Here is a 56,770-nt window from a genome sequence, read left to right on the forward strand (position 1 = left end):
TCAGGAGCGCCGCCAGACCTTCACCTTCACGGGCATCGCATCGCGTCCGGTTCTGTCGCTCAACCGCAGCTTTTCCGCGCCGGTCAACCTCGATTTTACCCAGTCTGCGGCAGACCTTGCCCATATCGCCCGTCACGACAGCGACCTCTTTTCCCGCTGGCAGGCACTGACCGACCTCGCGCTGCCGAACCTGATGCAGGCCGCGCGGGATGCGCGGGCCGGCGCCGAGATCACCTGCGACCCCGCCCTCCTGACCGCGCTTCTGGAAGCGGCCGGCGATGAAAGCCTGGAACCCGCCTTCCGCGCGCAGGTGCTCGCCCTGCCAAGCGAAACCGATATCGCGCGCGAGCTTGGCGGAAACACGGATCCCGATGCCATTCACGCCGGCCGCCAGGCAATCCTTTCGCTGGTGGCGACGGCCGGTGCCAAAACCTTCGAGCATTTGTTTGATACCTTGCGGCTCTCGGGCACGTTTACGCCGGATGCGGCCAGTGCCGGCAAGCGGGCCCTGCGCAACAGCGCCCTCTCCTACCTCTCCTACCTGGACGGCGGTGTCGAGCGCGCATCGAGCGCCTTTGCAGAGGCCGACAACATGACCGACATGGTCCAGGCGCTGACAGTTCTCGCCCATCGCTTTCCCGGCCAGGCGGCCACCGCCAACGCGCTCGGCGCCTTCCTCAAGCGTTTTGAGGGCAATGCGCTGGTGCTCGACAAATGGTTCTCTTTGCAGGCAACCATTCCCGGCAATGGCGCGCTGGCCAGGGTTCGGGCGCTGATGGAGGATCCGAACTATGTGGCCGGCAATCCAAACCGCGTGCGGGCACTGGTCGGCGCTTTTGTCTTTTCCAATCCCACCGGCTTCAACCGCGTCGATGGCGAAGGCTATCGCTTCCTCGCCCGCCAGATCCTTGGCATCGATCCGCGCAATCCACAGCTCGCGGCCCGCATCCTGACGGCCATGCGTTCTTTTCGTTCACTGGAACCGGCGCGCGCCAGCCACGCCCGGGCCGCCCTCAGCGAGATCAACGGCGCGCCCCACCTCTCCACGGATGTGCGCGACATCGTCGAGCGTATGCTCAAGGATTGATGATGAACGGGTGCCAACACCTCCCAAATGGTTGTGGCGCCCGTTACTGCATCCTCTGATTCCGCCAAAACACCTCAAAATGCAGCAAGTGCAAAAACCGGACCATATGGTTAAGATTTTATGACCACATGCTCTGGACAAGGCGAATCAGCTTTGATTCACTGTGCATAGTTCGCAAGCGGCATTGCGAATCACGACGAGGGATCAATCAAAGCTATGGCGAACGTGCAGCGGGAAACCGCGGCCGAGGAACGGCTGCGCTTCAAATTTCCGGATGGCCTCACGCTCCCGGCGGTCGACGGCACCATGCTGTCTGCGATGCGGCGCCGGCTTGAACGGCTGCCGAGTGCGGAGCTTTGGCTGAAGCGCTCGATCCCGATCCTCATCATCGCGTTTCTGGCGGTGGTTGCGGCGTCGCGCCTGCTCGGGCTTGTCTCGGAACGGGCGCGCATGGAAGAGGCGGCCCGCCAGTCGACGGCGCTGCTGGCCGCCGCCAGTGCTGCAGCCTTTGCCGGTCACGAACAGGCTTTTGCAAATGCCGATCGCAAGGCTGCCGAGGCACGCCTTGCCCTCTTCCTGCCGCAGACCAAGCTGCAGCCAGGCGCCTTCATCGTGCTTGTCGATGCAACGGGCCGCATTTTCGGCGGCAGCTTCCAGGCACAATCCTATATCGGCGAACGTCTCGATACGGTTTTGCCGGAAATGGTGGCGCTTCGCCGTTTCGGCGATGACGACGGCGTCATCGAAACCACCTTCAGCGACATTCCCCACTATGCTGCGATCAAGGCGATCGGCGGGGCGGCAGGTGGCCTTGTGGTCGCGGCCCATTCGCTGGAAGCCACCAACCAGTTCTGGCGCCAGCAGGTTTCGCTCAACGTCACGCTGTTTACCGGCATTTCCTCAGTCCTGCTCGTCATCCTCTATGCCTATTACATGCAGGTGAAGCGCGCCCGCGATGCCGACGAGATCTTTCTGGAATCCAACATGCGGGTGGAAACGGCGCTGTCGCGCGGCCGCTGCGGTCTTTGGGATTTCGATCTGGCCAATCGCCGGCTGTTCTGGTCACGCTCCATGTATGAAATGCTCGGCCTGCCGCCGGGTAACAACATGCTCTCCTTCAGCGAAGCGGCCCGGATGATGCATCCCTCCGATGGCAATCTCTTTGCACTGGCGCGCGCCGTCGGGCGCGGCAATGAAAAGCAGATCGACCAGGTGTTTCGCATGCGCCATGCCGCCGGCCATTATGTCTGGATGCGGGCCCGCGCCCAGGTGATGAAATCGAGCAGCGGCCGCACCCATGTCATCGGCATCGCCATGGACGTGACCGAACAGCATCGCCTTGCCCAGCGTTACGCCGAGGCCGACCAGCGCCTCGCCGACGCCATCGAGTGCACGTCGGAAGCCTTCGTCCTCTGGGACAAGAACGATCGTTTGGTCATGTGCAACACCCATTTCCAGCAGGCTTACGGTCTGCCGGACAGCGTGCTTGTGCCCGGCACGGAAAAAAGCGTCGTTACCGCCGCCGCTGCCCGCCCGGTCATCGAACGGCGCATTGCAGACCCCGACCACAACGGCTTTTCGCGCACCACGGAAGTGCAGCTTGCCGATGAGCGCTGGCTGCAGATCAACGAGCGGCGCACTGCCGATGGCGGCATGGTCTCGGTCGGCACCGATATCTCGCTGCTGAAGCGCCACCAGGAACGGCTGCGCGAATCCGAGCGCCGCCTGATGGCCACCATCGGCGACCTCTCCTCATCGCAGAAGAAGCTCGAACGCCAGAAGGCGGAGCTTTCCACCGCCAATGCCAATTACCAGGCAGAGAAAGAGCGCGCCGAGGCCGCCAACAAGGCAAAATCGGAATTTCTGGCCAATATGAGCCATGAGCTGCGCACGCCGCTCAACGCCATTCTCGGCTTTTCCGAAATCCTGCTCAACGGCATGTTCGGCCCGGTCGGCTCGCCGAAATACAGCGAATATGCCCGCGATATCCACGACAGCGGCAAGCACCTGCTGAACGTCATCAACGATATTCTCGACATGTCGAAGATCGAGGCCGGCCACATGAAGATCGTCTGCGAGACGATCGATCTGGCGCCGCTGATCGAGGAAAGCATCCGCCTCACCTCCATGCCGGCCGATGCCAAGTCGATCACGGTCACCCAGCGCGTCGATGCGGGCCTTCAGATGAGCGGCGACCGGCGCGCCATGAAGCAGATTCTGCTCAACCTCTTGTCCAATGCGGTGAAGTTCACCAACGAAGGCGGCCGCGTTGAGCTGCGCGCCCACCATTCGCGGCGCGGCCTGCTGTTGACCATCGCCGATACCGGCATCGGTATTCCCCGCAATGCACTTGGCAAGATCGGCCAGCCTTTTGAGCAGGTGCAGAGCCAGTATGCCAAGAGCAAGGGCGGCTCCGGCCTTGGCCTTGCCATCTCCCGCTCGCTGGTCACGCTTCATGGCGGCCGGATGCGCATTCGCTCCAAGATCGAGTGTGGCACCGTAGTCGGTCTGTTTATCCCCCAGGAGCCTGCCGCTTTGGCGACACCGTCGACAGAAAAATTGCGCGAACCCGCTTCGACAGCCGCTTGATGTCGGCCTCCACCATTTTAAGGCTTGGGGCATCGGCAGCGGTCGAAAGCCTTTCGATCAGGCCCGCAGGCGCATCCTTCGGCTCAAAAGCCCCTTCGACGCAGAGCCGCACGATCTGCGACAGTTCGGTATAGAGGGAAAGAGCCGCACTGCAGGTCTCGAGATCGTCGGCAGAAGGGCAGGGCGCACCATGGCGCACAAGAGCTGCCTGCGTTCCGCTCGTCAGGCACTCCGCGCCGTCGTCTGCACCGACGGCATCATCGTGCGCGATCAGCCGCAGATACTGCGCCAGGAACTCGATATCGACGAGACCACCGGGGATCAGCTTCAGGTCCCACACATCGCGCGGCGGCTTCTCTTTGTCGATCAGGCTGCGCATTTCGGCAACGTCTGCTGCAATTTTTGCCTTATCAACCGGTTGCGCCAGAACCTCGGCAATCACACCAGATGCCTCGGCCATCAGGCTGTCCTCGCCACAGACCATCCGCGCACGCGTCAGGGCCATGTGTTCCCAGGTCCAGGCCTCCTCCAGCTGGTATTTTCGAAAGGCGTTGATCCGCGTTGCCACCGGCCCCTTGTTGCCGGACGGACGAAGCCGCAGGTCGACCTCGAAGATGATGCCCTCGGCGGTCGGCGCCGAAAGCGCCGCAATCAACCGCTGCGTCACCCGGGTAAAATAGCGCACCGCATCGAGCGGCTTTGCGCCATCCGATTCGGCAACCGCATCGGGATAGTCGTAGAGCAGGATGAGGTCGACATCGGAGCCCGCCGTCAGCTCAAAGCTGCCGAGCTTTCCCATGCCCATCACAGCCACGCGCCCGCCCGGATAGCGCCCATGCGCCTGCTCCATCTCACGCATCACGGCCAAAAGCGCTGCGTCGATGACGAGATCGGCAAGATCCGTAAAGGCCCGCCCCGCCTGCACGCCGGTGATGGCACCGGTGAGCAGGCGGATGCCGATCAGAAAACGCTGTTCGGCCGCAAAGATGCGCAGCCGGTCCAGCACCTCCTCGTAATGACGGGCAGCGCCGACAAAGGAGGAAAGCCGGTCGGAGAGATAGGCCCGCGTCGGGATTTCCTGCATCAGGCCCGGATCGAGCATGCCGTCAAACACATGCGGACGCGCCGCCACGATATCGGCAAGCCGCGGGGCCGCCGACATCACCATGACAAGCAGCGACAACAGGCCGGGATTGGTATTGAGCAGCGAAAACAGCTGGATCCCCGCCGGCAGCGCCTTCAAGAACCCATCAAAGCGCAACAGCGCGTCGTCGGCCCGCTTGCTGAGCCCGAACGCGCTCAAAAGCTCCGGCATCAGTTCCGTCAGCCGCTCGCGGGCCTCCACCGATTGCGTTGCCCGGTAACGGCCATAATGCCAGGTGCGGATAACACGCGACATATCGGCCGGTCGCTCGAAGCCCAGCCGAGCCAGCGTCTTCAGCGTTTCCGGATCGTCGTTCTGGCCGGTAAACACCAGATTGCCATCGCTTGCCGAGAGCTTACTCTCCTGCTCGAACAGTTTTGCATAACGCCGTTCCACCGTGCGCAGCACCGCCTCCAGCCGTTCGGAAAACGCGACTGTATCGGCAAACCCCACCATGAAGGCGATGCGCTTCAATTCGGTCTCGGTGTCCGGAAGGCGGTGCGTCTGCTCGTCGCGCACCATCTGGATGCGATGTTCGACATTGCGCAGGAACCAGTAGGCCTCCGTCAGTTCCGCGGCGATCTCCGGCCTTATCCACTGCGCATCGGCCAGAGCCGCCAGTGCCCGTTCGGTCTCCCGTTCGCGAAGCGCCGGCATGCGCCCGCCGGCAATCAACTGCTGCGTCTGGGCAAAAAACTCGATCTCGCGGATGCCGCCGCGCCCGAGCTTCACGTCATGCCCCTTCACCGCAATGGCACCGTGGCCCTTGTGGGCATGGATCTGCCGCTTGATCGAGTGAATGTCGGCAATCGCGGCATAATCGAGATATTTTCGAAACACGAAGGGCACCATGTCGCGCAGGAAAGCCGCTCCGGCGGCAAGATCGCCGGCCATCGGCCGCGCCTTGATATAGGCCGCCCGCTCCCAATTCTGCCCGCGTCCTTCGTAATAGATGAGCGCTGCCTCCACCGGCACCGCAAGCGCCGTCGAGCCGGGGTCCGGCCGCAGGCGCAGGTCCGTGCGAAACACATAACCGTCGCCGGTGCGCTCCTGCAGAATACGGATCAACCGGCGCATCATGCGCCCGTAAAGCTCGGTCGCCTCCAGCGGATCGGGCAGGATTTTAGCCTCTCCATCGAAAAACACCACGATGTCGATGTCGGAGGAATAGTTCAGCTCGAACGCCCCGAGCTTGCCCATGGCGAGCACGATCAGCCCGGATTTTTCCGCAGGATTTGTGGGGTCGGAAAGCCTCAGCTTGCCACTCTGATGATGGACAAGCAGCAGGTGGTCGATGGCGGCGGCGACGGCGGCATCGGCCAGACGGCTCAACCACCGTGTCGTCTCCCGGCATTCGATGAGGCCGCCGAGATCGCCCAGCGCCAGCAGAAAGCTCACCTCGCGTTTGGCAAGGCGCAGCGCGGTCATCACTTCGCCCTCACCGGGCGTGCGACCTTCCAGGTCCGGCCGCCAGCAATTGCGCGCCCGCTCAATCGCCGCCTCGATGAGGCCATCCAGCGGATGCGTCAGCGCATTGGCAAGGAGTGCCGGACTGATTACCGCGATGTCGCGCAGGTAGGGCGAAAGCGAAAAGGCAGCGACCAGAAAGTCCTTGAGCGCACCGCCCTCAGCCAGCATGCCGGCAATCACAGGTTCGCTGCCGGCCATTTCCTTCAGCGCGGAAAGCGCCGACTTTGCTTCTGTCTGGTTGAATGGTTTCGACACATCCGCGCGCACGTCGCCGAGGCTTATTGCCTTTGTCGCCACGATCTCGTCCTCCCTGATCCCTTGAAGGATTAGTTAGGGCTTTTGCGCGGGAAAAACCATCGTCACGGTCAAACCGGGAGGGTTTGCGTCCTCGCCATGGGTGGCGGAAAGCTCAAGTCGTCCGCCATGCAGTTCCATCACAGCCTCGACCAGCGATAGCCCGAGCCCGGTGCCGGGCTTTGACCGGCTCTCGTCCAGCCGCACGAAGCGTTTTTTAACTTCCGCGCGTTTATCGGCGGGAATGCCCGGCCCGTTATCGGCCACCGAAAGCCGCAGGCTATCGCCGGCGCGTGACAAGAGAACCCGGATCGCGGGTTCACTGCCCGCATCGCAGGCATATTTGATGGCATTGTCCAAAAGGTTGAAGATCGCCTGGCCGATCAGTTCGCGGTTGCCCTGAACCACCAGTCCCGGCTCGATTTCAGTCGTCAGCATAAGCCCGGCCTCCTCGGCCGCAGGCTCGTAAAGCTCCGCGCTGTCGGCGGAAATGGCCGACAGGTCGATGGCGCTCATCTCGGCGGCAATCGAGCCAGCCTCGACGCGGGAAATCATCAACAGCGCATTGAAAGTGCGGATCAGCAGGTCCGATTCGGCGATAATGCCTTCCAGCGCGGCACGGCGCACATCCTCGCGGTCTTCGGAGAGCGCATCGGCCGCCTTGTTGCGCAGCCGCGTCAGCGGCGTCTTCAGGTCATGGGCAATGTTGTCGGAAACCTGGCGCAGGCCCTCGTTCAGCTTCTCGATCCGCTCCAGCATCAGGTTGAGCGATTCCGACAGCCGGTCGAACTCGTCGCCGGACACACCAACCGGCAGGCGCTGCGACAGATCGCCGGCCACGATCTTGGTGCTCGCCGCCGACATCCGGTCGATGCGCTTCAGCGCATTACGGCCAATGCCGAACCAGATGAACAGCGCACCCAGCCCCATGATCGCCAAGGCCACCATCAATGCCCGGCGCACGATGCCGCGAAAGCGTCCCGGCTCGCCAAGATCGCGACCGACCATGACGCGCAACCCGTTGTCGAGGAAAAACACATTCGCCGTTGCCAGATGCAGGCGCGGCGGGCCGATCTCGGTATAAGGCTCGTAGCGGAACGGCAGGCCCGTCCATCCCTCCTGATCGAGAACGCCCGGCTGCACCGATTGCACGTTACCGGCGAGCATCTCGCCGGTCGGCCCTGCAATGACGTAGAGATTGGCGCCGGGCTGGCGGGCGCGCCGCTCCATCATGCGCAAAAGAAGGTTGATGCCGCCGCGATCATAGGCGCCGCGAATATCAGTGATTTCCTGGTTCAGCCCCTCGCGCACCTGCTGCGCCAGAAGCCGCTCCGACATCGCCGTCACATAAACGACGAGGAAAGCGGCACAGAGCGCAAACAGCACGATATAAAGCGCCGACAGCCGCACGGCCGTCGAGCGAAACAGCAGGCGCAGGCGGCTCATGGAGGGTATCACGCCTCGTCCTTGATCATGTACCCGGCGCCGCGAATGGTTTTCAAAAGCGGCTTGTCGAATTCCTTCTCGATTTTGGAGCGCAGCCGCGACACATGCACGTCGATGACATTGGTCTGCGGGTCAAAATGGTAATCCCAGACGTTTTCGAGAAGCATGGTGCGCGTCACCACCTGGCCGGCATTCTTCATCAGATATTCCAGCAGACGAAACTCGCGCGGCTGCAACAGCACTTCCTTGCCGCCGCGACGCACCTCGTGCGACAGGCGGTCAAGCTCCAGATCGCCGACACGGTAGACCATTTCCTGCTCCGGCGCGCCCTTGCGGCGGCCGAGCACTTCGACGCGGGCCAGAAGCTCGCTGAAGGCATAGGGTTTCGGCAGGTAATCGTCGCCGCCGGCGCGAAGCCCGGTCACCCGGTCATCCACCTGGCCAAGCGCAGACAGGATCAGCACCGGCGTATTGATGTTGCGCTTGCGCAGCTCACTGATCACGGAAATGCCGTCGCGGCGCGGCAGCATGCGGTCGATCACCATCACGTCATAGGTGTTTTCAGAGCCCATGAAGAGCCCGCTTTCGCCATCGCTGGCATGGTCCGCCACAATGCCGGCCTCGCGAAAGGCCTTTGTCATGTAGGCGGCGGCTTCAAGATCGTCTTCAATCACCAGAATCTTCATGTGCGGAACAATAGACTGAGGCTGGCCCTCGGTAAAAGCGGTTTCGCTTTTCACATCGTTCTCGGGTGTATTCATCTGCATGCGTGAATGCCTCCTCGAATGAAAAAAGGGGCGCCGCGCCCTTTTGGCGCGACGCCCCCGCCTGTTACCGTTGACGGGGCCGGTCAGCCTTCGTTGATCGGCAGTGCGATGAAGCGGCTGCCGCTGTCGGACTGCACCTGGAACAGTGCCCTTGTGCGGCCATCCTTGCGGGCCTGATCGATCGCCTTGCTGATGTCGGCGGCTGAGGAAACCTCCTGGTTGTTGACCGAGGTGATCTTTTCGCCCTGACGCAGACCCTTGGCGGCCGCATCGGAGTCTGGATCGACTTCAGTCACGGAAACGCCCGTTCCATCGTCTGCCGGGGCTACCGTGATGCCGAGGCTTGCCAGCGCCTTTTCGCTCGAAGGCTGAGCCTGCTCCGGCGCCTTGTCGCTGTTTTCAGCCTTGGCGGCATCGTCGCTGGCAAGGTTTCCGAGCGTCACCGCAACCGATTGCGACTTGCCATTGCGCCAGATGGACACATCCACCTTGTTGCCGGGTCCGAAGGCAGCAACCTTCTTGGCGAGATCGCGGGCATCCTTGATCGGCTCGCCATTCACGGCAGTGATCACGTCACCCTGCTTGATGCCGGCCTTGGCGCCTGGGGAATTTTCCTGCGGCGACACGACGAGCGCGCCCTTCGGTTCCGCAAGGCCGAGCGATTCGGCGATATCCTGCGTCACCGGCTGGATCTGCACGCCAAGCCAGCCGCGCTCCACTTTGCCGTCCTTCATCAGGTCGGCGATCACGTCCTTGGCGGTGGAAGCGGGAATGGCAAACGCGATGCCGACATTACCGCCGGACGGCGAGAAGATCGCCGTGTTGATACCCACCACTTCGCCATTGAGGTTAAACGTCGGACCACCGGAATTGCCGCGGTTGACGGCTGCATCGACCTGGATGAAATCGTCGTACGGGCCAGAGCCGATGTCGCGGCCACGGGCAGAGACGATCCCGGCGGTGACCGTACCACCGAGGCCGAACGGGTTGCCGACGGCGACAACCCAGTCACCGACGCGCGTCTTGCTGTCATCGGCAAATTTCACATAGGTGAACTTGCGGTTGGCATCGACCTTGAGAAGCGCCAGATCGGTGCGGCTGTCCTTGCCGACCAGCTTGGCATCCAGTTCAGTGCCATCGTCCATCACGACCGTATAAGCCGAACCGTCGGAAACGACATGGTTGTTGGTGACGAGATAACCGTCTTCGGAGATGAAGAAGCCGGAGCCTTGTGCCGTCGGGCGCAGGTGATGCGGACGGTTGGGGTTCTTGTCGGCGCGCTCCTGGTTGCGGCCGCCGGGGCCACCTTGACCGCCGGGGCCGCCTTGACCACCCTGGCCGCCGAACTCGCGGAAGAAACGCTTCAGCGGATGGTCGTCCGGCAGCTGGTCAAGGCCGCGGCCGCCAAAATTGAACGAGAAATTGCCGGGATCATCATCGGAAACCGGCGTTGCATCCGACTGGACACGCACGGAGACAACGGCAGGCGAGACGGCCGAAACGACGTCGGCGAAGCTCGGAGCCTGCGGTGCGTTGACGGTCACCGGATCCGCATAGGATTCGTAGACATGGGCCGGGAGACCCGTGGAGAGCATGACGGCCGCGAGGCCCGCCACGGTCGAGCCCTTCAACACTGTCTTCAACGAGGGACGTCCGATCTTGCTCTTGAACATTGTAAGATACCTTCTTCTTCAGGTCATTCAGACTGGGGTGCCGGAGGTCCGGCGGCGGTGGATGACTGAAGATATAGGAGCCCCCACGTTAACTGCACGTGTCCACGTCATGAATTGTTCGTAATGTTTGCCGGCAGCCTGGAGGCCCACCGTTTTGCTGGCGAAAGCCAACGCACAAGCCGAGGCTGGCAAGCTCGTAAGCTCTTGTATCAGAAAAGTTTATGCGACAGGAAGGTAAGGCTCAGCCGCCCAGCAGCTTGTCCAGCCGGGCCTGTTCCTCGGCGCTTAGCGCGCGCTCCTCGGGCGTCTCTCTGCGGCGGCGCGACATCATCACCACCGTCACACCACCGATCAGCAACAGCGCCACCGGCATCGCCCAAAGCGCCACCGTTTTGCTACTGAGACGCGGCTTCAACAGCACGAATTCGCCGTAGCGGGAAACGACGTAATCGATCACTTGCGCGTCGCTGTCACCGTCGACGATCCGCTCACGCACCAGCAAGCGGAGGTCCCGCGCCAGTTCCGCATTGGAATCGTCGATGGACTGGTTCTGGCACACCATGCAGCGCAACTGCGCCGAAAGCCCCCGCGCCCGCTCCTCCAGCACCGGGTCCTTCAACACCTCGTCCGGATTGACCGCATGTGCCGGCAGCGGCGCAAGACCGATGACCGCCGCGACCACCAGCCCCCTCCATCGTTCCGTGGCCTGCTGACGAAGCGTCACACGCAACAAATCCCCTCTCCCCGCCCGCGGGGAGAGGGCTAGGGTGAGGGGCACCCTTATGATGGCGGGCATCCTTAACATGCCAACAAAACTCTCCCGGAACCGCATCATTCCGCCGGCTCCAGCACAACCTTTGCCGCCTTCGCCCGCCGGCTCGGCGCGCCCACGCGCAACCGTCGGTCAGACAGTGACACGAACCCGCCGATCATCATGATCACAGCCCCGCCCCAGATGCACAGGATGAACGGCTTCCACCAGATGCGCACCACAATGCCGCCGTCGTCCATGTGGTCACCCAGCGACACGTAAAGCTGGCTTGCGCCAAAACTCAAAATGCCCGCTTCCGTCGTCGGCATGCGGCGCGCCGTATAAAGCCGTTTCGACGACCAGACATCGGCCACGACAACGCCACCGCGCCTCACGGTAAAATGCCCGCGTTCCTCGGTGAAATTCGGCCCGACGGCTTCGCGCATGCCGTCAAACAGGATGGAGTAGCCGCCGGCTTCGGTCGTCATGCCCGGACGCATTTCCACCACATGCTCCGTCTCGAACGTGGTGACCGCAACGATGCCGAGCACCGTCACGCCCATGCCCATATGCGCAAGTGCGGTGCCGAAGGCCGAACGCGGCAGGCCCTTCAGGCGCGCAAAGGCCACCTTGAACGCAAGCTTGCCGAAATTGGCGCGGTACCAGAGATCCGTCAGCGCCCCGAACACCAGATAAAAGCCGATTGCCAAGCCAAGCGCAGCCAGCACCGGTCCACCGTTCTCCGCATAAAACAGCCCGAAACCGGCCACCAGCGCCAGCCCCGCCGCCACGTAAAGCCGTTGCAGGGCCCCCAAAAGATCACCGCGCTTCCAGGCCAGAAGCGGCCCAAACGGCATGGCGAGCAGCAGCGGGATCATCAACAGCCCGAAGGTCAGGTTGAAGAAGGGCGCACCAACGGAAATCTTTTCCCCCGTCAGCGTCTCCAGCACCAGCGGATAAAGCGTGCCGGTCAGCACGGTCGCGGTGGAAACGGTCAGGATCAGGTTGTTGAGAACCAGCGCCCCCTCGCGGGAAATCGGCGCAAACAGGCCACCGCTCTTCAGCTGCGGCGCGCGCCAGGCAAACAGCACAAAGGCGCCGCCGATGAAGAAGGTGAGGATCGCCAGGATAAAGATGCCGCGCGAGGGGTCTGTCGCAAAGGCATGCACCGAGGTCAGCACGCCCGAGCGCACGAGGAACGTGCCGAGCAGCGACAGCGAAAACGTCATGATGGCGAGAAGCACCGTCCAGATCTTCAGCGCCTCGCGTTTTTCCATCACGAGCGCCGAATGCAGAAGGGCGGTTCCCGCAAGCCAGGGCATGAAGGAAGCGTTTTCCACCGGGTCCCAGAACCACCAGCCACCCCAGCCGAGTTCGTAATAGGCCCAGTAGGAGCCCATGGCGATGCCGGCGGTCAAAAACGTCCAGGCCGCCAGCGTCCACGGCCGCACCCAACGCGCCCAGGCCGCATCGATGCGGCCCTCGATAAGGGCAGCGACGGCAAACGAAAAACAGACGGAAAAGCCGACATATCCGAGATAAAGCAGCGGCGGATGGATGGCGAGGCCAAAGTCCTGCAACACCGGGTTAAGATCCTGCCCCTCGGCAGGCGCCGGGTCCAGCCGGATGAACGGGTTGGAGGTGAGCAGGATGAACAGCAGGAAGGCAACCGTGATCCACGCCTGAACCGACAGAACGGTGGCGCGCAGAGTATCGGGCAGATTGCGCCCGAACACGGCGACCATGGCGCTGAACAGCGTCAGGATCAGCAGCCACAGCAGCATCGAGCCCTCGTGATTGCCCCACACGCCACTCAGCTTGTAGACCATCGGCATCAGCGAATGGGAATTGTCCCAGACATTCTTCACCGAAAAGTCAGAGACCGCATAGGCCCAGGTCAGCACGCCGAACGAGAAGGTCACGAGCGCGAACTGCGTGACGGAGCCAATCGGCGCAAATGCCATAAGGGCCGCATCCCCGCGCCGGGCGCCGATGATCGGCAGGATCGACAGAAGCAGTCCCGTCGCCAGCGCCAGAACCAGCGCGTAATGGCCGATCTCGATGATCATTTCGCAGCCCCCTCGCCTTCTTTCCAGACACCCTTTGCCTTCAGGCCATCTGCCACTTCCTTCGGCATATAATTTTCGTCGTGCTTGGCCAGAACGGAATCGGCAACGAAGGCATGGGCCGTGTCGAACACGCCTTCAGTCACCACGCCCTGCCCCTCGCGAAACAGGTCCGGCAGGATGCCGGTATAGGACACCGGCACGCTTGCCCCGCCATCGGTCACGCGAAAGCTCACGGTGGAACCGGCGCCGCGCTTCACGGACCCCTCTTCCACCAGCCCGCCAAGGCGGATGCGTGTGCCCGGCTGCACGGTGGTCTTTTGAAGGTCGCTCGGCATGAAGAAATAGGCAACCGACTGGCTGAAGGCGAACATCACCAAGAGCACCGCCACCAGAATAAAACTCATGCCGCCCAGGATCACCGCGAGGCGCTTCTGCTTGCGGGTCATCCTGCGGGGCATTTTATGGGTCATCGCCTCAGTCATGGTGTTACTCCCCCGGCAGAAAGGCCGGTCTCGGTGGCCAGCGCCAACAGCCGCTTGCCCCCTTCCTGGTCGGCCGGAAAGGTTTTCAGGCCCGCCTTCAGCGCATCCTCAGCCTTCGCCTTGTCGCCCAGCACCATGTAGGAGCGCACCAGCCGCAGCCAGCCCTCGATATTATCAGGATCGTCCTCAAGTCTGGCGGCGAGCGTTTCCACCATGCCGGCAATCATCTGCTGGCGCTCCTGCGGTGAAAGATCCTGCATCGCCTGCACCTGCGCCTGGCTCGGATTGCCCGGCGCCTTGCCGGCGGCTTCTGCCTGCGCAGCCTGACCGGGGGCCGATGCCAAAGGTGCGCCGCCATTCTTGCCGATATGCTCACTCACCAGCGCAATCCAGGCAGCCCCCGGCGGCGAATCCTTCAGGATCGCCTCGAAGGCGCCGCGTGCCTCGCCGGTCTTGCCGGCCTGCTCCAGCGCCAGCGCTGCATAAAACCGGGCGCGCATGTTTTTGCCGTCGAGAGCAACAGCCTTGTTGAAAGCGCGGGCGGCATCTTCCGTCACCACGCCCTCATTGGCCGCCACCAGCGTTTCGCCAAGCCCTGCCAGCCGTCCAGCGGTTTCCCCCTGCAGGCGGATCGCGTTGCGATAGGCCATTTCGGCGTCGCCCAGCCGCATGGCGCGAAAATAGATCGGCGCCAGCAGGTCCCAGCCGGCGCCATCCTCAGGATTTTGCGCCAGATGCCGCTCGGCCTTCGCCACCAGCAGCGCCATGTTGTTGCCGGGGTTTGCCAGCCGCGCTTCCAGCGGCTGCGCCGGAAGTTCCGGCCTGCCAAGCGTCACGTAAAGACAGAGCCCGACCACGGGAAGACAGAGAATGACGGAAAGCGTTGCCAGCCGGTGTCTCGATCGACCGCCGGCCGCACGGAGCGTGCCTGCCGCATCGGCCGTCTTGTCGGCAAGGCCCAGAAGCCGGCGGCCGATTTCGGCCTTGGCATAGCTGGCCTCCTCAACGCCGATCAGCCCTTGCGCCCGGTCGCGATCCACCTCGCGCAACTGGTCGCGATAAACGGCAGCCTCGTCCTCGCGGTCTGCCTCACCGCGTGGCGAAGCCTTCATCAGCGGCCAGATGAGAACCGCCGAAACGCCGGCCGTGAGAATTGCAAGAAGGATCCATAAAGTCATGAAGGCCAATTACTGCACTCGGGCCCCCATTCCAATCGGAAGACGGGCGATGACACGAATTTGAGGCAAGGACAGGACCCGATCCCCCGCCCGGGACAACCGCACCCGGACAAAGCCGCACCCTTGCTGCCGCAAATGATCGTCCCACCTCTTGCCACCGACTGTGACGGCAGCCTTGATCTACGTCAATTGGCAAGATTGCCCCACGGCCCTTGCGTGCAACATAAATCTTAAAAACAACCCTGAATTTCAATCGTGGCGAAACCTGCATGCAGCGCCAACAGCTCAGCAGTGCCCTGCTCGCACTGCGATCAGCCGCAGAACCGTATCAGGTCAATGGAGTCCAGGTACCGTCGTCGTTACGGCACGCAGCACCGCGTTCCTTTGCCTCGCGCCCGTCGACAAAAATGGTGTGCGTATACTGTCGGCAGTTCTGCGATCCCACCTGGTAGGGCGCAGCAGCCACCACCTGGCCGCGGGCATTGCTGCCGGTCCACGACACCGGCTGGCCAACGCCTGCCTGTTCCAGCGCGCGATATTCCGCCTCCAGCGCCCGTTGCCGGTCGCCGCCCGATATCTTGACGGGAATGCGCCCGATAATGCCGCCCTGCAATGCACTGATATAGTCGGCACCGGGCGCGGTGCGGCCGAAAAACATACCCGTGCGGGAACCATTCGTTCCCGTGGTGGAACAGCCGTTCAGCACGACGGCTGAAACAAGAGCGGACAAGACGAGTGTGGCAAAGCGCAAGTGCATTCTTCTCCAACAATTCCTGAGATACGGCAAAGACCGAATATCCAGCCTCCCCCTTGAGGTCTTTTAGCGTTTTCGCGCAGAAGGTCGAGCCCGAACCGTCAATTCCCGACACTTGATGGCCGGGTGTGACGGCAATCACCCGGCAGCTGCGTCAGACGATCTCCTTGGCAAGGCCTGGAAGCGCCAGACGGGCGCTCACGCCGCCGCGCCCGCCGCGTGACAGTTCGAACACTCCCTGGTATTCGCGGGTGATCTCGCCGACGATTGAAAGCCCGAGCCCAGTCCCGGGTTTGCTTTCATCCAGCCGCCGACCGCGCTTCAGCGCCTCCTTGATCTCATCAGGTTCAAGCCCCGGCCCGTCGTCCTCCACCACGATCTCCACCCAACTGCGCTTAGCCGCCTCCGGCCCTTCGGGTGCCTGTGCCGGACGGGCCGACAACCAGACGCCCGTTCCCGCGTGACGGGCGGCATTTTCCAGGAGGTTGCCGACGGTTTCCTCCACATCCTGCTGTTCCATGGCCAGTGCAAGGCCGGGTGGGCTCACCTCCAGGTGAAAGTCCTTGTCGGAATTCAGCCGCCGCATCACGCGCACCAATCGCTCCAGAACCGGTTCCGCCTCGGTGCGCGCCAGAAGCGATTCGCGCTGGGCGGCAATCCGGGCGCGATTGAGATAAGATTGCACCTGCCCCTGCATGGCCTCAGCCTGGCTTCGCACCACCTCGCCCTGCGACCGTTCCAAAAGCCGCGCCTCGTTCAATAGCACGGCAATCGGCGTCTTCAGCGAATGCGCAAGATTTCCCACCTGCATGCGGGCGCGCTCCACAATGCGCCGGTTGCTGTCGATCAGCGCATTCATCTCGACAGCCAGCGACTGCACCTCGCGCGGGAACTTGCCCTCCAGCCGCTCCACCTCGCCGCGCCGAACCTTTTCCAGTGCCCGGCGGGCCTCATCCAGCGGGCGAAGCCCAAAGAGAATGGCAAGCCCGTTCACCACCAGACTGCCCAGCCCGAACACGATAAGCGCAATGTAGAGATTGCGGGTAAAGCCGCTGATATCCTCATCCACCACAGAGAGATTACCGGATACGCGAAAGCGTGCCGCGCGCCCGTCAGCATCCAGCACCACTTCCGTCTCGGCCACCAGCACACGGTTTCCATAGGCATCGGTTGCTGGATAGAACCGCTCATAACGATTGTTGAAGGGCACGTTGAGGATCGAAGGCACCTGGATATTGGAGGTACCAAGCGAGGAGGATGACAAGGGTGTGGCGGCAAAGGTGCCGAGCGGCTCGACGATCCAGTACCAGCCTGTTTCCGGCTGCGAGAACCGAAGGTCTCCCAGCTGCGGATTGCCGGCAAGGCTGTTGTCGTCGCCAATGGTGATCGAGTTGATCACATTGTAGAGCTGGGCGCGCAACAGGTCGGTAAACGCCCTCTCGGAGGATTTTGCATAAAGCGCCGAGATCACCAGCGCGATCACCACCAGCGCCAGCGCCGACCAGGCGGTTGCCAGCAACAGAACGCGCGCTGTGACCGATTTAATGTACATCGTCGGGCGCTTGCATCCGGTAGCCAAGGCCGCGCACGGTATCGATCAGGTCAACACCGATCTTCTTGCGCAACCGGCCGACAAACACCTCGATCGTGTTGCTGTCGCGGTCGAAATCCTGATCGTACATGTGCTCGATCAGTTCGGTTCGGGACACCACCTGGCCCATATGGTGCATCAGGTAAGAGAGCAGCCGGAATTCGTGCGAGGTGAGCTTCAGCGTCACGCCGTTCACCGTCGCCTTGGAGGCCTTGGTGTCGAGCCGCACCGGCCCGCAGGCAAGCTCGGACGAGGAATGGCCGGCCGCGCGGCGGATCAGCGCACGCACACGCGCCAGAACTTCCTCCACATGGAAGGGCTTTGCCACATAATCGTCGGCGCCGGCATCGATGCCGGCCACCTTGTCGCTCCACCGGTCGCGCGCCGTCAGCATCAGCACCGGCATGCCCTTATCCGCCAGCCGCCATTTTTCAACGACCGTGATGCCGTCCATCTCGGGAAGGCCGATATCGAGAATGACGGCATCATAGGGTTCGGTCTCACCGAGGAAATGCCCCTCTTCGCCGTCAAACGCCTGGTCAACCACATAACCGGCCTCCTTCAGCGCATCGGTCAGCTGCCGGTTGAGGTTGACGTCGTCTTCGACCACGAGAATGCGCATGAGAGACCTTCGAAACGGTGTGCCCAGGGGTTAGAGCCGTCTTCTACTACATCGGCACCCGAACCGTCACCTTGCGCGGACGCTCCCCGCTGCCCTGCACCAGAACGGTCACGATGCAGGTGCGGCCATCGTTGGAAGGCTGGGCGGACAACAGCTGCCCGCCGGTATCGCGCACCACCTTGGAAGCGGCATCACCGCAATCGCCGGCAACCAGAACGAGGTAATCGCGTGCGAAGGCTTGCCCCGTCGAAAGGGTAAAAAGGGCCGCGGCAAGTATCGCGATCATCCTATTTGATGCCATGACTACAACTTCCACTCACGGTGACGCACGGTTTGCGAACCGAACCATTGGGTGAATTATGTAACGAAAGGCGGCTGAATGGCAAATGAATGCGCCACTCAACCGTCCATCTTTGGGTCAGCTTCGCATTAATTCCCGGTAATGCTGGTCTTGGCCGAAAGGCGGCCATAGACGGCCAGAAGCCCGCCGACTGCACCGACAAGGCTCGTGCCGGCCTCGGCCAGATCGCCTTGTGCAACCGGCGAAACCTCCATCCCCCGGGCCTGCAGCACGGAGGCGAGAATGGCGATCAGGCCGCCCCAGACCGCCTTCGACTGATACCAGGCTTTCGAATTTTCCATCATGCATCTCCTTGGTTTGTGACGAGGATCTCCGTGACGAGAGAAATTCCGAGCGGCACGGCCCGCCCCAGTTGGCGAAGCCGCACGCGAAACGTGCTCGCGGCCGCGCCAAAACCGCTGATTTCATCGGCAGACAGGTAATGAAAGGCAGGCTCCGCCACCTCGGCCAGCCGAACCACCGTCTCGCCGGAGAGGATTTCCAGCCGGTAGCGCTCATCCGGTTCATCCAGCGGAATGTCGCTTGCCTCCCAGTCATCGGCAGTGATGCGCCCGCGCCGCGTCCACGAGAACCGCACGCCGTCTGCTTTGCGCACAGCGCGTGCATGCACGGGGGCAAGCGGCGTTTGCGCCCGTGCGCCGCCGGCAAAGGCATAAGGCCCAGCCCGCCCGCCGGACGACGCGATGGCTTCCGCCATCCAGTTATAGACGACACCCCGCTCGGCATCACTCAATCCGAGCGGCACGACGCCTGAGCCCAACAGCACGACTGGTGCGCCGATGGCAGCCCCCGCCGCCATCGCATCCTCCGTGCCGGCAAGCGCCCGCAACAGCGTCGTCAGGCGAAAATGGCCCGGCGCCGTCTCCTCTGCCCCGGCAAAGGATAGGATCTCCCATGCCCCATTGGCGCAGAGGATCGCCATCCGGTTCTCGCCGGAGAGTGCCGCCACCTCGCCGACCGATGACAACCCGTCGAAGAACAGGTCGAGGTCTACGGCATTGGCCCGGTCGAAGCGTCCGACAACACCACCGCCAAGTGCTGCCGTCAGCCGGCCCACCTGCGCCGGCCGGTCGAGCGTTGAACGCGCACGGTATCCTTCGGTGGTCGGCGAACTGGAGATGAGAATGCGCCGCCAGGGGCTGCCATAAGCGGCAACGCGGGCAAAACTTTCCGCCTCGCCGGCCTCGAACCGCGGCAGGTCCATCAGGTGAAGGACCGGCGAAAATCCCGCCGAGACCGCCCCGCCGGTCAAGCGCCCGGTGGCAGCCGTTGCGCCCGCCAGAAGCGCTGCCGGCTCATGCCGTTTCGCCTCGACACGCCGCACCGCCCCCTCCTCGATGCGCGTCACCAGGTAGACACCGTCAGGCCCGTCGGTGAGGCGCAGCGCATCGCCGGGTGCAAGCGCCACCTCCGCCGGTGAAATCGGAAAACTGAGGCTTCGCCGCGACAGGTGGTTGTCGCGCAAAAGGCTTTCCGCCGCACTTTGCGCCGCCTCCTCATAGAGCGTGGCGGCGAGATCGGCGCGCAGGATACGGTTGCTGGTGCCAACAATCCGGCGTGAGCGCACTGTTGCCTGTTCATAATCGAGCACCGGATTGGCAAAACTTGCGACGGCCTCGGCGGCAAAATCGCTGTCATGGCCGCGCACCTCCGTCCAGGCCGGTTCTTCGTCGCGTTCGGCCAGCACGTCGATCACTTGCGCCACAAGGCTTGCGCGCGTGCGCGAGCGGAACCTCAGCCCCGCCGGTTCCTCGATGACGTCGATCAGGAACGCATTCGTCAAAGGCTCGATCAACGCCCGCGCCGACACCGTATCGCCCTGCACATAACCGATCAGGTCACCGCTCACCTCGGAAACGTCAAACGTCGAAAATCCGTGATCAGTCAGGATCGCCGCAATCGCATCCGCAAGCGTCGTCGCCCCCAGCCGCCCGTTCAGCCAATGCCCGGTCTTCCAGTTGTCGCCATCGCTCCACACGGAAAGTTCATTGGGAAAGGCCGGATAAGGCCGCGTGTCCCAGGACCAGAGGAAGACATGGTTGGCATCCACCATGCCTGACGGCGCGCCAGACCCCTGCCACCAGCCGTGATGGGCCTCCAGAAACCGCCGCTGCATACTGTCGGAGCGCGCGCCATTGGAAAAATGCGGGACACCGCTGTCGGCCGATTTCGGATCGGCAAACAGGTTCGGCTGGTTTGCCGCCTTGTCGATGGCCGAGCAGCCAAGCTCGGTGAACCAGATCGGCTTTGCGCCGGGCACCCAGGCGGTCGGCGTGGTCCGCTCCACGCCGCTCACCCGCTCATAATGATATTGGCTCCACCAGCCGGCTAGATCCTTGTAGCGAAACACCCAGGGTTTTGCCGCAAGCCCGTCCGTGATCGGCGTGCGCTGGCGAAGTGCCCGCGCGGTGTCGCTCGCATAATACCAGTCGTACCCCTCGCCTGAAAAAATCCCCGCCCGCAAGGCGGCCGGATCGTCACACAGCCGCGCGCCATCAGGATTGGCATTGCCCAAATCACTGTCGCGCCAGTCGGCCAGCGGCATATAATTGTCGATGCCGACGGCATGGATCGCACTGGAAGCCCAGAGCGCATCGAGCGGAAAATACACATCACCCGATCCGTCTGCCGGGTGATATCCGAAATATTCGCTCCAGTCGGCCGCATAGGTAAGCTTCGTTGCCGTCCCGAGAACGGCGCGTACCTCGCCCGCCAGCGACACCAGTTGCTCGACGAACGGAAACCGCCCGGCCTCGCCGCGCACCCGTGTCAGGCCGACAAGCTCCGAGGCCAGGATCATCCCGTCGATGCCGCCAGCCTGTTGCGCCAGACCCGCATAATGCAGCAGCATCCGGCGATAGCCTTCCGGCCCATTGCAAAAGCTTTCCACCTGCAGCCGCGCCGCACTTGTCTTGTCCGGCGAGCCCGCAATGCCCGGCGCCGGATGGCAGGTAATGCGCCCGCGCCAGGGATAGGCCGCCTGCTGCGCTCCCCCGTAAGGGTCGGCCAGGCCGTTTCCCGCAGGCACGTCCATCATCACGAACGGATAGAGATAGACCTTCAGGCCCCGCGCCTTCAGATCAACAATTGCCTGACGCACGCTCTCGTCAGCCGGCGTGCCGCCAAAGGCTGGCCCGCCGCCGCTCTCGCTCACCAGATGCGCAGCCTCGCGAGAGATACCCGCAACCTGCCAGTTCATGCTGAGGCCGGCGCGTGCCGATACCTCTACCCCCGGCACGATACGGCATTGCCCGGCGCGCAGGTCCGTACCGAACCAGCTCACCACCAGCGCCACCCGCTGAAGATTGGGGCACACCGCCTGCAACTCGTCGAGCGAGGCTTGCCAGTCGGTCGCCGCCGTCAGCGTGTTGCGGTTGAGAATGCGCGCGGTGCCCGAGCCGTCATTGTCGCTCACAGCCACCGTCGCATAACCATATTCGGTCGCCCCGGGGATCAGCGTCACCGCCCGCACCTGCCGCTCCAGCGCCCCGACAGGCCGCACCACCTCGAATTGCAGAAGCGGAATGCGGTTGCCGAACTCGTCGATCGGCAGCCGCTCGAACACCACATAAGCGAGCCCGCGATAGGCCGGCGCCTTGCCCGCCCCCTGCTTTGCCTCGATCAGCGGATCCGGCATCTGGCTCTCCGTGCCGCGATAAACGCGCATCTCGATGGCCGTCAGGTCCAGTTCGCGCCCATCCGCCCAGACCCGGCGCACATGAGCGATCTCCCCCTCGCAGAGCCCGACCGCGAGGTTGGCATAATAGTTGAAGTTTTCGACCCGCGTGCCGCTCGTCGCCTTGCCGCCCTGGCGCTCTGTCGTCACCTCTTCCTCAAAGCGCGTCGCCCAGATCAACGTGCCGGCAATACGCGCAGTGCCATAAACGCGGGCAATCGGCGTGCCCTCGTCAGCGCCCGGCACACGGGCGGTGGAAAGCCGCGTTCCCGTCACCGTCGACGTCCCCGAAATCAGCGCCCGATCCACAGCAGCGCCGGCAAGCCCACCGGCAGCCCGCCCCAGCACGACCCCCAACGGTCCGAGCACAGACCCCAGCGCGGCCCCTGCCGCCTGAAACAGAATGGTGGCCATGGGTCATCCCCCGCGCCTATGCGCACGCTAAAATTGTGTTAATCTGAAAGAAGTCGATAGCGTCAAGCAGCACGCAGCGGACCAGCCGCTGCATCAGCGAGGACGGGCCACGCTGACTTAGGCAAGAGCCTTGCTGTCGATCATGGAGGGAGTGCTCAAGCAATTCCAGCAAAAGTGCGAAGCGGTTTTGCGTCCGGAATTGCGTAAAAACAAAGAGACAGAGCGTTTAAGGCGATTCCGTTTTAGCCGGAACGCTCTATCTGGCTCACGCCGATTGGTATTTCGCTTATGCTCAGAAAAACCCGGACGGGCTGTTTACTCTCCGTCCGGATAATTTTCTGGGTATAAAGAAACGGTGGGCGGGCTAGCCCCCGCTCACCACTCCATCACCATACGCCCGAAACCTCTTGTTTTCAAGCATCCAGCCGCTCCGGAAACCGATGCACCGCCGCAATGCGCCTCTGCCAGGAGGGCACCAGCACGGAGCGGATCACCGCCCCCTGCTCATAGGCGTGGATGAAGTGCTGAGGCGCGGCCAGAATGCCGGCATGTTTTGCCGCGCAGCCCGCCCGCCAGCGAAACAGCAGGAGATCGCCCGCCACCATCGCGGATATCGGAATCGGCGCTCCAAACAGCCGCAACCCAGCCGCGAGCAGCCGTTCCTCTCCGGAGCGTTCCGCCCAGTCCGGCGCGTAAGGCGGCACCGCTTCCGGCTCTTGCCCATAAAGCTCCCGCCAGATGCCACGGATGAGGCCGATGCAATCGCAGCCAACGCCCTTTGTCGCCCCCTGATGGCGGTAGGGCGTGCCGAGAAACCCTTCGGCAATCGCCACCACCTGCGCGCCCGATGTCATCGTCTCGCTCATTCGAACAAAACGCCGCCGTCATGCACGCGCTCCCCGTCCACGTAGGAATAGGCAAAGTCGCTGCCGGGCACATGCGGAAAACCACGAAAGTTGAGGGCATTGGCAAAGCGCGTGCGGCAGGTGGCAAAACTCTTGTCGCAGCCGGCAGTAATGGAAAAACTCTCGCCGGCAGACACCGCCCGCTCCAGCGGCAGCCACAGCGTTATCAGTGCCGTGCCATCCGCCTCGCGCACATGCGCCTCCACCTCGGCCCTGTCGCCGGAGGAGAGCGTCAACACGCCCCGGTCGAAGAAACCGGTCGCCGAGCCTCCAAGCCCGCCCACCACCAGATGGCTGCGGTCTTCCATGGCAAGCACCGTACCCGTGCCCCGATAAAGCGCAAGGCTCACCCCGCAGCGGATATCCCCCAAGCTTGCATCGCAACGGCGGTTGTAAAGCCTCCCCTGCGGCTGGTCGAGCCGGTTGGCACGGCTGCGCAATTCGGCGGTAAATTTTTCACCCGCCCGCGTCACTTCGCCCACCTCGCGAACGGATAACAGCACATGCTGGGTCGGATCGGCCCAGTTGACGAGATAAAGCTCCACCACCGCCCCATCATACCGCCCGGCGGAAAGCTCCGCGGCGTTGATCACCTCGCTCGAAAAGCCGCCGGCGACATCGCTGGCGCTCGCGGAAAGTCCCTGCTCCTCCTCGCCATCGCTGGCCAGAAAGCCGCTCGCGGCGGCAAAGAGGGTCGATGCGAAGGAAAGGTCGCGGTCATGATCGGTAAATCCCTGCACCACGCCATCGCGCCGTGTCAGGCGCCAGGCATTGCAGGTGGTCGTCGCATCGCCGGCGAGATGGCCGGCAAGCGTCTCCGGTATCATCCTCATGGCAAAATCCTCCTCATGGCAATATCTCGGTGATCGGAATGGCCGGAATGCTGCCGGCATTGAAGTTGGAGAGGTTCACCTCGATACGATCCGTGGCAAAACGCACCGGCACGTCGAACTCGTATCCGGCCCGCACCACGGCCCCGGCCGCCGGCATATGGCCCGATGCAAACGTCACGATGCCGGTGGTGACATCGCAGGAAAAGGCGCTCAAAGCCTTCGTCACCCCGCCGACCGACACCGTCACCGTTCCCGAAACCGGCTTGGCGATGGTCCGCAGGGAGCCTGCCGCCGCATCCGCATAGGTTTTTGTGAGCGCAAATGCCGCCCTCACCCCGTCCCCGGTGCCGATCACCTGGTCGGCAGAGGTGATCGCCGCCCCCGGCGCTGAGGATTTCCAGTCCAGCGGATCGCGAAAACGAAAGCCATAAAGCTCACCGGCCCGCGCCTCGAAAAACGCCAGCACCTCGTAAAGGTCACCCAGCGACTTCACGCCCGAGCCCGCATCATAGGCGCGCCTCGACGATCGCCAGCGGGCATTGCGCTGCTCGCGCCCGTTCGACAGGTTGACGATATCGGTGCGCCGCACCGGCCCGCCGGTCACCCCCAGCGCCAGCCGCAGTGGAAACCGCACCTCGTGAAAGCCGCTCATCAAAACCCTCCGTCTGCTGACCCCAGGCCGCTGTTATCAAAGCCCGCGCCGCCCGCGCGAGACGCTGCGCGCCAGCATGGCGGAAATCTGGCCCTCGCTTTTTCGAAAGCTTGCCGCGTCCGTTGCCGTCACGTTGAAGACGATCTGCGAGGCCCCACCGCCACCGCCCGCGGCAACGCCCAGGCTGCCATCGGCCCCGCGCTGCAAGGGCAAAATGGCCTCCGCGCCCGCCTCGCCCATCAGCCCCATGTCGCCGCCCATCGGAAAATAGCTCGGGGAGCGCACCACGCCGCCATCGGCAAAGGCCGTCACCGATCCGGAAGAGGCCCCGAACAGGCTTCCGACGGCACCGGACAGCGCCGTATCCAGCGGCTTCAGCGCCGCAGAAAGCGCAATATCCGTCAGCCGCGTGCCGAGCCCCTTCAGCACATCTTCCAGGCTCTTTCCGCTCACCGCCGCCGATTTCAAAGCCCCTGAAAGCGCCGTACCAAACCGCTGCGAACGCCCTTCAAGGTCCGCAATGGCCGTTGCCAGCGCCTGCGTCGAGGCCAGCGTCTCCGCAACAGATCCTTCATCCATCTCCATGCCCATCTCCTGTTATTTTTTCTTTTGAGAAAGAAATGCCGTCAGCCCCCCGAAGGCGCCGCATCAGGAAAGTCCCCCATCAACGCCACCAACCCGTCACGGGAAAAGGCCGGGTGGCAAGCGCGTCTGCATCAGACCCCACATCCATCTCCGCGCCCGCGGATATCTTTTGGACGAAGAAAGCCGTCAGCCCCCCGAAGGCGCCGCACCACGAAAGTCCCGCATCAGCGCATCCCACCCGTCGCCGGAAAAAGCCGGGAAGCAAGCGTGCCTACAACAGCCCCCGCATCCGTCTCCACGCCCGTCTCCGGATGTTTTTTGGGAGAAAGAGAGGCCGTCAGCCCCCTGCAGGCGCCGCATCAGGAAAGTCCCGCATCAACGCATCCAGCCCGTCGCGAGAGAACGCCGGCGCACGCGGCAAAAGCCCGCCGGATGCGGCAAAGAATTCGCGCGGCGTCATCGCCCAGAAATTTTCCGGAGAAAGCCGCAGCAGGCAAAGGCCGGTGTGCATCACCCGCGCCCAGGGAAATGGCAGAGCAGCCGCCCCCTCGCCCGCTGCGGCCCTCAAGGGTTTGCCGCCATGCCTTTCACGGCAGATCCGCCTGCCCCACTTTTGGCCGGGGCATCTGAGGCAACCGAAGCCATTGGCGCACCTGCGGCACTTGCGGCCCCCGGCCCACCGCCCCCCATATCCTCCGCACCGCCAAAGGTTGCCGCCAGAAGGTCGGCGACGACGCGGGCATAGGCATATATTCCTCCCTCGATACTCATCGCCGCCACCTCCTCGTCGGACAAAACATTGCCGCCGCCGCGAAGACCGGCGCCAAGGATGCGGGCCAGATCGAGCGCGCGCAGCCGCCCCTCGGCAAACCGCGCCGCAAGCCCCGTCAGGTCATCGACGGCAAACGCCGTCTCCAACTCGGCAAGGGCTGCAAGCGTCAGGCAGAGAATCCGCCTTTCGCCATCAATCACCGCCTCGATCTCGCCCCGGCGCCGGTTGGCCCGGCCGACATTTTCGTCGTGCAAAACCCTGCCCATCAGAGCGCTCCAAACGTCAGGCTGCCCGCCGATTCCAGCGCCAGTTCAAAGCGGATTTCGCCGTTATGATCGCCGGAATATTCGAGCGCCGTAATCTGGAATGGCCCGCTCACCGTGCCGAAGGCGGGGATCAGCATCTGCCAGGAGAGGATCGTGCCGGCAAAAAACGTCGCGCGCACCAGCACGTCAGACGCCTGGTCCTTAAAAATGCCGCCGCCCGAAAGCGACGCCCGCTGCACGCCCGCCCCCGCCAGCAGTTCGCGCCAGCGCCCAACGCTTTCGGCATCCGTCACATCGACCGTCTCGGCATTAAACGCCAGCCGCCGCGACCGCAGCCCCGCCACCGTCAACCAGCTGCCGGCATTGTCCACCTTCAACAGCAGATCCTTACCCTTCTGCGCCACCATGCGATCTCTCCATATTGTTCTGTTGGTTTTTCACGCGCCGCGCTGTCGTGTTTCACGATTGCCCGTCACTGCGCGCTGCTCGATTCTTCCGCCGCATCCCAAAAGCCCGCCACTGCGCAGCCCCCTTGAGCGGGAGAGGTTGACACGGCTGCCAAGCCCTCACGCTTCAACATGGAGGTGGCGGGTATCCGCGGAGCCCCTTCTCCCCGTCATGACGGGGAGGTGCCGCCAGCGGGATGAGGGGCACATTCATATTCGACACCAATAGTTGAGCCCCTCGCCCCAGCCCTCCCCGCCCTGAGGGCAAGACGATCGCTTATGAGACAAGTCCCCTTCCAAACCCTCCCCACAAGGGGGAGGGCTTACCCCGGCCGCACCCTCTGATGCAGGGACCGGACGCTTGCCGCGCAATATCTCCCCCCTTGTGGGGGGTCCGAAGGACGGGGCGAGACCCGTGGCTCGACCCCGGTCAGCCCGGCAGGGCAGAGAGGGTCTTATTTCAAATGCGAAAGCCATAGTCATAACAGGGAGCAGGTCGCGGCAGCGGGATGAGGGGCAACCTTTCGTCGGTGCCCCAAACAAGGAGACGCTTCTTCACCAAAATCACCGCATGGACTGCTGGAGCACACATCCCCCCGCATCCCAAAATCCCGGTTCCCGCCCCACCCCGAATCCGCTAACCCTTATCCATCGGCTATTCGCTATTCGCTATTCGCTATTCGCCACTGCCTACTGCCTACATCCTCTCCCCCCCGCCCCCCCGGAGCCTCCCCCATGTCCCCCACCTTGCGCCGCATCCGGCTGATCGCGGTCGTCTCCGTCACGCAGATCATCGGCTGGGGTACGAGTTTTGATATGCCGGCGGTGCTGGGGCCCCGCATCGGGGCAGAGCTTGGCCTGTCCAATGCCGTCATCTTTGCCGGCCTCACCATCATGATGCTGATGAGCGGCCTTGCCGGCCCCACTGTGGGGCGCATGCTGGCGCGTCATGGTGCGGCGCGGGTGCTGGCCGTGGGCTCCGCCTGGCTGGCGCTCGGGCTGCTGCTCCTCAGCGCCTGCCATTCGCTGATCGCCTATGCGGCAACCTGGCTGGTGTTCGGCTGGGGCGGGGCGCTGGCGCTCTCCACCGCTGCCTTTGCCGCCATCGTCGAGCGGGAGGGCACGGAGGGAAAACGCGTCATCGCGCTCACCATGATCTTTACGGGGCTTTCCGCCACCGTCTTCTGGCCGGTCAACGCCTGGCTCGCGGATGCCATCGGCTGGCGAAACACGCTGCTGGTGCTCGCAGGCCTGCAGCTTTTCGTCTGCCTGCCGCTACATCTGTTTGCCCTACCAAAACCCGGCACACGAACGACACTCGCAACGGAACAGGAAAAACCGCCGCTTACCCTGTCGCCCGCGCAAACCCGTCTGGCCTTCCTGCTGATTGCCGCCTCCATCACCATTGCCGCCTTCGTGTCCTTCGGCCTGTCGGCCACCTTCCTGCAACTGCTGCACCAGTCGGGTGCATCGCCGGCGCTCGCCCTGCAGCTCGGCATGGCGCGCGGCGTGCTCGCCATTCTCGCGCGCGGCGTCGATTTTCTCTTCGGCCGGCGCGGAAATCCGGTGCTGACGGCCCTGTCGGGCATGCTGCTGACGCTCACATCCTTCATCCTGCTGCTTGCGCTGCCGGCGTCTACGCCGCTCCTCGTCACCTTTGTCGTGTTGAACAGTCTTGGCTCCGGCATCATGGCGGTGGCCCGCGCGGTGCTGCCGCTCGCGGTGTTTTCGCCGGCGCAGTTCGGCCTGCAATCGGCGCGCATCTCGCTGCCGCAGAATTTTGCCATTGCCGCTGCCCCCGTCGCCTTTGCAGCGCTGATGGATGGGGCCGGCGTCACGGCGGCCCTTGGCCTTGCAGCAATCCTCTCCGCCATCGTCATCGCCCTCCTGGTCCAGCTTCAAAAGCTCGCGAGATCCGTTTCGCCGGTGCTTACTCCGTCACCGCGCGAAACCTGAGATCGATCACCGAAAACTTCGTCTTCGGCTCGCGCCGGCTGCGGCTGGATTGAAATGTCAGGTTCACCAGAACGAACCCGTCGAGCGTCAGCGCCGCATTGGCCAGCAGCAATCTCACCCGCGCGGCCAGCACTTCTGCGGCCCGCCGACCTTCACCCTCGGCCCAGATCTCGATGGTCCAGAAATGCTCGGCGCCCGGCTCCGTCGCGGTCGAATAATCGCGCGTCTCCATCTCCCCGAACACAATGGCCGGCAGGCGCATGCGGGGCAACAGCCGGTCGCGAACGCCATCCGCACCCACCTGCGCCACAAGCGCCGCATCGCCGGCAAGCCGTGCATAAACCGCCTTCATCAGCGCATTTTCCGCACTCATGATGCCTCCTCCTCGCAGTCGCAGATGAGGTAACGCCCGGTTTCATCGGGATCGCGCACCAGCTTGATGGCAAAGATCCGCACGCCTTTGCGGAAGCGCTGCCCGGCAGAAATCCCCGCCTGTGCCGCCACCCAGATGCGGTGCGCCAAAACCTGCCGCTCGGCGCCGGCAAGCTCAGAACCGGCATGCGAAACCGGTTCCACCCGCGCCCAGAGCGTGTCTGCCGCTTGCCAGATCGCGGTCGTACCGCCCTGCCCGTCCGGCGTTTCCACCATCACCTCGCGCGTCAGCCGCGCCGTCCTCTGGCCGGGGTCGAGAAACAGCGCGCCCATCAGAGCCTCCGCAGCCGATAGGCGGCAATCAGCCGCTCGTAGCCATCGGGAATACCCGCCGGCTGCTGGTCTGGCGAGAGCACGCCGCGAAACGCATGCATATGGCCGATATGCACCAGCAGCGCCCGCTTCAGGGGCCCCGGCACGTCGGTTGCCGCCTCGCCGAAACCGGCGGAAAACATCACCTCGATGCCGTTTATCGCGCGCCCCGGCAAAGGCCGGTTTTTCAGCCACAGCCGCGCCGGCCGGTTTCGCCCATCCAGCACATGGCCTTCGAGCGATACATGAACGGCGGTGCCAGTCGCATCGTAATAAACAATGTCGTCAATGGTTTGCACCGGCCCCCTGGCAATCGGAATCACGCCCGTCTCCGGCCAGTCGTCCAGAATGAGGCGAAAACCCTGCGCCATCAGGCAAAGCCCGGTCGCCCGCTCCAGGTGTTCGCGGGCGACTGGTATCAGCGCCTGAAGGCCCGTATCCTCGTCCGTATGGTCGATGCGCAGATGCGCCTTCACCTCGGCAAGCGTCAGCGGCTCCGCGAGCGGCGGATCAGTCAGCACATAAGTCATGGGAGGAAATCCTTTGATCGTGCAGCAGAACTGGCGGGCCGCACAAAAGCCCGCCAGACAGGATCGTTGCGATGTCAGCCGAAAAATCAGCTGACCGCGAACTTCACGAGCTTGATCGCCTCAAAATTCTGCACCCCGCCGCCGACGCGCTTGGTGGTGTAAAACAGCACGTAAGGCTTGGCCGAATAGGGATCACGCAGAATGCGCACGCCCGCCCGGTCGACGACGAGATAACCGGCGCGGAAATCGCCGATGGCAATCGACAGCGAGCTTGCGGCGATGTCAGGCATTTCCTCTGCTTCCGCCAGCGGATAACCCATCAGCGTTGCCGGCTCGTTTGCCGTTGCCGGCGGGCGCCAGAGGTAATTGCCCTGGGCATCCTTGAACTTGCGGATTTCGCCTTGAGTCTTGCGGTTCATCATGAAGCTGGCATTCTGGCGGTGCCCGGCCTTCAGCGCATAAACGGCATTCAGCAGCAGGTCAGACGGGTTGGTCGCCGCAAAACCGCCGGCCACGCCCGTTGCGAGATAACCGAGATTGCCCCAGCTCCAGCTCGCATCGGCAACTGTCGTGTAGGAGAGAAAACCCTTCGGCTTGTTGACGCCATCGCCGCGAATGAAGGCATCGCCCTCCTGCTCGGCAAACACAATGTCCACCTCGCCGGCAATCCAGTCCTCCACATCCACGGCTGCATCATCCAGCAGCGCCTGGGTTGCCGCCGGCATGGCGTAAAGCTCCATGGTGGGGAAGGAAAGTTCCGCCAGCGCCGGTGTGGCGGTCTGCGGCCGGCTTGCCGTCTCCGCCACCCAGCCGGTGGAAAGCCCGGTGGTGGAAAACGGCTTCTTCAGCACCGAGGCAGACACCGTGCGCACGCTGGAAAGTGCGCGCATCGGGGATACCACCGAGACACGTCGTCCGATCTCGCTGTCGGTTTCCGCCGGCACCAGATAACCGCCATCGGCAGCCGTGCCGACGGAAAAGGCCTTCGCCTGCAATTCGCGCAGCACGCCCTCGTCACCGCGGCGAATATAGGCGTCAAAGGCCGCCTTGTGTTCGCTCGCGTCCAGCCCCGTTTCGCCCCGGCCGGACAGCGGCGGACGCGCCTTTTTCAGCACCAGCTGGTCCAGCACCTTCTTCTGGTCGTCCATGGCGCGGTTGATGCGGTCCATCTTGTCGCGTGTCACCACGTCTGCGGTCAGCTTCTGCTCGATTTCGCCAAGCCTGCGGTCATTGACGTCCTTAAAACTTTCGAAGGCTTCCATGAACTCCTCGAAGGCCGCCGTCACCGTATCCGGCACCGCCTTCACTTCAGGCGCAATCTTTTTCGCCCGGCCGATCCCGGCCTCGGGTTCGCCCTTCGTCATCATCTCGGTCATGTCGTCATCCCTTAAAGCTGGTTGCCATCATCAGTTTCGCCGTTCGCCGCAGGCTGCGGACGAGTTCGGTTTCCTTGTCGCGGAAGAACCGCGCGTGTTTGACGTCGGAGACCCTTGCCGATGGCAGCATCGGAAAGGTCACGACGGAAATTTCCCAGAGATCGGCTTCCAGAATGCGCCGCACGCCGGTCTTGGCGTCGCTTCTCGCCTTCACCGTTCGAAAGCCGATGGAGAGCCCGTCCAGCGCGCCGCTCTTCATCAGCGCAAACACTTCGCGCGCCCGGGCAACGCCGGCCGACAGCACGCCCTCGACATAAAGCCCGCGGCTATCCTCGCGAATGGTCGTCCAGCGCCCGATCGGCTCGTTCGGATCGTGCTGGTAGAGCATGCGCACGCCGGGCGCGCTGCGCTCCACCAGAGAGTTGGCAAAGGCGCCGCGCTCGATCGTGTCCTTGCCGAGGTCCACTTCGCCAAACACACTGGCATAACCGGAAAACGTGCCGTCGCCGCCAAGCCCGGACAGTTCGAGGCTGGCAAATTTGCGCGCATTGGGCCGCGGCCCGCGATAAACGTGCATGAAATTCTCCCGAATTTTTTCAGATAAAAAGCGCCGTCGCCCGTACCGGCAGGTCACGGCACGAAGCCGAAACTTCAGCTGTCGCCGGATCGTGCCTCGTAGCGGCTGGCAATGCGGGAGACAGCACCCAGCACCCACCAGGCGCAAAGGCTGGCCGCTGCCGATCCCGTCAGCGTCATCTCCAGCGGCGACAATTGCCCGCCAATCCCCAGCCGCGCGGCAAGCCAAAGCCCTGCCGGCCCGCCAAAAATCAGCCCGCAGGAAAGCCCGGTTAGAAACCGGCTCGCCGCCTCGCGCCGCCCCTGCGGCAACATATAAACGAGCGACACCCAGGCGCCGGCGGTCGCGCCGATCACCTTTGCAGCCATCAGGCCGCCATCATGGCCAAGGTCCGCCATTCTTCACCTCATGATTTTTCGATGAGTACCCAGCTGCAAACGGCGCACACGCGTTCCCCGCCGCTGCCGGACAAAGCCGGCGCGTTTCTAAAAAAACCTGCAATTTCAGGGATGCTGCGGCCCGTTCCTGACAGGTTGAGTCCGCATGTTCAGAAGTTGATTCAACGCGTAAGTCAGGGCGTACATTTGATAGACGTCCGCCCTCCCCCGCAGACAAGCATCCGCGCGTGTCCAACCGACATCGTCGCCTCAGTCGGCCACGTCATCATCCCGGCTCAGGTCCGGGTCCAGCTGGCGCCCATGGCGCATATGCGAGATCAGGATGCTCTTGGCGTCGACCCGGTAGTCGATCACGTAATCGCCGGAAACGAACCGCCGCCGGCCCGGCAAGGGCAGCGGCGCACCGAGACCGGGATAATCCCCGATCGTCCTTAGACTTTCCCGCAGCCGCTGCAGCATCATCACCGCCGCGCGCGGATTTTGGCTCTCCAGATAATCACGCTCCCGTCGCAGAAACTGCCGGACGCTCTTCGACAGGATGATACGCATCAGGCGGCATCGGATCTGGACGTGCCGAGCAACTCGTCGAACACGTCCTCCGCATCGCTACATTCACCGTTGCGGATCTGCTCCTCGCCCTTCAGGATCTGGAGAATGTCATTCCCCTCCGCCATCAGATAATATTTCAGCGCCCGAACGATCACCCAGCTGCGGCTGCGCTCCGTGGCCTTGGCGATTTCCTCCACCTCGGCCAGAATATCCTCCGGCACGCGAAGGGTGATCGGGTCGGAAAGCACGGGTTTGTCGCTCATGACGGGCTCCTCTGTCATACGCCGTATTACAAGAGAATACGCCCTCTCCCTGCAAGCCTCAAGACCAGCTTTCGCGAGCAGGCCCGGCATGCCTTCAATAGCCCACCGCCTGGCGCTTTTCCTCGTCCGTCAGGAAGTCGGCAGCGCCCACCCGCGCCCACAGCGCATCGCGCTCTCCCGCCAGCCCCGGCACCTGGTCCAGATCCGGGCGAAGGCTCAACCGATCCCGGTAAATCTCTGAAAACCAGGCAGAAAAGCTTGCCGCTATGCGCATCAGAAGCGGCACCACGGTCAGCCGGTAAAAGGCCCGGTTGGCCTCCTGATAATTGGCATAGGTGGCGTCGCCGGGAATGCCGAGCAGCATCGGCGGCACGCCGAAGGCAAGTGCAATGTCGCGGGCGGCGGCATTTTTCGCCTCGATAAAATCCATGTCCTTTGGCGAAAGCCCCATCGCCTTCCAGTCCAGCCCGCCTTCGAGCAGAAGCGGTCGCCCGGCATTCACCGCCCCGCTATAGCCGTTTTCCAGTTCCGCCCGCAGCCGCTCATACTGGTCGGGAGACAAATTGCCGCCCTCCTTCGGCTGATAAACAAGCGCGCCGGAGGGACGCGCCGAATTGTCGAGAAGCGCCTTGTTCCAGCTTGCGGCGGCGTTGTGCAGGTCAAGGGCAGCCCCTGCAGCGCCCAGCGGCGAAAACCCGCCATGGTCGTCGAGCGGGTGAAACAGTTTGAGATGCAAAAGCCCCGGCCCATCTTCCCCGCCGGTAGACAGACGCCGCACGGTACCGCCCACGCGATAATCATAGGCCACTGGCCAGCCGTCCGCCCCCACCACCACGCTCACCCGGTCGGGCCGCAGCAGATGAAGCTCGGCAGGCCGGGTCCCCAGAAGCACGCCATCCACATAGGCATTGCCGGAAAGCAGCAGATGGCCGTAGAGCATCTCGAAAAAATCAGGCCCACCCATACGCGGGTTCGGCCGCGCCAGAAGAGCCAGCGCCGGATGCGCGCTCATCTCCCGGTCGCCCTCATAAGCAAGCCAGGGCACGGAGGCTGCCGCTTCCGAAATCATCCGGATGGCGCGGTAAACCACCGGGTTTTTCATGAACCCCGCCCGCGACAGCGCCCCGTAAGAGCGGCCGGACCAGTGCGCCACGCCCTCACCGGACACGATGGCAAAACCGCCGCCGTGCGCCTTCACGTCCGATACCGGCGTCTCGCCCACGCGCCTGTCCACCGCGGCGCGCCGCCACGGCAGGGAAAACATCGATGTCATGGAAGCTCTCTCTTTTTGGAGAAGGATGGTCTGTTCCGGCCGACTGACAATCGTCAGCGGCCAAGGCTCCTGCCTGCGCGGTCCATCAAACCCGCCGCGATGTCGCGACGGGCAGGATTGCGAAAACCGTCAGGCCGCCAGCGTGTAGCTGATGCCCGCGTAGAAGCCGCGCGCATAACGGGCCACGTCATCGGCGCGGTCCATGCGGTTGATGATCTGGCGGGCGCCGCGCCAGTCCTCGTTGGTGGCGTTAAAGAAGTCGCCCAGCGATTTGCCCGTAAACCGTCCGTGGATCATCCCGTCGAAGAGGATGCCGATGGCCGTCTCGGGCTCCAGCGCCGCATCCGGCTGGTTCTCGATACCATAGGTCCGATAGTTCGCCCGCCCGGTGATCTGCACCAGGCCGCGCCCGCGAAACCGCCAGCCATCGCCGCTTGCCTCACTGCCATTGCCCAGCCGGCTGGCATAGGCGCGGTTGGCGATCTTTTCCGGCTTGCGGGCATAAGCGGCGGCATCTGCCGGCGAAAAGTATCGCGGAAAGGTCTTCAACAGGCCCGGCGCGCCATAATTCAGGTTCTCGCTCACAGGCTGCATGGCAGCCCCCGTCTCGTGATAGGCGGTCGCCAGCACATAGGCCAGCCAGCGGTCGTCGCCGTCAGGCAGCTTTGCCTGCCAATAGGAGAGAATGGCCTCCAGCCCCTCTCCCTGGGCAGGAGACATGCCTGTTTTGAACAGCGTATCGGCAATGTGATAGAAGAAAAACGTCTGGTTGATCATTGGTCCCATCCCCTTGATCGCGCCTGCCTCATGCAGGGTCGTGCGGCGCCCCGCGCCGCAACCATGATGCCACATTCGCTTTTGAATGCACGCCCCATTGCGGGACGGGAACTGCCTTGTTCTTGGTCAGATCGCTGTCTCGTTTCAAGGCATATGCCGCAGCGCAGCATTCGGTGAAAATTTCAATCGATTTTTAATTTTGCTAATCGGTTTAGGCGTTTAGTCGTTCTTTACAAGCAGCTAACGTTATGGAACCTAAGCGCAACAGGCTCGTTATATGGCCCGGCAGTCACCAGCCCCGTAGTCACCAGCCCCGTAGTCACCAGAAGGAGATCATGATGATGCAGCAGACAGTACCCGCCGCAGGCAGTGCAGCAAGCACCAAGCAGCAGATCCCCCAGCATCTGGTCGAACGTCTGGAACAGGAATGGAAGCAGATGCGCGAAAGCGCCGCCGTGCCGGTCCCGGCCCGCTGATTTCCAACCTCTGATCATGCATTTCCGGCCCGCCTCACCGCGGGCCGTTTTGTTGATGCAAGGATCCGCCGCCTGTCACAACCCGCGCACGCGCGGCTCGGCAAACCCCTCCAGCATCAGCGCCGTCAGCGCCCAGACCAGGGCATCCAGCCGGTCGGGAGAACGCCCGGAGGAAAGCCCGTCCGGGCCAAAATCACACATCTGGTCTTCCATCTCGCGAAAGCGCGCCGCGTGCAGCACACGCCCCTGTTCGTAAAGAGCGGCCACCGGTTCCGCGCGTAAAAACTTGCCGCGCGTTGCCCGCACCTGCGTCAGCGGCAGTTTTTCGTCGATGCTTTTCAGCATCGCCGCCACCATCTCGCCGCCCTGGTTAACCTCCGCCACCACCCGGTCGGCGCCGAACCGGTGGAACGCCTTTACTACCGCAAGTGCCCAGCCGGAGGGACTTAACCCCTCGACCGAACAATCCGCCAGCACCACCGCCCGTTGACCGCTGACGCCGCCCTTGGGCGCCGTGCCGCCGTCGGCCAGCACCCCCGTCTCAAGGCCCGCCACGATAATACCGCAGCAGGAATTGGCCCCCATGCCCGAGGGCGGATCGACCGCCACCACGATACGGCCAAGCGCACCCGTTGCGCGCTGCGTCAAGGCCTCCATCTGCGCCCGTTTCCACAAGGCATCCGCGCGGTCCTCGATCAGCTCGCCGTCCAGTTCCTGGCGTCCGAGGCGCGTTCCGCCATAACGCCCTTCCAGCGCGGTCATGAAACCGGGCGCCAGGTTCCGGGCATTGTCGCGCGTCGAAATTTTGACCAGCCGCGTGCCGGGGTCGGCGATCAGCTGTTTCAGGATCGGCACCGGCCGCGGCGTCGTTGTCACCAGCTGGCGCGGATCGTGCCCCAGCCGCAGGCCGAACTGCAGCATGTCAAAAGTTTCCTGCGCATGCTTCCATTTGGCCAGTTCATCGCACCAGGCATAATGAAACTGCGGTCCGCGCAGGCTCTCCGGATCCTCGGAGGAAAAGATCTGCGCCACCGCCCCGTTCGGCCACACAAGCCGCCGGCGCGTAATCTCGAAATCCGGCGCATGGCTGCCGGCAATCCGGCAGATGCCGGAGACACCGTCGATCATCACCTCGCGCGCATCGCCCAGCGTCTCCGCCACCAGCGCAATGCGGATGTCGGAGCGGGCGCCGGCACTGGCCAGCTGATGCACCCATTCGGCGCCCGCCCGCGTCTTGCCGGATCCGCGCCCGCCCATGATCAGCCAGGTGCGCCAGTCCCCTTCCGGCGGCTTCTGGTCGTCGCGTCCGGCTACTTCCCAGTCCCGCTGCACACGCAGCGCATGCCGCTCTATGATGGCCGGAAGCCGCAGACCCAAAACCGCGCCATCCGTTTCAGTCGCACCGCTGAAGGGAAGCCGGCCAGCCGATCCGGGAATTTGGAGCCCCGCCATCGCCGCCGCCTGCGCCGTCTGCGTCTGAACCGTCTGGGCCGTCTGGGCCGTCACCGTAGTCACCACCGCCTGCGGAGTCTCGGCCGTCGGCGTCTCAGCCGCCACCGCCGTCTGAACCACACCCTCTGCCGGTTCGTCGCCAAGCACCAGAGCAGGGCTTGCCGGAGGCATGGCTGCCAAAGAGCGCGCCGCACCCATTTCCTGCACCAAGTCCCGGCCGGTGATGATCGCCGCCGCCTCCTCCTGCCAACCGTCCTTCACCGTCGCCATGTCCCGCCCATGTTCGGCCATCAGGTCCAGCACCGCATCCAGCAATCTCTGCTCATCCGCTGTCAGCACCACCGGGTATGGCCCAAGCCGCACTGCCTGGCTCGCCGCCATCAGCGCGCCCGGTGCGCTGCCATTCCACAAACCGCGCCTCAGCCCGTTCGCTCGCCCGCGCCTCGATAAGCGCCTCGACCGTGCGCATGGCTTCTTCATAACCGCCCTCGTCCGCTTGCCGCTCCGCGTCTGCTGCCCGGTCGCGCGCCAGCTGGCGCTGCAGGCTGTCGACCTTTTCCAGCGTGCGCACGATCAGCGACATCGCATCGGTTGCCGCCTTCAGGTCCGCCCGCGCCAGCTTCTGCGCCGCATCGTCGGTTCCCTCAGCGCCGGCCGTCGTCTCTTCGGCCGCCGAACGAAGCGCCCGAAACGCCAGAAACTGCGCCCGCATCTCGCGTGTCATCTCGTCCAGCAGCAGCCGAAGCTCCTCGGCACCAGAACCCTCGCCGGCTGCCGCCAGCGCATCCGCCGACTTCTTCTCGAGCAGAACCCGCTCTGCCTTTTCCGCTGCCGTCTCCACGGCAAACGTTGCGCGCACCGCCTCGCCGTCAAAACAGCCGAACAGCGCAAGATCCACCGCCGCAAAATCCTGCATCACGAGAAGTCCCTCTTCATTGTCGCAAAGACAGCCGAATGCAGCCGCCGGCAAAAACCTGCCCGCGTCTGCCATTGCTGAAACTGCAGGATAAAAAAACGGCCCCAGGTCTGGGAAAACCTGAAGGCCGTGACTGGAGGTGTTTGGCGCCCGGCGTCTGCGGCCGGTCGCATTTCTTCGACTATGCCCAGACACTATCAAACCACCGTCACGCCGTCAAGGATTATTTTCCTATCACGGAAAGTTTTATCGGCAGCTTCGAGGCATCCACCGCAGCTTCATCGGAACAATCGCGCCGGACCTGCCGTTCTGCCAGTCAACCGCTTCAAGCGCAGACCCGCACGCAAAGGAAAAGTCCATGGATCTCGGCCCGGCCCGCGCGCCCTCTCCCACCCTACCCGTCACGCTCACCATCAATGGAACGAGCCATTCGCTCGATATCCCGCCTTTCGTCACGCTGCTCGATCTTTTGCGCGGCCAGTTACATCTCACCGGCACCAAAAAGGGTTGCGATCACGGTCAGTGCGGTGCCTGCACCGTTCTGGTCGATGGCGTCAGGATCAATTCCTGCCTGAAATTCGCCGTCAGCCTTGATGGCACGGAAATCACCACCATCGAAGGGCTCGGCACGCCGGATCATCTGCATCCGCTGCAAAAAGCCTTTGTCGAACACGACGCCTATCAGTGCGGTTATTGCACGCCGGGCCAGATCTGTTCCGCCGCCGGCCTTCTCTCCGAAGGCCATGCCCATTCGCGCGAAGAAATCCGCGAGCTGATGAGCGGCAATCTCTGTCGCTGCGGCGCCTACACCAACATCGCCGATGCGATCGAGGATGTCATGGGCGCTGAAGGTCGCGATACCATCCGGGAGGCCGCCGAATGAGACAGTTCAGCTATCTGCGCCCGACAGGAATTTCCGATGCCGTGGCAGCCCTTGCCGCAGAACCCACCGCCCAGCTTCTCGCCGGCGGCACAAACCTCGTCGACCTGATGAAATACGATGTCGCCCAGCCCAGCGCCGTCATTGATATCAACGGCCTGCCGCTGAAGGACATCGAGGTTTTGGAGGATGGCGCCTATCGCATCGGCGCCCTCACCACAAACAGCCAGGTGGCCTATGATCCGCGCATCGCAAAGGACGTGCCGCTCCTGTCGTCCGCCATCCTTGCCGGCGCCTCGCCGCAGCTGCGCAACGCCGCCACATCCGGCGGCAACCTTTTGCAGCGCACCCGGTGCTATTATTTCTACGATCCCTCCACCCCCTGCAACAAGCGCGAGCCCGGCTCCGGCTGTTCCGCCATTGGCGGCATCAACCGCATCCACGCCATTCTCGGCGCGTCCGAGGCCTGCATCGCCACCCACCCGTCAGACATGTGTGTGGCACTGGCAGCGCTTGATGCAACGGTCGAGGTCACCGGCCCCACCGGTGCCCGCACCATCCCCTTCCTCGATTTCCACCGCCTCCCCGGCGATCATCCGGAGCTTGACAATACGCTGCAACGGGGCGAAATCGTCACCGGCATCCGTGTCGAAGGTGGCCGCTTTGCTGCCCATCACAGCTATCTGAAACTGCGCGACCGGCTGTCTTATGCCTTCGCGCTGGTCTCGGTTGCCGCAGCGCTCGATCTTGATGGCGACACGATCCTCGACGCCCGCGTGGCGCTCGGCGGCGTTGCCCACAAGCCGTGGCGAGATCCGCTGGCCGAAGCAGAACTCTCCGGCCAACCCGCCACCCGCGAAACCTTCGAGGCCTTTGCCGCGCGCCTTCTCATGGGTGCTGAAGGCCAGGGCCACAATGATTTCAAGATCCCCATGGCCCAGAAAGCCATCGCGCGCGCCCTCATGCAGGCCGCCTCCGGCCGCCCGCAGGTACAGTCGCAAAAGCGCGTGCGCTGAGGAGAACACCCATGACCATACAAACCAAAACCGGCCCGCTTGAAACCGCAGATCGCGTCATCGGTTTTCCGCTGTCGCGCATTGACGGACCGCTGAAAGTCACCGGCACCGCCCCTTATGCCGCCGAGCATCAGGGATATGGCATGCTGCACGGTTTTGTGGCGCTTGCCACCATCGCAGCCGGCCGTATCACCCGCATCGATACCGCCGATGCCGCAGCCTTTCCCGGTGTGATCAGGATCTACACCCACGAAAACCGGCCGCGCACCGCCTGGTGGGATAGCGCCTGGAAGGATGAAGTCGCCCTTCCCGGCCACCCGTTCCGCCCCCTCGAAAACGACCATGTCCTCTTTGACGGACAGCCGGTCGCCTTCGTTATCGCAAACACGTTCGAGGCTGCCCGCGATGCAGCCGCGCTGATCCGCATCGCTTACGAGGAAGATCAGCCGCACACCAGCATCGAGGTCGAGAGCGCAAAATCCTACGTGCCGAAGGAAAAGCGCTCCGGCATCGCCCCGCCGCCCTCTCCGCGCGGTGATGCCGACGCGGCGTTTGCAGCAGCCCCCTTCAAGGTATCGTCGGACTATACGCTGGAAGGCGAGCACCATAACCCGATGGAGCTTTTCGCGACCACCGTGCTCTACGAAGGCGACGGGCGCCTCACCATTCATGACAAGACACAAGGCTCGCAGAACAGCCAGGGTTATGTCTGCGGCATCTTCGAGTTGAAGCCCGAAAATGTCCGCGTCTTCAACTCCTATGTCGGCGGCGCCTTCGGCTCGGGCCTGCGCCCCAAACACCAGCTGTTCCTCGCCACCATGGCAGCGCTTGACCTGAAACAATCGGTGCAGCTGGAGATTAGCCGCCGCGAGATGTTCTATCTCACCTGGCGCCCGGCAACCGTCCAGACGGTCAAGATGGCCGCAGATGAAAACGGCCACCTCACCGCCATCCTCCACCACGCCGTACAGGCCACCTCGCTTTACGAGGATTACCAGGAGGTCGTCGTCAACTGGTCGGGCCTTCTCTACAAATGCGACAACGTCACGCTCACCTATGAACTGGCGGAAATGACCGTCTCCACCCCCGGAGACATGCGCGCGCCCGGTGCCGCCACCGGTGTTTTTGCGCTGGAATCGGCGATTGACGAACTCTCCTACCAGATCGGCCTTGATCCCTTGGAAATGCGCGTGCGCAATTTCGTCCATGTCGACCAGAACAAGGACCTGCAGCTCACCTCCAAGGCGCTGCACGCCTGTTACCGGCAGGGTGCCGAGCGGTTCGGCTGGGAAAAGCGCCTGCATGCCCCGCGCTCCATGCATGACGGGCAGGATCTCGTCGGCTGGGGCATGGCAACCGGCGTCTGGGAAGCACAGCTGACAAACGCTGCCGCCAAGGCACGGCTGAACGTCGATGGCAGCGTCACGGTCTCCGCTGCCGCCTCCGATATCGGCACCGGCACCTATACGATCCTTGCCCAGATCGGCGCCGAAGCCTTTGGCACCGACCCCAAAAACGTCACCGTCAGGATCGGCGACAGCAGCCTTCCCCAGACCTCGGTCGAAGGCGGCTCGTGGACGGCCGCCTCCAGCGGTTCGGCTGTCGCTGCCGCCGCCACCGCCGTGCGCCAGACCCTGCTCGATCACGCCAGAGAGATGGACACCTCCCCCTTCGACAGGCTCATCACCGTCGCCCAGACCGCCATCCGCGACGGCCGTCTTGTCCTTGAAATCAACGATCAGGTCGGCGTCGCCATCGCCGATATCATGGCCTCCAAAAATCTCTCCTTCATCGAGGAAGAGGCCAAGGTCGCCCCTGACCAGCAGCAGGCGAAAAAATTCGTCAGCTACACCCATGCCGCCCATTTTGTGGAGGTGATGATCGATGAGGAACTCGGCGTCATCCGCGTCACCCGCGTCGTCACCTCAATTGCCGCCGGCCGCATCCTCAATCCCAAAACCGCCCGCAGCCAGATCCTCGGCGGCGTCGTCATGGGCATCGGCATGGCGCTGCATGAAGAAGGCATGGTGGATCACCGCACCGGGCGCATCATGAACCACAATCTTGCCGAATATCATGTGCCCGTCCATGCCGATATCCACGACATCGAGGTGATCTTCGTTGAAGAACACGATGACAAGGCAAGCCCGATCGGCGTCAAGGGCTTGGGCGAAATCGGCATTGTCGGCATCGCCGCTGCCGTTGCCAACGCCATTTATCACGCCACCGGCACCCGCGTGCGCCATTTGCCCATGACCATCGACAAGGTGTTTTACGCCAAGGAGGCCGCCGAATGACCCGCCCGATCCCGCAAAATCCGCTGCGATACACACAAGATGTCGAGGATATCAGCCCCGACGAACCGCAGCTCGCCGAAGCGCTGGCCGAGACCATGCTGTCGATCTCCTACAAGACCTATGCCGACAGCGCCCATGCCATCCGCGCCGTCCACGCCAAGAGCCATGGCCTCCTTGCCGCCGAAGTCGAGATTCTGGACAACCTGCCGCCGCAGCTGGCGCAAGGCCTGTTTTCCCATCCCGGCACCTATGAGGCGATCCTGCGCCTCTCCACCACGCCGGGCGATATCCTGCATGACAGCGTCTCGGCCCCGCGCGGCATGGCGCTCAAAATCCTCGATGTCGAGGGCGAACGCTTGCCCGGTTCGGAACGCTCGCGCTCGCAGGACTTTGTCATGGTCAACGGCAAGGTGTTCAATTCGCCAAGCGGCGAAGCCTTTCTCGGCAGCCTGAAGCTTCTGTCTGCCACCACCGACCGCGTGGAAGGCGCCAAGAAACTTCTCTCCAAGGTGCTGCGCGGCATCGAAGGAGCACTGGAAACCATCGGCCACGAAAACACCACCCTGAAGGTCATGGGCGGCCAGCCGCTCACCCATATGCTCGGCGAAAGTTTCTTCACCCAGGTGCCCGTCCGTTACGGTGATTATATCGCCAAACTCGGCGTCGTCCCGGCCTCGGACAACCTGATAGCGCTGATCGATCAAAGCGTCGATGTGGCAAACGACCCCGAAACATTCCGCCACCTCATCGAGGAATTTTTCGAAACCGAAACCGCCGTCTGGCATCTCCAGGTGCAACTTGCGACCGATCTCAAATCCACCCCGGTCGAGGAACCGATGACACCGTGGGACGAGGACAAAAGCCCCTATGTCACCGTGGCCACCATCACCGCCGGCCCGCAGACCGCCTGGAGCGAGGAACGCTCACGACAGGTGGATGACGGCATGAAATTCTCCCCCTGGAACGGCCTTGGCGCCCACCAGCCGCTCGGCCAGATCATGCGCCTGCGCAAACTCGCCTACACCCGCTCCGCCGCCTTCCGCTCGGAGCGTAACCCCACAGCCGTCACCGAACCCATCACCTGCCCGTTTGCGTCAAGCACACCCGCAAGCGTGGTGGAGGAAACGGGGGCACGGGTGTTTCCTTGATCGGCCGACCTCGCAACCTGCCCTGCTGCCCCTCACCCTAACCCTTGTAACTTCCCAATAGCCGCATTTGGGTGTGTACTGCCCGATGCGGTGGCGGATGGGAGACCGACAAACCTTTGGGACACCAAGCCCGTGGGAGAGCAAGGGTCTTCGTCCGCCGTTCCATCGAACCCGAACAGTCGCCAGGACCGCTTGCGCAGGCAAAGTCCGTTTAGGCAAGGATGGGAAAAGATGGATATCGTTGTTGGGATCGATGTTTCGAAGGATCGTCTGGATATCGCCGTGGCGCCATCCGGTGTGACGTTTGCGGTGGAAAATACGCATGCGGGCGTCGAAGATCTGGTCTCGCGACTGCAATCGATCAAAGCCGATGCCGTTGCCATGGAAGCAACCGGCGGGTTTGAGATGCTGGCGGTGGCGGCGCTGTCTTCGGCGGGCTTTGCCGTCCTCGTGGTCAATCCGGCGCAGGTGCGTTCCTATGCCAATGCGATCGGCCGTCGCGCCAAGACAGATCCGATCGATGCGGCAGTGATTGCCGCTTTCGTGATTGCGACCCAGCCAGAGCTGAGACCACTCAAAGACTTGGAAACCCAGGCTTTGTCGGCACTTGTGGCCCGTAGGCGGCAGATCGTCCAGATGATCGTGGCCGAGGAAAACCGGGCGCGCATGGTTCTGGCGAAAGAGGCCCAGAAGAGCATTACGCGGTTGCTGAAAGCCCTCAAGCGCGAGCTGGAAAGTCTCGACGCCGATCTCGATGAACATATCCGCAAGTCGCCGCTGTGGCGGGTGCGCGAGCAGCTGCTGACATCGGTGCCGGGGGTGGGGCCCGCCACCGCTCGCACGCTGCTCGCCGAGATGCCGGAACTGGGCAGTCTCGATCGACGTCAGATCGCATGGCTTGCGGGTCTGGCACCCTTTACCCGACAATCGGGCACGTGGAAAGGCAAGAGCTTCATTGGCGGCGGCAGGGGCAAAGTGCGGGCCGTGCTGTTCATGGCAGCCCTCGTCGCCAGCCGGCACAACCCCGTGCTCAAAGCCTTTCGTGACCGTCTCGTCGCAGCCGGCAAACCCAAGATCGTCGCCATCGTCGCCATCGTCGCCACAATGCGCAAACTCCTCACCATGCTCAACGCCATCATCCGGGACCAAAAACCATGGCAAAACGCTTGACTGCAAAGACAGTCGCTCTCCCCGCTTGCGGGGCGAGGGTTAGGGCCTCTTTTCCCCTCGCACACCTACAATCACGTCCCGCAAAACGTCCGAAGCACCCGTTCCTCGTCACGTGGCGCCTGTGTCAGCGCCTCAAACTCCGCCCGGTCCTCGTAAGGCTCCGCAACGGCTGCCACCAGCGTCTCGAACGGCTGGAGATCGCCGGCCATGGCGGCCACGATCGCTTCCTCGATGCGATGGTTGCGGGGGATGAGCGCTGGGTTGACCGTATGCATCAGGGCACCCGCATCGCCTGCCTGGTCGCCCAGCCGGGCGCGCCAGAGCGGCAGCCAGCTTTCCGCCTTGTCCCAGGGGGCAAAACCTTCGAGGAAGGCGGCTTCCGCATCCAGCCGAGCCTTGTCGTCGCCGCCCTTCGCATCGGCAAGCGCGAGCTTCGTCAGCCGGCGAAACGTCAGCGTAAAATCGGCGCGCCCGGCATGCATGGCGGCCAGCAGGTCCTGCACCAGTTCGGCGTCGCCGGGCTCGGGCGTCCCGGCAATGCCGATCTTCCTTCTGAACACATCCAGCCAGGCCGCCTGGAACCGTTCGCCAAACGCCTTCAGCACGCCATTTGCCGCCTCCACCGCCTTTTCCTCGTCGGGATCGAGCAGCGGCAGCAGGCATTCGGCCAGTCGCGCGATATTCCATTGGGCAATGCCCGGCTGGTTGCGATAGGCATAACGGCCCTGCTGGTCGATGGAGGAAAACACCTTCATCGGATCATACTCGTCAAGAAAGGCGCAGGGGCCAAAGTCGATCGTCTCGCCTGAGATCGTCATATTATCGGTGTTCATCACGCCATGGATGAAACCTGCGCCAAGCCAGCGCGCAATCAGGTTTGCCTGGCGCATCGAGACGGCATCAAGCAGGGCGAGATAGGGATTGTCCGCCTCTCTCAGCGCCGGATAATGCCGGTCGATAACGTAATCGGCGAGCGTGCGAAGCGCTTCCGTATCGCCTTGCGCGGCAAAATACTGGAACGTGCCGATGCGCACATGGCTTGCCGCCACCCGCACGAAGACAGCACCCGGCAGAACCGTTTCGCGCTGAACCCCCTCGCCGGTCGCAACGGCGGCCAGTGCCCGGGTTGCGGGAATGCCAAGCCCCGCCATCGCTTCGGAGACGATATATTCGCGCAGCACCGGCCCGAGTGCGGCGCGCCCGTCGCCCCGGCGCGAAAACGGCGTCGGCCCTGCCCCCTTCAGCTGGATGTCGCGGCGCACCCCGTCAGTGTCCACCACTTCGCCGAGAAGAATCGCGCGGCCATCTCCCAGCCGCGGCACGAAATTGCCGAACTGGTGGCCCGCATAGGCCATGGCGAGAGGCTCGGCGCCCGAAGGCAAGACATTGCCGGAAAAAATTGCCGCCAGTCGCCCGGTGTCGTCAGCGTCCAGCGCAAGCTGCAATTTTTTTGCCAGCGCCCCATTGAATTTGATCAGGGCCGGCCCTTCGACTGCCTCCGGATAGACTGCCGCATGGAATTTTTCCGGCAGGCGCGCATAGGAATTATCAAATTTAAACAATGTTTTGCTCCTTGTCGGCGCAGGCTTTAGAGAACAGCCGCTGCCGTCTGGTTTCCGTCACGATATGGGGTCGCCAAAGCCGCCCGCAAGGCGTCTTGCCATACTTCCGCTACCGCCTCTTTCTTGGGCGACCGGCGCGTTTTCGAGCATTGCTGATACTCTGTTGTATTTTAGCTACAGCTTTTTCTCTCTCATGCACTACATGCCCCCTTGTCTTCAAAAAAGGGAATGCACCATGAAAAAGATCCTCTTCCTCGCATCGAGTGTCGCACTCTTCGGCTCGTCCGCTGCCTTTGCCGCTGATGCCATTTACGAAGCACCGCAGGCGCCTGTGGCTCAGGAAGTTGCCGCACCGGCCTTCACCTGGACCGGCGCGTATATCGGTGTTCTCGGCGGTTACGGCTGGGGCAACGGCGACTTTTCCGGCGGTGTCAACGGTTCGGAAGACTTTGACGGCGGCCGCATCGGTGGTTTCGTCGGTTATAACTGGGAAATGTCCTCCGGCTTCCTGCTCGGCCTCGAAGGCGACGTAAACTACGACTGGAACGAAGAAACCGTTGCCGGCGCCGATGTCGGCACCGATTTCTCGGGCTCCGTTCGTGGCCGCGTCGGTTACGCCATGGACCGCGCTGTCATCTTCGCAGCCGGCGGCTGGACGGCCACCAACGGTTACGTCGATGGCGCAGGCGTCGATGAAGACAAGACCTTCAGCGGCTGGACCGTTGGCGGTGGCGTCGATTACGCCTTCACCGACAAGATGTTCGGCCGTCTGGAATACCGTTACAACGATTACGGCGACAAGAACATTGCCGGCACGAACGTCGATTTCGACCAGCACGTGGTCAATGTCGGCCTCGGCGTCAAGTTCTGATCATCTGATCTTGAAAACAGTGCCGGGTCTGGTTTTCCAGACCCGGTTTTTTTGTGCCGAAATTCCGGCAACACGCCGTTTCTCAGTCCATGCCGAATTCCTGCCGGCGCGCGCCATCAAGGCGTGTCAGCGCCCGCGCATTAGCAAGCAGGCGGGCCGGATGTTTTAGCGTCTCGCGGTTGAGAAGATGTGCCCGCAACACACCCTTGGAGCGGCTGTGCGCCTCACCATGGCCGACACGGTAGATCGCCCCCGCAAACGGCAGCGGTTGAAGGGCACTTGCGCGCGCGCGCAAAATATCCTCGATCTTGATATGGCTTCCCATCATCGCCTTCACCCAGTCGATCGACGCCTCTTCGGCGCGCTCCGGCAGGTCATAAAGGTCAGCCCGCACCAGATGCGAGGTGCCGCAAAGCCTGTTGAATGCGCCGCGCCGCATCAGGAAGGAACTGCCTTCCGTCCACAGATAACCGTGTTCGACATACCAGCCATTGCTATCCCGGTGTGTGTCGGCAAAGGAGACAAGGTCGCGGCTGACGAAATCGTCGTCGTCGACCACCATCAGGAAACGCGCGCCGCGGGCCGCCAGCATGCCCGATAGCACCCGTTTGCCCTTGTCGGTGCGCACCGCCTCATAGATCGCCTCGCGGTTGGAAGGATCCATTTCGTAGAGCGGATTGGGCGGCAGATCGACACGCACCGCCACAAAACCCGGCGGCAGGTCCGGCAGGCGGGCCTCGCGATTGGCGACGATGACGCCGGTCCAGCGATTAGAGCGTTGCGCAGAAATGGACCGCATCGTCTGCTTCAGCCGTTCCATCAGGCGCGGCCAGTCCCGGGCATTGGCGGGATGGCGCACCGGAATGATAAAGGCCACCGTCTTGCCCTCGGCAAACCGGGGCATCGGCGCCAGGATTGCGGGATTTTCGCGGGTCTGCAGGACATCAACCATAGGCACTCCCCCAGGTTTTGCGAAGGCGACAGGCGGCCACGAAAAAATCGGCGCCGGCGCACATGCGCACCGACGGCAACAGCCTGTCTGCTTCTGAACAGCATTGGCGATATCAGGCGCCAACGATGGGTTGCGCTTCGCCGCAGGATACGTGCATTGGAATATCCTACCTGAAGCGGCCAGATGAAGCGGCTCAAATGCGTCAAAATCATGCCAGAATAGAATTTCTATTCTGGCGCGATTTTCAAGCGCGCTCACCCCTGCCTAAGATTGCAGGCCTCGGCCGTCCTAGGAGGATCGTAAAGGGGGGCGAACAGGCGCTCTGACACTCCCGTTCGGGGGCAAACTTAAAGACGGCGGCAAAGGCCCCTCGGGATAAGAGAACCGCCACCCGTCGGCGACAAACCCTGTCAGGCGTTGGCGAGTTTCTGTGGCGTATAACCCGCATCGCGAATGGCAGCTTCCGCAACCGCGGCATTGCCGCCCTCAAGGCTCACCCGGTGCTGGGCAAGGTCCACCGCAACGGGTACGCCCGGCAGCACCTCGTCGAGTGCTTGTTTGACCGCCTTCTCACAATGGCCGCAGGTCATGTCGGGCACGAGGAATGTCGTTGTCATGGTCGATGTCTCCTGTCTTGTCGTGTCAATCAGGTCCTAACCCTTCCCATAATGGGAAGGTCAACCTTTTTTCGCCGGCGCTTCGGCGGGTGTTTCAGGCGCCGCATGACCGGCGAGATCTTCGAGGATCGGGCAATCGGGCCGCGCATTGCCGCTGCAGCAATGGGCGAGATGTTTGAGCGTTTTCACCATCGCCTGCATCTCGCCGATGCGCCGTTCCAGATCCTCGATATGGCTTGTCGCCACCGCCTTGACGGCAGAACTTTCCCGCTCCCGGTCCTGCCAGAGCGCCAGCAGGCGTTCGGTTTCCTCCAGCGAAAAGCCGAGCGAGCGCGCCCGCTTGATGAAACGCAGCACATGCACGTCGCCGTCGCTGTAGACCCGGTAATTGTTGGCCGTGCGGGCGCTCGGCCGGATCAGCCCGATCTCCTCGTAATAACGGATCATCTTGGCGGAAACGCCCGATGCGCCGGATGCCTGCCCGATATTCATGCAACCTCTTTCTGCACGGCAAGGCGCTTCAGCCTGAGCGCGTTGGAGAGAACGAAAACGCTGGAGAGCGCCATGGCGCCGGCGCCGATCATCGGCGACAGCTGAATGCCGAAGCTCGGATAAAGCGCGCCGGCAGCAAGCGGGATCAGCGCCACATTGTAGCCAAACGCCCAGAACAGGTTCTGGCGAATGTTTTTCATCGTGGCACGGCTGACGGCGATGGCCGACACAACGCCCGTCAGCGCACCGTTCGATAAAACCACATCGGCGCTTTCGATGGCGACATCCGTGCCTGTGCCGATCGCAATGCCGATATCGGCAAAGGCCAGCGCCGGCGCATCATTGATGCCATCACCGACGAAGGCGATCTTTTTGTCCGGGCCTGCCCCGCCCTCAGCGGCCCGGAGATCCCGGATCGCCTCCACCTTGCCGGCCGGCAGAACCTCTGCCACGACATGGTTTATGCCGACCTGACGGGCAATGGCATTGGCCGTGCGGGCATTGTCGCCGGTCACCATGGCAACCGATAGACCCATCGCCTTCAACTGCGCAATCGCTTCCACGCTCGTCGGCTTCAGCGGATCGGCAACGGCGAGGATCGCCGCCAGCCTGCCGCCGATCGCCGCATAAAGCGGCGTCTTGCCCTCATCGCCCAGCCGCGCCGCCATGTGCGAAAACTCAGCCACCGAAAGCCCGAGTTTTTCCATAAAACGATCAGCCCCGATGCAGACGATCACCCCCTCCACCTCAGCCTCGATGCCATAACCGGGTTCGGCCTTCACCGCCTTAGCCTCAGCGATCATAAGTCCGCGGGCTTTGACAGACGCGACGATCGCCTCTGCCACCGGATGTTCCGAGCGTGCCTCGACGGCGGCAACCTTCGCAAGAACCGCATCCGCCTCGAAGCCGCCGGTCACCAGAATATCCGTGAGTTGCGGGCGCCCTTGCGTCACCGTGCCGGTCTTGTCGAGAACCACGGTGGTGACACCCGCCAGCGCCTGCAGCGCATCGCCTTTGCGAAACAGAACGCCAAGATCTGCCGCGCGCCCGGTGCCAACCATGATGGACGTCGGCGTTGCAAGCCCCATGGCGCAGGGGCAGGCAATGATCAGCACTGCAACGGCTGCCACCAGTGCATGCGGCAAGGCAGGCTCCGGTCCCACCATCAGCCAGACGGCGAAGGTGAGCAAGGCCACCGCAATCACCGCCGGCACGAACCAGCCGGTCACCCGGTCCACCACCGCCTGGATCGGCAGCTTTGCGCCTTGTGCCGTTTCCACCAGCGCAATGATCTGCGAGAGCACCGTCTCGGCCCCGACCTTTTCGGCGCGAAACCGAAAACTGCCGCTGCCATTGATCGTGCCGCCGGTCACCGGTGAACCCGCCGTCTTTTCCACCGGCAGCGGCTCGCCGGAAATCATCGATTCGTCGATATTGGAGGCCCCGTCGAGAACCGTGCCATCCACCGCCACACGCTCGCCCGGCCGCACGATCACCATATCGCCGGCCATGACCTCGTCGGTCGGGATATCAAAGGTTTGCCCGTCGCGCTCCACCCGTGCCGTTTTTGCCTGCAGGCCCATCAGCCGGCGGATGGCAAGGCCGGTGCGCCCGCGGGCCCGCGCCTCCAGCAGCCGGCCGAGCAGGATCAGCGTCACGATGACGGTTGCCGCCTCGTAATAGACAAAGCGGGACTGTTCCGGCAAAAGCCCGGGCAAAAACGTCACCACCAGCGAATAGAGATAGGCCGCCGTCACGCCGACCGCGACCAGCGAATTCATTTCCGGATGGCCGCGCAACAGCGCTGGAATTCCCGCCTTGAGGAACCGCCAGCCCGGCCCGAAAATCACGCCGGTGGAGAGCGCCGCGTAGACATAATAAAGCACCTGCTGGTCCACGGCCCCCATCAGCGCGTGGTGGAAGGGTGGATAAAGATGGCCGCCCATTTCCAGCACGAACAGCGGCAGCGTCAGCACGCCGGCAATCGCCAGATCGCGCTTGAGGATGCCGGCATCCTCGTCATGATGGTTATGCGCGTGGCCCTCTGCCGGATGCCCGGCCGTCCCTCCCGCCTGCGGCCCGGCGGCACCCCCTGGCGCTGCAAGGGCAAAGCCCGCCGCCGTCAAGGCTGAAGTCAACGCCCGCTTGCCGTCGCGCCCGAACATGTCGACAGAAATCTCTGCGCGCCCCACCTCGATTTCTGTGGAAACGACACCGCGCACCGCCATCAGCACGGCCTGAAGCCGGGCCGCCGCCGGCGCGTCGGGCACGTTCGCAAGCGTCAGCGAAATCTGCTCCGCCTTCGGCTCGTAACCGGCCTTTCGAATGGCGGCGGCCAGCTTTTCGGCGGAAAAGCCGGCGCCGGGCTCCACGGTCAGGCTTTCGGTTGCAAAATTCACCGCACTGGAGGCCACTCCCTCCACCTTGCCGGCCGCCATTTCAACGCGGCGCACGCAGGAGGCGCAGGTCATCCCCTCCACGGCAATGACGATCGGGTCTTGCGGGGGATGGCGAGCGGGTGCGGCTGAAATGGCAGTCATGGCGGGGGTCCTCATGTTACCCACCCCATGTAGGGCTTCCCATCATGGGAAGGTCAAGGGCACAGGGCGCAGAAACTCACCCCATGCGGTAGAGAAAAAGCTGCGTGCGGCGCCGGTCGGGAAGCTCCCAGACTTCGTGCGGCTCGATGCCCTCCACGGCAAAGCTGTTGGAGACGAGAAGGCTGCCGGGTTTCATCTCGGCTTTTGCCTTCCTGTAAAGCGCCGGCATCGGCTCGGGCGACAGGAAGGTGTAGACGACATCCATATCCGACAGATTGACCGTCCAGAGATCCCGGCGAACAATAGTGCCGCGCCGCTTCAGGCTGGAAAGCACGCGGGCAATCAAGAACGCCATCGGTGCCGTCTCGACGCCGCTTGCCGTATAACCATTGCCGGCGACAGTGCGCACTACACCGCCAAAACCGCAGCCGAGATCGATGAAGCGGTGTGCACCCCGGTCGCGCATCAACTGGCAGAGCGCCTGCGCCGTTTGCCGGTTGCTGAGGTAAAGCGGCACCCGCTCGCGCGCCGTGTTGGAAAAAAACAGGTAAAGCACCACAAAGGCCAGCCCGAACGGCCAGGCGGGCACATCGTGAAGGTTCAGCCCGAGGTAAAGGGCAAGCGGAAACAGCGCCGCGATCCATAGCCACCACACCTGCAGGCGCAATAAATAACTAACCCCCGCCGCCAAAAACGCCTGCACCGCAACCAGCACCAGCAGGGCCGTTTCAGGCACCCAAAAGCCTGCCAGCAGAAACGCCAGGCCAAACGTCGCCACCCCCGCCACCAGCTGGGCAAGGATTGCGGCAAGAATGGGAATTTGGCGAATCGTGTTCATCGGCAACCGGCGGGCGTGTGGCACGGTTGTGCGAAAACGCCGGGCGGAACACAAGCGGTTTTGCGGGAGATGTCGAGCCGTGTTCTGGTGACAGGCCCGCCGCAGGCATGGTGGCACTCCCGGCGCCCCCTGACGGGCGGCATTTTCAGCGCCTCCTCCCCCTCTCCTTCGCTTGGCGAGAAGAGGGCCGGGCGAAGGGCCCTTCCTCTCAAGCGGCTGATGCCGCGTGCAAAAAAGTCCCTCATCCCGCTGCCGCGACCTTTTCCCCGGTGTCACGAGGAGAAGGGAAACCGGGGCCGGCCCTCCGGCCGAGAAAAGGTTGGCGCAGCGCTTAAACCGCGTGCATGCCGCCATAGATGACGATGATGCCGATGAAGATGCCGAGGACGGCCACGGCAACGCAGCAGCCGATCAGAAGAAGGCTGCCGCCGGCAAATTTCTGTCTGGGCCGGTCGATGCGCGGATTGCTCTTTCGCGTGTCCATGATGTCTCCAATGCTCTAACCATCAGACCATCCAACTGCCGCCTTGCCGCCCGAGTTCCAATCCACAAGCGGCCTTGCGAAATCCGCTTCCGCCGGACGCGCCCTCTCGGCCCTGCCCGCCCCGCAAGGTGGGGACTATCGCATAGGAGACAAGTCCCCTCCCAAACCCTCCCCACAAGGGGGAGGGCTTAACCCGGCCGCACCCTCTGTTTCAGGAATCGGGCAGTTGTCACGTCGGTTCTCCCCCCTTTGGGGGGTCCGAAGGACGGGGCGAGACCTGTGGCTCGACCCCGGTCAGCCCGGCAGGGCAGAGAGGGTTTTTTCAAATGCGATAGCCGTACCCTTTCGGAGAGCGCGAAGGAGGGGCGAGACCCGTGGCTTGCCCCCCCCAAAAAATCCCCCTCACCCCTTCACATAATTGCGCCAGTCATGCTCCTCGACAAAGCCCAGCACGTCGCGGATTTTTGCGTTGCTGATCGGCGCCGCATACCCTTCCAGCGTGCCTGATATCGGCGTTCCCGGCGCATATTTGCCCAGAAACGCGCGGGTCGGCTCGTTTGCGGTGATCGTGTCGTTGACGGCGTTGAACACCTGGAAACCCAAACCATCCGTCTCGATGCCGCGCCAGACGATCTGGCCGAGATCGCGCGCGTCGATATAACTCCAGGCATTGCGCTTGCGGCTTTCGGGCTTTGCCAGAAAACCCGGAAAATTGGCGTAATCCTCGGGCGAAATGACATTGCCGATGCGAAGCGCATAGATATCGGCCTTGTAGCGCATGGCAAAGGCGCGGGCGGTCTTTTCGTTCACCACCTTGGACAGGCCATAACTGTCCATCGGGTCGACGTCATACTCTTCCGTCAGCGGAAACTGGTGATAATCCTTGTCGCCCTCGGCAAAACACACGCCATAGGTCGTTTCGCTGGAGGCGATGATGACCTTTTTGATGCCAAGCTTCATCGCAGCTTCGATGACATTGTAGGTGGAGAGCGTGTTCGCGGCAAAGGTGGTGTTGTCGGGTTTTAGGAGAATGCGCGGCACGGCGGCAAAATGCACGACGGCATCGACGGGTGCCGGACCCTTGCCGGTTTCAAGGCCGGAAAAATCAAAATGCATGGACAGCGCGTTAAACACCTGCCCGCTATCGGTGAGATCCACGTTGAGCGTCGTCACGCCCTCGCAATCGAGCGGCGCCAGATCGAGGTTGAACACCTCAAATCCCTTGTCGCGCAGAAAAGGCACCGCATGCCGCCCCGCCTTGCCGCTGCCGCCGGTAAAAATGACCCGCTTGCCCATGATGAAAAATCCTCCCTGATGTGTCTGGTTGGGCAAGACATAGGGTGTGAGACCGGAAATGGGAAGGCGGGCCGGCCGATGACGGTTTTGACGGTCTGCCGGCGCGCGCCGTGCGCCTCAAAACCTCCCGCCAGTCGAAAACACCGGGTAGACCGGCACCTTACGCCACGCGGCGGAAGGCAAAACGTTTGCCATCGGTGGTGGAGACAAGCCCCATGCGAAACAGCGCGGCCAGCACGGCATTAACCGCGCCCAGGCATTTGCGGCCCTGTTTGAACGCGGACGCGATGTTTTCCGCATCCAGCATGCCGTCGGCGGCCATCAACTGATGCAGAACGGCCGGCGTCTGGTCGCGCTCGTCTGCGGGGAAACCGGGTTTGGGGCCGGAGACCGCCGCCAGAATGGCCTCGCCCAGATCCGCCTCCATCTGCTCTTCCTTCTCCTTGGCCGAGCCGAAACGCGGGATCTGGTATTCGGGCCTCAGCCAGCGCACCTTTCCGCGCTTTTCCTCTTTCGCCCGCTCCCGGTTCAGCGCCACAAGACGGGAAAGCACCTCTTCTTCCGGAAGATCGACCGGCCAGCCATAGGCTTGCGACACCGCCAGATCGAGTTTTTCGTGCAGTTCCTTCAGGATCAGCACCAGACCGTCCTCGAAAATGCGGCTTTCCTTGGTCGGCAGATCTTCAGGTCTTGCGCCCGCCTTCAGCCGCTCCAGCACATTATAAAGCCCGGTCAACGTCAGGTGCGCATGCGCCTCCAGCACACGCTTGCGATGCGCATCGAGTTCTTCGGCAATGGCGCCGATTTTTTGTTTCTGGTCTTCGGAGGTTTCGGGGAATGGGAAGGGGTCGAAAGTGCGTGTTTTTGTGTAGACAGAGTCGTTACCGACGCCAAGCCAGCCACCTGTCCTAAGCGACCAAAGAACATGGAAGCGTGAACTGAGAATTCCTAGAGTATGAGGATCGTCAGACGCGACGATAACAATTTTGTCGACGCAGACCACATCACTCGAGATGAACTGGAAAACACGGTGCTTTGCGGTATCTACAGTCGCAATTACGTTTTCAAGTACGGCGGAGGCTGCGCGCAACTCTTGCCGTGGTTTTCCAAATACCCACCATTGCTCCAGATAGGCTTGAGCGTCTTTTGTAGGTGAGCGTTCGTACTGGGCAGTACGCTCAACCTTAACGGTTGAAAGCAGGTGCTGATAGATTGCGGGGAATCTGTTCCTGAGATCTTCGGCTGTAAGACCGAATGCGTCGATCACAAAGTTATCTTTACATCGCTGCGCAAGGTCCATCCCATTCCGATATGGCTTTATTACGCTTTTGATCTCAGGGCGGCCTTCCAACCCGAAGAAGTTGGCTTCATCCCTCAATAGAACAAAACCTTTACCGTGCAGCTTGACGCCGTCGTGGCCAAGTCCCACGTTCGCCTTCAACTCCATCGCAGCCGTGACATCCACGCCAACAGTCAGATCCGCATTGATCCTGCCCGTCTTTTCGGAAAACAAGATCACCGGACTGTCGGTCTCCACCGCCTCTTCGGAAACAACCTCCAGCAACCGTCCCTCATGTTTGCCGGCTTCCGCCACCGTCATGGCAATGCGCACGGCGGCGCTGTCGCGCGTCACCTTCGTCCACGGATGGTCGGCAATCGCCATCGTGAGCGACAGCGGTTTCTTGGCATTCAGATAGGGCTCCATCACCCGGCGCTGAAACACCTGGCTGATGGAATTGGTGGTGACGAAACCGAAGCGTTTGAGGCTGCTCTTCGGTTTCAGCAGAATTTCCGCCGAACGGTCCCACCAGTACATGACGAAATCGGCGCTTTCGTTCATATGGCCATGCGCCTTCCACAGCGCCTCGGCATAACCTGCCCCCATGCGGGCCCGAATATCCTTGCCGCCGACAAAGGGCGGGTTGCCGACGATATAATCGGCCTTCGGCCAATCCGGCCGGCGCGGGTTGGGATAGGTTTCCTTGCCATCGACCACTTTGGGCATGGGATAACCATCCCATTTCAGCACCGCATCCATGTTCTGGATATTCTTGAACGCCTTCAGGATCGGTTCGGAGGGGGCAACGCCGCGATTGCGAAAATGCCATTGCAGATGGCCGATCCACAAAACCAGCTCGGCAATGGCGGCAGCGCGCGGGTTCACTTCAAGCCCTAAAAACTGGTGCGGATCCACCGTATGGCTTTCGAGCGCCAGCCCTTCCTGCCCGCCGAGATTGACCAGCGCCTCCAGCACCTCGCCCTCCAGCCGCTTCATCAGCTCCAGCGAGACATAAAGAAAATTGCCGGTGCCGCAGGCCGGGTCCAGCACGCGGGTTTCGCACAGCCTGTCGTGAAAGGCCTGCACGGTCTTGATTGCCGCTTCGGCCTTGCCCTCCGCCTTCTGCCGGTCGGCGGTGGAGCGGGCATTGTCCCATTCGGATCGCAACGGATCGATGACGGTTGCGATGACAAGGCGTTCCACATAAGCGCGCG

General features: G+C 62.9%; 51 protein-coding genes and 1 pseudogene (2 of these 52 cut by a window edge). 10 read left to right on the forward strand and 42 right to left on the reverse strand.

The window, feature by feature from the left end:
• Together pepN and AC4CWH_RS10775 are read left to right on the forward strand one after the other, a co-directional pair.
• On the forward strand, positions 1-1,087 hold the 3' portion of the coding sequence (gene pepN, locus AC4CWH_RS10770) for an aminopeptidase N (protein ID WP_491318729.1). It extends 1,562 nt beyond the left edge of the window; only the last 1,087 of its 2,649 coding nucleotides appear in the window; the start codon falls outside the window, past its left edge; the stop codon is at positions 1,085-1,087.
• Positions 1,088-1,303: 216 nt separating this feature from the next.
• The gene (locus tag AC4CWH_RS10775; protein WP_491282025.1) at positions 1,304-3,676 is read left to right on the forward strand and encodes a PAS domain-containing sensor histidine kinase; all 2,373 of its coding nucleotides are present in this window, start codon (positions 1,304-1,306) and stop codon (positions 3,674-3,676) included.
• On the opposite strand, the gene AC4CWH_RS10780 is transcribed toward AC4CWH_RS10775, so the two are convergent.
• The 21 genes and pseudogenes from AC4CWH_RS10780 to AC4CWH_RS10880 all read right to left on the reverse strand — a co-directional run bounded on the left by AC4CWH_RS10780 (position 3,600) and on the right by AC4CWH_RS10880 (position 26,788).
• Complete coding sequence (locus AC4CWH_RS10780; RefSeq protein WP_491318730.1) at positions 3,600-6,587, reverse strand: bifunctional [glutamine synthetase] adenylyltransferase/[glutamine synthetase]-adenylyl-L-tyrosine phosphorylase; 2,988 nt, start codon at positions 6,585-6,587, stop codon at positions 3,600-3,602. The two genes, AC4CWH_RS10775 and AC4CWH_RS10780, sit on opposite strands and share 77 nt — an antisense overlap.
• Positions 6,588-6,620: 33 nt before the next feature.
• Positions 6,621-8,030 (reverse strand): sensor histidine kinase, encoded by a 1,410-nt coding sequence (locus tag AC4CWH_RS10785; RefSeq protein ID WP_491318731.1) that lies wholly within the window; start codon positions 8,028-8,030, stop codon positions 6,621-6,623.
• Between the two features lie 8 nt (positions 8,031-8,038).
• Positions 8,039-8,791 carry a response regulator transcription factor gene (locus AC4CWH_RS10790; protein ID WP_491321408.1) on the reverse strand — a complete coding sequence of 251 codons (753 nt, stop codon included), beginning with the start codon at positions 8,789-8,791 and terminating at the stop codon, positions 8,039-8,041.
• 89 nt (positions 8,792-8,880) lie between these two features.
• Complete coding sequence (locus AC4CWH_RS10795; RefSeq protein WP_491318732.1) at positions 8,881-10,470, reverse strand: Do family serine endopeptidase; 1,590 nt, start codon at positions 10,468-10,470, stop codon at positions 8,881-8,883.
• Between the two features lie 241 nt (positions 10,471-10,711).
• Positions 10,712-11,200 carry a cytochrome c-type biogenesis protein gene (locus AC4CWH_RS10800; protein WP_491321409.1) on the reverse strand — a complete coding sequence of 163 codons (489 nt, stop codon included), beginning with the start codon at positions 11,198-11,200 and terminating at the stop codon, positions 10,712-10,714.
• A 101-nt stretch (positions 11,201-11,301) separates the two neighbouring features.
• Positions 11,302-13,290, reverse strand: a complete 1,989-nt coding sequence (locus AC4CWH_RS10805) for a heme lyase CcmF/NrfE family subunit (protein ID WP_491318733.1) — start codon at positions 13,288-13,290, stop codon at positions 11,302-11,304.
• Positions 13,287-13,736, reverse strand: a complete 450-nt coding sequence (ccmE, locus tag AC4CWH_RS10810) for a cytochrome c maturation protein CcmE (protein ID WP_491321410.1) — start codon at positions 13,734-13,736, stop codon at positions 13,287-13,289. The genes AC4CWH_RS10805 and ccmE overlap by 4 nt, the downstream gene beginning before the upstream one ends.
• 32 nt (positions 13,737-13,768) lie before the next feature.
• Positions 13,769-14,950 carry a c-type cytochrome biogenesis protein CcmI gene (gene ccmI / locus AC4CWH_RS10815; RefSeq protein WP_491318734.1) on the reverse strand — a complete coding sequence of 394 codons (1,182 nt, stop codon included), beginning with the start codon at positions 14,948-14,950 and terminating at the stop codon, positions 13,769-13,771.
• Between the two features lie 328 nt (positions 14,951-15,278).
• Complete coding sequence (locus tag AC4CWH_RS10820; protein ID WP_491318735.1) at positions 15,279-15,707, reverse strand: RT0821/Lpp0805 family surface protein; 429 nt, start codon at positions 15,705-15,707, stop codon at positions 15,279-15,281.
• A gap of 151 nt (positions 15,708-15,858) precedes the next feature.
• Complete coding sequence (locus AC4CWH_RS10825; RefSeq protein WP_491318736.1) at positions 15,859-17,256, reverse strand: ATP-binding protein; 1,398 nt, start codon at positions 17,254-17,256, stop codon at positions 15,859-15,861.
• On the reverse strand, positions 17,246-17,917 hold the full coding sequence (locus AC4CWH_RS10830) for a response regulator transcription factor (protein WP_491282033.1): 672 nt from the start codon (positions 17,915-17,917) through the stop codon (positions 17,246-17,248). The genes AC4CWH_RS10825 and AC4CWH_RS10830 overlap by 11 nt, the downstream gene beginning before the upstream one ends.
• Positions 17,918-17,963: 46 nt before the next feature.
• Positions 17,964-18,218 (reverse strand): hypothetical protein, encoded by a 255-nt coding sequence (locus tag AC4CWH_RS10835; protein ID WP_491282034.1) that lies wholly within the window; start codon positions 18,216-18,218, stop codon positions 17,964-17,966.
• Between the two features lie 128 nt (positions 18,219-18,346).
• Positions 18,347-18,559, reverse strand: coding sequence for a hypothetical protein (locus AC4CWH_RS10840; RefSeq protein WP_491318737.1), 213 nt, complete (start codon positions 18,557-18,559; stop codon positions 18,347-18,349).
• Positions 18,559-22,368: a baseplate multidomain protein megatron gene (locus AC4CWH_RS10845; protein WP_491318738.1), complete on the reverse strand. Its 3,810-nt coding sequence runs from the start codon at positions 22,366-22,368 to the stop codon at positions 18,559-18,561. Before AC4CWH_RS10845 ends, AC4CWH_RS10840 begins: the two co-directional genes overlap by 1 nt.
• A 413-nt stretch (positions 22,369-22,781) precedes the next feature.
• Complete coding sequence (locus AC4CWH_RS10850) at positions 22,782-23,234, reverse strand: NlpC/P60 family protein (protein ID WP_491318739.1); 453 nt, start codon at positions 23,232-23,234, stop codon at positions 22,782-22,784.
• Positions 23,231-24,106 carry a DUF2163 domain-containing protein gene (locus AC4CWH_RS10855; RefSeq protein WP_491318740.1) on the reverse strand — a complete coding sequence of 292 codons (876 nt, stop codon included), beginning with the start codon at positions 24,104-24,106 and terminating at the stop codon, positions 23,231-23,233. Before AC4CWH_RS10855 ends, AC4CWH_RS10850 begins: the two co-directional genes overlap by 4 nt.
• 13 nt (positions 24,107-24,119) lie before the next feature.
• On the reverse strand, positions 24,120-24,758 hold the full coding sequence (locus AC4CWH_RS10860; protein WP_491318741.1) for a phage distal tail protein, Rcc01695 family: 639 nt from the start codon (positions 24,756-24,758) through the stop codon (positions 24,120-24,122).
• A 36-nt stretch (positions 24,759-24,794) separates the two neighbouring features.
• Positions 24,795-25,343, reverse strand: coding sequence for a phage tail tape measure protein (locus tag AC4CWH_RS10865; protein WP_491318742.1), 549 nt, complete (start codon positions 25,341-25,343; stop codon positions 24,795-24,797).
• 337 nt (positions 25,344-25,680) lie between these two features.
• Positions 25,681-25,911: a rcc01693 family protein gene (locus AC4CWH_RS10870; protein ID WP_491318743.1), complete on the reverse strand. Its 231-nt coding sequence runs from the start codon at positions 25,909-25,911 to the stop codon at positions 25,681-25,683.
• Between the two features lie 131 nt (positions 25,912-26,042).
• A pseudogene (locus AC4CWH_RS10875) lies at positions 26,043-26,381 on the reverse strand (gene transfer agent family protein); the annotation flags it as partial.
• Positions 26,381-26,788, reverse strand: a complete 408-nt coding sequence (locus AC4CWH_RS10880; protein WP_491318744.1) for a phage major tail protein, TP901-1 family — start codon at positions 26,786-26,788, stop codon at positions 26,381-26,383. The gene AC4CWH_RS10880 and the pseudogene AC4CWH_RS10875, both read right to left, overlap by 1 nt.
• Positions 26,789-27,562: 774 nt before the next feature.
• Between AC4CWH_RS10880 and AC4CWH_RS10885 the strand changes: the two genes are divergently transcribed.
• Positions 27,563-28,783, forward strand: a complete 1,221-nt coding sequence (locus AC4CWH_RS10885; protein ID WP_491318745.1) for an MFS transporter — start codon at positions 27,563-27,565, stop codon at positions 28,781-28,783.
• Here the strand turns inward: AC4CWH_RS10885 and AC4CWH_RS10890 are convergent.
• The 10 genes from AC4CWH_RS10890 to AC4CWH_RS10935 all read right to left on the reverse strand — a co-directional run bounded on the left by AC4CWH_RS10890 (position 28,758) and on the right by AC4CWH_RS10935 (position 35,270).
• Entirely contained in the window at positions 28,758-29,156 is a 399-nt protein-coding gene (locus AC4CWH_RS10890; protein ID WP_491318746.1) for a DUF3168 domain-containing protein, read from the reverse strand. The two genes, AC4CWH_RS10885 and AC4CWH_RS10890, sit on opposite strands and share 26 nt — an antisense overlap.
• Complete coding sequence (locus AC4CWH_RS10895) at positions 29,153-29,488, reverse strand: phage head closure protein (RefSeq protein ID WP_491318747.1); 336 nt, start codon at positions 29,486-29,488, stop codon at positions 29,153-29,155. The genes AC4CWH_RS10890 and AC4CWH_RS10895 overlap by 4 nt, the downstream gene beginning before the upstream one ends.
• Positions 29,488-30,057 carry a head-tail connector protein gene (locus AC4CWH_RS10900; protein WP_491318748.1) on the reverse strand — a complete coding sequence of 190 codons (570 nt, stop codon included), beginning with the start codon at positions 30,055-30,057 and terminating at the stop codon, positions 29,488-29,490. Before AC4CWH_RS10900 ends, AC4CWH_RS10895 begins: the two co-directional genes overlap by 1 nt.
• An 86-nt stretch (positions 30,058-30,143) precedes the next feature.
• Entirely contained in the window at positions 30,144-31,433 is a 1,290-nt protein-coding gene (locus AC4CWH_RS10905) for a phage major capsid protein (protein WP_491318749.1), read from the reverse strand.
• 4 nt (positions 31,434-31,437) lie between these two features.
• Entirely contained in the window at positions 31,438-32,010 is a 573-nt protein-coding gene (locus tag AC4CWH_RS10910) for an HK97 family phage prohead protease (protein WP_491318750.1), read from the reverse strand.
• Between the two features lie 74 nt (positions 32,011-32,084).
• Positions 32,085-32,408: a DUF6107 family protein gene (locus AC4CWH_RS10915; RefSeq protein ID WP_491318751.1), complete on the reverse strand. Its 324-nt coding sequence runs from the start codon at positions 32,406-32,408 to the stop codon at positions 32,085-32,087.
• 249 nt (positions 32,409-32,657) lie between these two features.
• A complete protein-coding gene (locus AC4CWH_RS10920; RefSeq protein ID WP_491318752.1) occupies positions 32,658-32,957 on the reverse strand; it encodes a type II toxin-antitoxin system RelE/ParE family toxin in 300 nt (99 codons plus the stop codon).
• Positions 32,957-33,220 carry a CopG family ribbon-helix-helix protein gene (locus tag AC4CWH_RS10925; protein ID WP_491318753.1) on the reverse strand — a complete coding sequence of 88 codons (264 nt, stop codon included), beginning with the start codon at positions 33,218-33,220 and terminating at the stop codon, positions 32,957-32,959. The genes AC4CWH_RS10920 and AC4CWH_RS10925 overlap by 1 nt, the downstream gene beginning before the upstream one ends.
• Positions 33,221-33,314: 94 nt before the next feature.
• Entirely contained in the window at positions 33,315-34,493 is a 1,179-nt protein-coding gene (locus AC4CWH_RS10930) for a phage portal protein (RefSeq protein ID WP_491318754.1), read from the reverse strand.
• Positions 34,494-34,622: 129 nt separating this feature from the next.
• Positions 34,623-35,270 (reverse strand): hypothetical protein, encoded by a 648-nt coding sequence (locus AC4CWH_RS10935; RefSeq protein ID WP_491318755.1) that lies wholly within the window; start codon positions 35,268-35,270, stop codon positions 34,623-34,625.
• Between the two features lie 338 nt (positions 35,271-35,608).
• Here AC4CWH_RS10935 and AC4CWH_RS10940 point away from each other — a divergent pair, with 338 nt between their 5' ends.
• Entirely contained in the window at positions 35,609-35,746 is a 138-nt protein-coding gene (locus tag AC4CWH_RS10940; RefSeq protein WP_491318756.1) for a hypothetical protein, read from the forward strand.
• Positions 35,747-35,821: 75 nt separating this feature from the next.
• Here AC4CWH_RS10940 and AC4CWH_RS10945 read toward each other — a convergent pair whose 3' ends face one another.
• Entirely contained in the window at positions 35,822-37,198 is a 1,377-nt protein-coding gene (locus tag AC4CWH_RS10945) for a DNA-packaging protein (protein ID WP_491321411.1), read from the reverse strand.
• 322 nt (positions 37,199-37,520) lie between these two features.
• On the reverse strand, positions 37,521-38,114 hold the full coding sequence (locus AC4CWH_RS10950) for a hypothetical protein (RefSeq protein WP_491318757.1): 594 nt from the start codon (positions 38,112-38,114) through the stop codon (positions 37,521-37,523).
• Positions 38,115-38,472: 358 nt separating this feature from the next.
• Between AC4CWH_RS10950 and AC4CWH_RS10955 the strand changes: the two genes are divergently transcribed.
• From AC4CWH_RS10955 to AC4CWH_RS10975, 5 genes are all read left to right on the forward strand, one after another.
• Complete coding sequence (locus tag AC4CWH_RS10955; protein ID WP_491318758.1) at positions 38,473-38,997, forward strand: (2Fe-2S)-binding protein; 525 nt, start codon at positions 38,473-38,475, stop codon at positions 38,995-38,997.
• Positions 38,994-40,010 (forward strand): FAD binding domain-containing protein, encoded by a 1,017-nt coding sequence (locus AC4CWH_RS10960; RefSeq protein WP_491318759.1) that lies wholly within the window; start codon positions 38,994-38,996, stop codon positions 40,008-40,010. Before AC4CWH_RS10955 ends, AC4CWH_RS10960 begins: the two co-directional genes overlap by 4 nt.
• Positions 40,011-40,021: 11 nt before the next feature.
• A complete protein-coding gene (locus tag AC4CWH_RS10965; RefSeq protein ID WP_491318760.1) occupies positions 40,022-42,307 on the forward strand; it encodes a xanthine dehydrogenase family protein molybdopterin-binding subunit in 2,286 nt (761 codons plus the stop codon).
• Positions 42,304-43,455 carry a catalase family protein gene (locus tag AC4CWH_RS10970; protein WP_491318761.1) on the forward strand — a complete coding sequence of 384 codons (1,152 nt, stop codon included), beginning with the start codon at positions 42,304-42,306 and terminating at the stop codon, positions 43,453-43,455. The genes AC4CWH_RS10965 and AC4CWH_RS10970 overlap by 4 nt, the downstream gene beginning before the upstream one ends.
• Before the next feature lie 231 nt (positions 43,456-43,686).
• On the forward strand, positions 43,687-44,625 hold the full coding sequence (locus AC4CWH_RS10975) for an IS110 family RNA-guided transposase (RefSeq protein WP_491318762.1): 939 nt from the start codon (positions 43,687-43,689) through the stop codon (positions 44,623-44,625).
• 71 nt (positions 44,626-44,696) lie between these two features.
• Here the strand turns inward: AC4CWH_RS10975 and AC4CWH_RS10980 are convergent, their stop codons facing one another.
• The gene (locus tag AC4CWH_RS10980; RefSeq protein ID WP_491318763.1) at positions 44,697-46,187 is read right to left on the reverse strand and encodes a protein adenylyltransferase SelO; all 1,491 of its coding nucleotides are present in this window, start codon (positions 46,185-46,187) and stop codon (positions 44,697-44,699) included.
• 235 nt (positions 46,188-46,422) lie between these two features.
• Between AC4CWH_RS10980 and AC4CWH_RS10985 the strand changes: the two genes are divergently transcribed.
• The gene (locus tag AC4CWH_RS10985) at positions 46,423-47,058 is read left to right on the forward strand and encodes an outer membrane protein (RefSeq protein WP_491282063.1); all 636 of its coding nucleotides are present in this window, start codon (positions 46,423-46,425) and stop codon (positions 47,056-47,058) included.
• Positions 47,059-47,140: 82 nt separating this feature from the next.
• Here the strand turns inward: AC4CWH_RS10985 and AC4CWH_RS10990 are convergent, their stop codons facing one another.
• From AC4CWH_RS10990 to AC4CWH_RS11025, 8 genes are all read right to left on the reverse strand, one after another.
• On the reverse strand, positions 47,141-47,962 hold the full coding sequence (locus AC4CWH_RS10990) for a galactosyl transferase (protein ID WP_491321412.1): 822 nt from the start codon (positions 47,960-47,962) through the stop codon (positions 47,141-47,143).
• Between the two features lie 458 nt (positions 47,963-48,420).
• Positions 48,421-48,627 carry a heavy-metal-associated domain-containing protein gene (locus AC4CWH_RS10995; RefSeq protein WP_491282064.1) on the reverse strand — a complete coding sequence of 69 codons (207 nt, stop codon included), beginning with the start codon at positions 48,625-48,627 and terminating at the stop codon, positions 48,421-48,423.
• Between the two features lie 60 nt (positions 48,628-48,687).
• The gene (gene cueR, locus AC4CWH_RS11000) at positions 48,688-49,119 is read right to left on the reverse strand and encodes a Cu(I)-responsive transcriptional regulator (protein WP_491318764.1); all 432 of its coding nucleotides are present in this window, start codon (positions 49,117-49,119) and stop codon (positions 48,688-48,690) included.
• Complete coding sequence (locus tag AC4CWH_RS11005) at positions 49,116-51,659, reverse strand: heavy metal translocating P-type ATPase (protein WP_491318765.1); 2,544 nt, start codon at positions 51,657-51,659, stop codon at positions 49,116-49,118. Before AC4CWH_RS11005 ends, cueR begins: the two co-directional genes overlap by 4 nt.
• Positions 51,660-51,735: 76 nt before the next feature.
• Complete coding sequence (locus AC4CWH_RS11010; protein ID WP_491318766.1) at positions 51,736-52,497, reverse strand: class I SAM-dependent methyltransferase; 762 nt, start codon at positions 52,495-52,497, stop codon at positions 51,736-51,738.
• Positions 52,498-52,828: 331 nt separating this feature from the next.
• Positions 52,829-52,981 (reverse strand): hypothetical protein, encoded by a 153-nt coding sequence (locus tag AC4CWH_RS11015; RefSeq protein ID WP_491282068.1) that lies wholly within the window; start codon positions 52,979-52,981, stop codon positions 52,829-52,831.
• 402 nt (positions 52,982-53,383) lie between these two features.
• A complete protein-coding gene (locus AC4CWH_RS11020) occupies positions 53,384-54,277 on the reverse strand; it encodes an NAD-dependent epimerase/dehydratase family protein (RefSeq protein WP_491318767.1) in 894 nt (297 codons plus the stop codon).
• Between the two features lie 160 nt (positions 54,278-54,437).
• Positions 54,438-56,770 carry the 3' portion of a class I SAM-dependent DNA methyltransferase gene (locus AC4CWH_RS11025; protein WP_491318768.1) on the reverse strand. It continues 1,102 nt past the right edge of the window, so only the last 2,333 of its 3,435 coding nucleotides appear in the window; its start codon lies off the right edge, out of view — the gene reads right to left on this strand; it ends in the stop codon at positions 54,438-54,440.

Source organism: Neorhizobium sp. PAMB6716 (assembly GCF_058242805.1).

Bases quoted from the DNA above. Each gene is read 5' to 3' on its own strand.
- AC4CWH_RS10785 (WP_491318731.1), bottom strand. From the start codon at position 8,030: ATGAGCCGCCTGCGCCTGCTGTTTCGCTCGACGGCCGTGCGGCTGTCG.
- AC4CWH_RS10885 (WP_491318745.1), top strand. From the start codon at position 27,563: ATGTCCCCCACCTTGCGCCGCATCCGGCTGATCGCGGTCGTCTCCGTC.
- AC4CWH_RS10935 (WP_491318755.1), bottom strand. From the start codon at position 35,270: ATGATCAACCAGACGTTTTTCTTCTATCACATTGCCGATACGCTGTTC.
- AC4CWH_RS10860 (WP_491318741.1), bottom strand. From the start codon at position 24,758: ATGAGCGGCTTTCACGAGGTGCGGTTTCCACTGCGGCTGGCGCTGGGG.
- AC4CWH_RS10855 (WP_491318740.1), bottom strand. From the start codon at position 24,106: ATGAGGATGATACCGGAGACGCTTGCCGGCCATCTCGCCGGCGATGCG.
- AC4CWH_RS11005 (WP_491318765.1), bottom strand. From the start codon at position 51,659: ATGACTGCCATTTCAGCCGCACCCGCTCGCCATCCCCCGCAAGACCCG.
- AC4CWH_RS11015 (WP_491282068.1), bottom strand. From the start codon at position 52,981: ATGGACACGCGAAAGAGCAATCCGCGCATCGACCGGCCCAGACAGAAA.
- AC4CWH_RS10895 (WP_491318747.1), bottom strand. From the start codon at position 29,488: ATGGGCGCGCTGTTTCTCGACCCCGGCCAGAGGACGGCGCGGCTGACG.
- AC4CWH_RS11010 (WP_491318766.1), bottom strand. From the start codon at position 52,497: ATGAACACGATTCGCCAAATTCCCATTCTTGCCGCAATCCTTGCCCAG.
- AC4CWH_RS10835 (WP_491282034.1), bottom strand. From the start codon at position 18,218: ATGGCATCAAATAGGATGATCGCGATACTTGCCGCGGCCCTTTTTACC.
- AC4CWH_RS10995 (WP_491282064.1), bottom strand. From the start codon at position 48,627: ATGACAACGACATTCCTCGTGCCCGACATGACCTGCGGCCATTGTGAG.
- AC4CWH_RS10825 (WP_491318736.1), bottom strand. From the start codon at position 17,256: ATGTACATTAAATCGGTCACAGCGCGCGTTCTGTTGCTGGCAACCGCC.
- AC4CWH_RS10925 (WP_491318753.1), bottom strand. From the start codon at position 33,220: ATGAGCGACAAACCCGTGCTTTCCGACCCGATCACCCTTCGCGTGCCG.
- AC4CWH_RS10965 (WP_491318760.1), top strand. From the start codon at position 40,022: ATGACCATACAAACCAAAACCGGCCCGCTTGAAACCGCAGATCGCGTC.
- AC4CWH_RS10910 (WP_491318750.1), bottom strand. From the start codon at position 32,010: ATGCACGTTTATCGCGGGCCGCGGCCCAATGCGCGCAAATTTGCCAGC.
- AC4CWH_RS10975 (WP_491318762.1), top strand. From the start codon at position 43,687: ATGGATATCGTTGTTGGGATCGATGTTTCGAAGGATCGTCTGGATATC.
- AC4CWH_RS10900 (WP_491318748.1), bottom strand. From the start codon at position 30,057: ATGACTTATGTGCTGACTGATCCGCCGCTCGCGGAGCCGCTGACGCTT.
- AC4CWH_RS10930 (WP_491318754.1), bottom strand. From the start codon at position 34,493: ATGACATCGATGTTTTCCCTGCCGTGGCGGCGCGCCGCGGTGGACAGG.
- ccmE (WP_491321410.1), bottom strand. From the start codon at position 13,736: ATGACCCGCAAGCAGAAGCGCCTCGCGGTGATCCTGGGCGGCATGAGT.
- AC4CWH_RS10970 (WP_491318761.1), top strand. From the start codon at position 42,304: ATGACCCGCCCGATCCCGCAAAATCCGCTGCGATACACACAAGATGTC.
- AC4CWH_RS10960 (WP_491318759.1), top strand. From the start codon at position 38,994: ATGAGACAGTTCAGCTATCTGCGCCCGACAGGAATTTCCGATGCCGTG.
- cueR (WP_491318764.1), bottom strand. From the start codon at position 49,119: ATGAATATCGGGCAGGCATCCGGCGCATCGGGCGTTTCCGCCAAGATG.
- AC4CWH_RS10850 (WP_491318739.1), bottom strand. From the start codon at position 23,234: ATGAGCGAGACGATGACATCGGGCGCGCAGGTGGTGGCGATTGCCGAA.
- AC4CWH_RS10945 (WP_491321411.1), bottom strand. From the start codon at position 37,198: ATGGCGGGGCTCCAAATTCCCGGATCGGCTGGCCGGCTTCCCTTCAGC.
- AC4CWH_RS10805 (WP_491318733.1), bottom strand. From the start codon at position 13,290: ATGATCATCGAGATCGGCCATTACGCGCTGGTTCTGGCGCTGGCGACG.
- AC4CWH_RS10795 (WP_491318732.1), bottom strand. From the start codon at position 10,470: ATGTTCAAGAGCAAGATCGGACGTCCCTCGTTGAAGACAGTGTTGAAG.
- AC4CWH_RS10990 (WP_491321412.1), bottom strand. From the start codon at position 47,962: ATGCCCCGGTTTGCCGAGGGCAAGACGGTGGCCTTTATCATTCCGGTG.
- AC4CWH_RS10865 (WP_491318742.1), bottom strand. From the start codon at position 25,343: ATGGAGATGGATGAAGGATCTGTTGCGGAGACGCTGGCCTCGACGCAG.
- AC4CWH_RS10790 (WP_491321408.1), bottom strand. From the start codon at position 8,791: ATGAATACACCCGAGAACGATGTGAAAAGCGAAACCGCTTTTACCGAG.
- AC4CWH_RS10940 (WP_491318756.1), top strand. From the start codon at position 35,609: ATGATGCAGCAGACAGTACCCGCCGCAGGCAGTGCAGCAAGCACCAAG.
- AC4CWH_RS10890 (WP_491318746.1), bottom strand. From the start codon at position 29,156: ATGAGTGCGGAAAATGCGCTGATGAAGGCGGTTTATGCACGGCTTGCC.
- AC4CWH_RS10955 (WP_491318758.1), top strand. From the start codon at position 38,473: ATGGATCTCGGCCCGGCCCGCGCGCCCTCTCCCACCCTACCCGTCACG.
- AC4CWH_RS10985 (WP_491282063.1), top strand. From the start codon at position 46,423: ATGAAAAAGATCCTCTTCCTCGCATCGAGTGTCGCACTCTTCGGCTCG.
- AC4CWH_RS10920 (WP_491318752.1), bottom strand. From the start codon at position 32,957: ATGCGTATCATCCTGTCGAAGAGCGTCCGGCAGTTTCTGCGACGGGAG.
- AC4CWH_RS10840 (WP_491318737.1), bottom strand. From the start codon at position 18,559: ATGGAAAATTCGAAAGCCTGGTATCAGTCGAAGGCGGTCTGGGGCGGC.
- AC4CWH_RS10830 (WP_491282033.1), bottom strand. From the start codon at position 17,917: ATGCGCATTCTCGTGGTCGAAGACGACGTCAACCTCAACCGGCAGCTG.
- AC4CWH_RS10915 (WP_491318751.1), bottom strand. From the start codon at position 32,408: ATGGCGGACCTTGGCCATGATGGCGGCCTGATGGCTGCAAAGGTGATC.
- AC4CWH_RS10880 (WP_491318744.1), bottom strand. From the start codon at position 26,788: ATGGTGGCGCAGAAGGGTAAGGATCTGCTGTTGAAGGTGGACAATGCC.
- AC4CWH_RS10845 (WP_491318738.1), bottom strand. From the start codon at position 22,368: ATGGCCACCATTCTGTTTCAGGCGGCAGGGGCCGCGCTGGGGTCTGTG.
- AC4CWH_RS10775 (WP_491282025.1), top strand. From the start codon at position 1,304: ATGGCGAACGTGCAGCGGGAAACCGCGGCCGAGGAACGGCTGCGCTTC.
- AC4CWH_RS11020 (WP_491318767.1), bottom strand. From the start codon at position 54,277: ATGGGCAAGCGGGTCATTTTTACCGGCGGCAGCGGCAAGGCGGGGCGG.
- AC4CWH_RS10950 (WP_491318757.1), bottom strand. From the start codon at position 38,114: ATGCAGGATTTTGCGGCGGTGGATCTTGCGCTGTTCGGCTGTTTTGAC.
- AC4CWH_RS10905 (WP_491318749.1), bottom strand. From the start codon at position 31,433: ATGACCGAGATGATGACGAAGGGCGAACCCGAGGCCGGGATCGGCCGG.
- AC4CWH_RS10820 (WP_491318735.1), bottom strand. From the start codon at position 15,707: ATGCACTTGCGCTTTGCCACACTCGTCTTGTCCGCTCTTGTTTCAGCC.
- ccmI (WP_491318734.1), bottom strand. From the start codon at position 14,950: ATGACTTTATGGATCCTTCTTGCAATTCTCACGGCCGGCGTTTCGGCG.